Source organism: Paenibacillus glycanilyticus, assembly GCF_023715145.1.
Lineage (GTDB): Bacteria > Bacillota > Bacilli > Paenibacillales > Paenibacillaceae > Pristimantibacillus > Pristimantibacillus glycanilyticus_A.
The window spans coordinates 1-57671 of sequence record NZ_JAMBNP010000004.1 but is presented as its reverse complement, the minus strand read 5'-3'; the positions used below and the strand labels follow the sequence as shown (position 1 = coordinate 57671).

53 protein-coding genes and 1 pseudogene (1 of these 54 running past the window's edge) are annotated in these 57671 nt (G+C 46.2%); 49 read left to right on the top strand and 5 right to left on the bottom strand.

The features are described 5' to 3' along the window. Positions 1-1014: the 3' portion of a YheC/YheD family endospore coat-associated protein gene (locus M3194_RS12585; protein ID WP_251654351.1), read on the top strand. Its footprint begins 24 nt before the window's first position; 1014 of the gene's 1038 nt are visible here — the last part of the coding sequence; its start codon lies off the left edge, out of view; its stop codon occupies positions 1012-1014. A gap of 139 nt (positions 1015-1153) precedes the next feature. Here M3194_RS12585 and M3194_RS12580 read toward each other — a convergent pair whose 3' ends face one another. Next, positions 1154-1750 carry a BclA C-terminal domain-containing protein gene (locus M3194_RS12580; protein ID WP_251654349.1) on the bottom strand — a complete coding sequence of 199 codons (597 nt, stop codon included), beginning with the start codon at positions 1748-1750 and terminating at the stop codon, positions 1154-1156. Between the two features lie 271 nt (positions 1751-2021). Here M3194_RS12580 and M3194_RS31265 point away from each other — a divergent pair, with 271 nt between their 5' ends. The 16 genes from M3194_RS31265 to M3194_RS12495 all read left to right on the top strand — a co-directional run bounded on the left by M3194_RS31265 (position 2022) and on the right by M3194_RS12495 (position 20115). Next, on the top strand, positions 2022-3419 hold the full coding sequence (locus M3194_RS31265) for a YncE family protein (RefSeq protein ID WP_285889251.1): 1398 nt from the start codon (positions 2022-2024) through the stop codon (positions 3417-3419). 483 nt (positions 3420-3902) lie between these two features. Continuing rightward, complete coding sequence (locus M3194_RS12565) at positions 3903-4730, top strand: GDSL-type esterase/lipase family protein (RefSeq protein ID WP_251654347.1); 828 nt, start codon at positions 3903-3905, stop codon at positions 4728-4730. A 12-nt stretch (positions 4731-4742) separates the two neighbouring features. Continuing rightward, entirely contained in the window at positions 4743-5729 is a 987-nt protein-coding gene (locus M3194_RS12560) for an ABC transporter ATP-binding protein (protein ID WP_251654346.1), read from the top strand. Then, complete coding sequence (locus tag M3194_RS12555) at positions 5722-6708, top strand: ABC transporter permease (RefSeq protein ID WP_251654888.1); 987 nt, start codon at positions 5722-5724, stop codon at positions 6706-6708. Before M3194_RS12560 ends, M3194_RS12555 begins: the two co-directional genes overlap by 8 nt. Before the next feature lie 200 nt (positions 6709-6908). After that, entirely contained in the window at positions 6909-7595 is a 687-nt protein-coding gene (locus tag M3194_RS12550) for a response regulator transcription factor (protein ID WP_251654887.1), read from the top strand. Then, on the top strand, positions 7592-9400 hold the full coding sequence (locus M3194_RS12545) for a sensor histidine kinase (RefSeq protein WP_251654344.1): 1809 nt from the start codon (positions 7592-7594) through the stop codon (positions 9398-9400). Before M3194_RS12550 ends, M3194_RS12545 begins: the two co-directional genes overlap by 4 nt. 286 nt (positions 9401-9686) lie before the next feature. After that, positions 9687-10229 (top strand): N-acetylmuramoyl-L-alanine amidase, encoded by a 543-nt coding sequence (locus tag M3194_RS12540; protein WP_397334328.1) that lies wholly within the window; start codon positions 9687-9689, stop codon positions 10227-10229. Positions 10230-10247: 18 nt separating this feature from the next. Further along, complete coding sequence (locus tag M3194_RS12535; RefSeq protein WP_251654340.1) at positions 10248-11123, top strand: carbohydrate ABC transporter permease; 876 nt, start codon at positions 10248-10250, stop codon at positions 11121-11123. Positions 11124-11152: 29 nt separating this feature from the next. Then, positions 11153-12013: a carbohydrate ABC transporter permease gene (locus tag M3194_RS12530; protein WP_397334327.1), complete on the top strand. Its 861-nt coding sequence runs from the start codon at positions 11153-11155 to the stop codon at positions 12011-12013. A gap of 12 nt (positions 12014-12025) precedes the next feature. After that, the gene (locus tag M3194_RS12525) at positions 12026-13135 is read left to right on the top strand and encodes an efflux RND transporter periplasmic adaptor subunit (RefSeq protein ID WP_251654337.1); all 1110 of its coding nucleotides are present in this window, start codon (positions 12026-12028) and stop codon (positions 13133-13135) included. 34 nt (positions 13136-13169) lie between these two features. Continuing rightward, positions 13170-14591 carry an ABC transporter substrate-binding protein gene (locus M3194_RS12520; protein ID WP_251654335.1) on the top strand — a complete coding sequence of 474 codons (1422 nt, stop codon included), beginning with the start codon at positions 13170-13172 and terminating at the stop codon, positions 14589-14591. A 157-nt stretch (positions 14592-14748) separates the two neighbouring features. Beyond that, positions 14749-15318, top strand: coding sequence for a dihydrofolate reductase family protein (locus tag M3194_RS12515; RefSeq protein WP_251654333.1), 570 nt, complete (start codon positions 14749-14751; stop codon positions 15316-15318). Positions 15319-15526: 208 nt separating this feature from the next. Continuing rightward, a complete protein-coding gene (locus M3194_RS12510; RefSeq protein ID WP_251654331.1) occupies positions 15527-16528 on the top strand; it encodes an aminoglycoside phosphotransferase family protein in 1002 nt (333 codons plus the stop codon). Between the two features lie 222 nt (positions 16529-16750). After that, positions 16751-17392, top strand: a complete 642-nt coding sequence (locus M3194_RS12505; RefSeq protein WP_251654329.1) for an HAD family hydrolase — start codon at positions 16751-16753, stop codon at positions 17390-17392. A 648-nt stretch (positions 17393-18040) separates the two neighbouring features. After that, positions 18041-19042, top strand: coding sequence for a Gfo/Idh/MocA family protein (locus tag M3194_RS12500; RefSeq protein WP_251654328.1), 1002 nt, complete (start codon positions 18041-18043; stop codon positions 19040-19042). Beyond that, on the top strand, positions 19042-20115 hold the full coding sequence (locus tag M3194_RS12495) for a Gfo/Idh/MocA family protein (RefSeq protein ID WP_251654326.1): 1074 nt from the start codon (positions 19042-19044) through the stop codon (positions 20113-20115). The genes M3194_RS12500 and M3194_RS12495 overlap by 1 nt, the downstream gene beginning before the upstream one ends. Before the next feature lie 148 nt (positions 20116-20263). Here M3194_RS12495 and M3194_RS12490 read toward each other — a convergent pair whose 3' ends face one another. Further along, complete coding sequence (locus M3194_RS12490; protein WP_251654324.1) at positions 20264-21289, bottom strand: tRNA dihydrouridine synthase; 1026 nt, start codon at positions 21287-21289, stop codon at positions 20264-20266. A gap of 300 nt (positions 21290-21589) precedes the next feature. On the opposite strand from M3194_RS12490, the gene M3194_RS12485 reads away from it, so the two are divergent. Further along, entirely contained in the window at positions 21590-22129 is a 540-nt protein-coding gene (locus M3194_RS12485) for a cupin domain-containing protein (RefSeq protein WP_251654322.1), read from the top strand. Positions 22130-22480: 351 nt separating this feature from the next. Next, positions 22481-23052, top strand: a pseudogene (locus M3194_RS31640) (amidohydrolase family protein); the annotation flags it as partial. Positions 23053-23376: 324 nt separating this feature from the next. Here the strand turns inward: M3194_RS31640 and M3194_RS12470 are convergent. Continuing rightward, positions 23377-24081: an SDR family oxidoreductase gene (locus M3194_RS12470; RefSeq protein WP_251654317.1), complete on the bottom strand. Its 705-nt coding sequence runs from the start codon at positions 24079-24081 to the stop codon at positions 23377-23379. Between the two features lie 461 nt (positions 24082-24542). Here M3194_RS12470 and M3194_RS12465 point away from each other — a divergent pair, with 461 nt between their 5' ends. The 5 genes from M3194_RS12465 to M3194_RS12445 all read left to right on the top strand — a co-directional run bounded on the left by M3194_RS12465 (position 24543) and on the right by M3194_RS12445 (position 29123). Continuing rightward, a complete protein-coding gene (locus M3194_RS12465) occupies positions 24543-25226 on the top strand; it encodes a hypothetical protein (RefSeq protein WP_251654315.1) in 684 nt (227 codons plus the stop codon). 107 nt (positions 25227-25333) lie between these two features. After that, complete coding sequence (locus tag M3194_RS12460) at positions 25334-26116, top strand: GNAT family N-acetyltransferase (protein ID WP_251654313.1); 783 nt, start codon at positions 25334-25336, stop codon at positions 26114-26116. 442 nt (positions 26117-26558) lie between these two features. Next, on the top strand, positions 26559-27305 hold the full coding sequence (locus M3194_RS12455) for an SDR family NAD(P)-dependent oxidoreductase (protein WP_251654311.1): 747 nt from the start codon (positions 26559-26561) through the stop codon (positions 27303-27305). 112 nt (positions 27306-27417) lie between these two features. Next, positions 27418-27765, top strand: coding sequence for a winged helix-turn-helix transcriptional regulator (locus M3194_RS12450; RefSeq protein WP_251654310.1), 348 nt, complete (start codon positions 27418-27420; stop codon positions 27763-27765). A gap of 635 nt (positions 27766-28400) precedes the next feature. Then, entirely contained in the window at positions 28401-29123 is a 723-nt protein-coding gene (locus M3194_RS12445; RefSeq protein ID WP_251654308.1) for an aspartate/glutamate racemase family protein, read from the top strand. A gap of 105 nt (positions 29124-29228) precedes the next feature. Here M3194_RS12445 and cuyB read toward each other — a convergent pair whose 3' ends face one another. Continuing rightward, on the bottom strand, positions 29229-30020 hold the full coding sequence (gene cuyB / locus M3194_RS12440; protein WP_251654306.1) for a cysteate racemase: 792 nt from the start codon (positions 30018-30020) through the stop codon (positions 29229-29231). 174 nt (positions 30021-30194) lie between these two features. Between cuyB and M3194_RS12435 the strand changes: the two genes are divergently transcribed. From M3194_RS12435 to M3194_RS31465, 20 genes are all read left to right on the top strand, one after another. After that, on the top strand, positions 30195-31118 hold the full coding sequence (locus M3194_RS12435; RefSeq protein WP_251654305.1) for a transglutaminase domain-containing protein: 924 nt from the start codon (positions 30195-30197) through the stop codon (positions 31116-31118). Between the two features lie 33 nt (positions 31119-31151). Continuing rightward, on the top strand, positions 31152-32654 hold the full coding sequence (locus M3194_RS12430; protein ID WP_251654303.1) for an amino acid adenylation domain-containing protein: 1503 nt from the start codon (positions 31152-31154) through the stop codon (positions 32652-32654). A gap of 4 nt (positions 32655-32658) precedes the next feature. Next, positions 32659-32889 carry a phosphopantetheine-binding protein gene (locus M3194_RS12425; protein WP_132306443.1) on the top strand — a complete coding sequence of 77 codons (231 nt, stop codon included), beginning with the start codon at positions 32659-32661 and terminating at the stop codon, positions 32887-32889. 9 nt (positions 32890-32898) lie between these two features. Next, positions 32899-34491: an MBOAT family O-acyltransferase gene (locus tag M3194_RS12420; protein WP_251654301.1), complete on the top strand. Its 1593-nt coding sequence runs from the start codon at positions 32899-32901 to the stop codon at positions 34489-34491. 24 nt (positions 34492-34515) lie between these two features. Then, positions 34516-35586, top strand: a complete 1071-nt coding sequence (locus M3194_RS12415; protein WP_251654300.1) for an SGNH/GDSL hydrolase family protein — start codon at positions 34516-34518, stop codon at positions 35584-35586. A 27-nt stretch (positions 35587-35613) separates the two neighbouring features. Then, positions 35614-36183, top strand: coding sequence for a hypothetical protein (locus tag M3194_RS12410; RefSeq protein ID WP_251654298.1), 570 nt, complete (start codon positions 35614-35616; stop codon positions 36181-36183). A gap of 257 nt (positions 36184-36440) precedes the next feature. Then, positions 36441-37742, top strand: coding sequence for an ankyrin repeat domain-containing protein (locus M3194_RS12405; protein ID WP_251654295.1), 1302 nt, complete (start codon positions 36441-36443; stop codon positions 37740-37742). 97 nt (positions 37743-37839) lie between these two features. Beyond that, the gene (locus M3194_RS12400; RefSeq protein ID WP_251654293.1) at positions 37840-38292 is read left to right on the top strand and encodes a GNAT family N-acetyltransferase; all 453 of its coding nucleotides are present in this window, start codon (positions 37840-37842) and stop codon (positions 38290-38292) included. A 102-nt stretch (positions 38293-38394) separates the two neighbouring features. Further along, positions 38395-38934 carry a GNAT family N-acetyltransferase gene (locus tag M3194_RS12395; protein WP_251654291.1) on the top strand — a complete coding sequence of 180 codons (540 nt, stop codon included), beginning with the start codon at positions 38395-38397 and terminating at the stop codon, positions 38932-38934. Positions 38935-39040: 106 nt separating this feature from the next. Beyond that, positions 39041-39520, top strand: a complete 480-nt coding sequence (locus tag M3194_RS12390) for an anthrone oxygenase family protein (protein WP_251654289.1) — start codon at positions 39041-39043, stop codon at positions 39518-39520. 156 nt (positions 39521-39676) lie between these two features. Continuing rightward, positions 39677-39886: a hypothetical protein gene (locus M3194_RS12385; RefSeq protein WP_251654287.1), complete on the top strand. Its 210-nt coding sequence runs from the start codon at positions 39677-39679 to the stop codon at positions 39884-39886. A gap of 256 nt (positions 39887-40142) precedes the next feature. Further along, entirely contained in the window at positions 40143-41033 is an 891-nt protein-coding gene (locus tag M3194_RS12380; protein ID WP_251654285.1) for an endonuclease/exonuclease/phosphatase family protein, read from the top strand. Positions 41034-41345: 312 nt separating this feature from the next. Beyond that, complete coding sequence (locus M3194_RS12375; protein WP_251654283.1) at positions 41346-42053, top strand: copper amine oxidase N-terminal domain-containing protein; 708 nt, start codon at positions 41346-41348, stop codon at positions 42051-42053. Between the two features lie 279 nt (positions 42054-42332). Then, positions 42333-43418, top strand: coding sequence for a major royal jelly family protein (locus M3194_RS12370; protein ID WP_251654281.1), 1086 nt, complete (start codon positions 42333-42335; stop codon positions 43416-43418). A gap of 260 nt (positions 43419-43678) precedes the next feature. After that, positions 43679-44422 (top strand): SDR family oxidoreductase, encoded by a 744-nt coding sequence (locus tag M3194_RS12365; protein WP_251654279.1) that lies wholly within the window; start codon positions 43679-43681, stop codon positions 44420-44422. A gap of 28 nt (positions 44423-44450) precedes the next feature. Beyond that, positions 44451-45404 (top strand): helix-turn-helix transcriptional regulator, encoded by a 954-nt coding sequence (locus M3194_RS12360; protein ID WP_251654278.1) that lies wholly within the window; start codon positions 44451-44453, stop codon positions 45402-45404. A 2-nt stretch (positions 45405-45406) separates the two neighbouring features. Beyond that, positions 45407-45748 (top strand): nuclear transport factor 2-like protein, encoded by a 342-nt coding sequence (locus M3194_RS12355; protein ID WP_251654277.1) that lies wholly within the window; start codon positions 45407-45409, stop codon positions 45746-45748. 333 nt (positions 45749-46081) lie between these two features. After that, positions 46082-47986: an Ig-like domain-containing protein gene (locus M3194_RS12350; RefSeq protein WP_251654276.1), complete on the top strand. Its 1905-nt coding sequence runs from the start codon at positions 46082-46084 to the stop codon at positions 47984-47986. Between the two features lie 668 nt (positions 47987-48654). Further along, entirely contained in the window at positions 48655-49125 is a 471-nt protein-coding gene (locus tag M3194_RS12345; protein WP_251654275.1) for an ASCH domain-containing protein, read from the top strand. A gap of 436 nt (positions 49126-49561) precedes the next feature. Continuing rightward, positions 49562-51091 (top strand): molybdopterin-dependent oxidoreductase, encoded by a 1530-nt coding sequence (locus M3194_RS31465; RefSeq protein ID WP_311290609.1) that lies wholly within the window; start codon positions 49562-49564, stop codon positions 51089-51091. 702 nt (positions 51092-51793) lie between these two features. On the opposite strand, the gene M3194_RS12330 is transcribed toward M3194_RS31465, so the two are convergent. Beyond that, positions 51794-52687, bottom strand: a complete 894-nt coding sequence (locus tag M3194_RS12330; RefSeq protein ID WP_251654274.1) for an alpha/beta hydrolase — start codon at positions 52685-52687, stop codon at positions 51794-51796. Positions 52688-52814: 127 nt separating this feature from the next. On the opposite strand from M3194_RS12330, the gene M3194_RS12325 reads away from it, so the two are divergent. From M3194_RS12325 to M3194_RS12305, 5 genes are all read left to right on the top strand, one after another. After that, positions 52815-53786, top strand: coding sequence for a helix-turn-helix transcriptional regulator (locus M3194_RS12325; RefSeq protein ID WP_251654272.1), 972 nt, complete (start codon positions 52815-52817; stop codon positions 53784-53786). A gap of 347 nt (positions 53787-54133) precedes the next feature. Next, positions 54134-54538, top strand: a complete 405-nt coding sequence (locus M3194_RS12320; protein ID WP_251654271.1) for a hypothetical protein — start codon at positions 54134-54136, stop codon at positions 54536-54538. Positions 54539-55070: 532 nt separating this feature from the next. Further along, a complete protein-coding gene (locus M3194_RS12315) occupies positions 55071-55532 on the top strand; it encodes a hypothetical protein (protein ID WP_251654270.1) in 462 nt (153 codons plus the stop codon). Between the two features lie 237 nt (positions 55533-55769). Beyond that, entirely contained in the window at positions 55770-56279 is a 510-nt protein-coding gene (locus M3194_RS12310; protein ID WP_251654269.1) for a hypothetical protein, read from the top strand. A 361-nt stretch (positions 56280-56640) separates the two neighbouring features. After that, positions 56641-57417, top strand: coding sequence for a hypothetical protein (locus M3194_RS12305; RefSeq protein ID WP_251654268.1), 777 nt, complete (start codon positions 56641-56643; stop codon positions 57415-57417). Positions 57418-57671: the final 254 nt, after the last annotated feature.

Below are 57671 nucleotides of genomic sequence, written 5' to 3'. Positions count from 1 at the left end.
ATCCTTGTACCTACAAGAAAGAGTAGAAAAGGGATGCTTAAGCTTTTTCAACGTTATCATAATCTAAAACTGAAGCTTTACGCCTTTACTCCGGCGGATATTCTTTGGAAAAAAAAACGTATTATTGGACTTAGCCTGAAAAAGGGCGTATGGAAACAAAGTTCGTTTCCTTTTCCCCATGTCGTGTATAACCGGTGCTATAACAATCAATTAACAACCATTCAACGACTAGAGGAGAAGATAGGCGGGAACAAATGTTTCAATCATATCAATCAATTTGATAAATGGGATCTCTATACCCAATTAAAACAATCCAGTCTTAAAAACTATATTCCAGTCACTTTCATGTATCATGAAGCGAATATACCAGAGCTATTAAATAAATATAAAATAGTATACATTAAGCCTCCTACCGGATCTAAGGGGGCGTCCGTGTATCGGGTTGAACGAATGGATAACGGAGAGGTACACATCTTTTTGCACAGCTTGGCTCCAAGATTTATTTGCAGAAAAAATGAAATCATTCAGGAAAAATTAAATGAAATCCTCGGACAAAAGAAATACATGGTGCAGCAAGGGATTCGTATGACCCAATTAGAGAATCAGAATTTTGATATCAGGGTCCTTGTTCAAAAAGGTATTCTTGGAGAATGGATCGTTTCCGTCAAAACATGCAGGGTCGCTTATGAACATTACTATAATACGAGTATGTGTGAAACGGTTTATGCTGCTGAAGAAATTCTTTCTCGGTTTTTTTCACCGGAGAAATGGATTAGAATCCTACAATCTCTGGATGAGATAAGTGTAAACGCTGCAATAGAAGCAGAATCTAAGATAGGTTCATTGGGAGAATTAAGCGTGGATTTTGTATTAGACGAACATAGAAAGCTATGGATTATTGAACTTAACGGAAAACCCGAAAAAAATATGTACCATGACCTTAAGAGTTATAAACTAAATAGCCTGATTTATAGCAGACCATTGGAATATGCTTATTATCTTTCTCAATGTTGAGAACGCAAGATCACAGTGGGCATACGGCGGTTCTTACAGTTGACCAGTAGAAAAATATGGACCTTAAAAATGAACCGCAGAATCGCGGTTCATTTTTTTTTGAATATATCAGCCTTTAGATTGATTCAGTTGAAGTTCGTTAATTTAGTTTTTTGATTAGGATTGATGCATTTACGTTTGGTTGAGTACCTCCGACCAAAGTCCGAAGAGTTACCGCTGCCACCGAACTATGGTTACGTAACGTAAGGACATCACCAGCTGACAGGGCGATTATAGCCTGCCCGTTATTTTGTTGCGTACCGGCACCGGAGCCGTATATGGTACCTGGAACCAGAATGCCGTTTAAGAATAATGCAAATTGACTTGGTCCCTCACCTGAAGCAGAAACAGTAAGTTCGTAATGGCCAGGACTCATAACTGTAATCTCGGCGGTACCCGGTGCATGAATAATCCCAGGTGTGAGTGTACCATTTGTATCAAAAATTACATCTTCTTCTTTGGCTACAACTTGCCCGGCTAAATTGTAAATATAACCGAATTCGGATACGAATGAGGGAGCCACGGCTCCGGCTGTACCTATGGCGCTTTGAGGAATGTTTACCTGTACAATTTGTTTTTTGACGATAATTTTTTTACAGCAACAACTTTTCTTAGACTGATGCCTTTTCTTGGCAGGGCATATAGCGTCAGTTTTCTTTTTGCAGCTCTTTTTTGGTTTTACCGCAGGACAACCCAATCACAGCACCTCCATTAGAATTGCTGTATACTATGACTTTTATCTTTTTATAGCATGGATAGATGTCTTTTAATTATTAGAGATAGTCATCTATTTCTTTTAAATATGGGCTATGGTGATGTCCTTTTACTGTCAGCTTCGCAATTACTAGGGCGGATATATCAGGGCAATCAACCTATTTTTTTATTAAGTAGACCGATGTCTATTAAATGCCCATTCATCCAATAGATGAACGCCATACAATGGTAGGTGTCTATAAGGAGGTGTATGGATGAGTCGTCCAATCCATCGGCGTAAACATGGGACGAAAAAGAAGAACGTTCAAAAAAACCTCTGTAATAGGAAAAAACGAGCTTCGAAAAAAGGTTTCTTTTGTAAAAAAATCGTTGCCAGAAAACAAATCATTCATGTAACGATTCCTCAAGGAGCTTTAGGCTCCGTAGGTCCCGCTGGTACGGTTGGTCAAGCAGGAAGCGTCGGCGCTGCGGGTACGGTCGGTTCGGCAGGCAGCGTGGGCTTTGCGGGGATGGTAGGTGCTGCAGGAGCAGTAGGTAACGCAGGGGCAGTAGGTGCTGCAGGAGCAGTAGGTGCTGCAGGAGCAGTAGGTAGCGCAGGTGAAGTAGGTGCCGCAGGAGCGGTAGGTACCGCGGGGGCAGTAGGTGCTGCAGGCATGGTTGGGTCTGCCGGAGCCGAAGGACCAGCCGGTATGGTAGGTCTTACAGGAGCAACAGGAGCTACAGGAGCAACGGGTGCTACGGGACCAGCCGGTACCTTATCGGTTAATCGTATTTATGTGGCAAACTTCAATAGCAACAATGTGTCCGTAATAGACGGGCTAACGAACGCGGTCATCGCTACCATTCCGGTTGGGGTTAATCCTGCTGGGATAGACGTTAACCCGTTAACCAATCGAATCTATGTTGCGAATGTAAACAGCAATGAAGTATCCGTCATTGATGGATCGACCAATACTGTAATCGCCACCTTACTCGCAGGGGATGGATCCGGGGATGTCACTGTCAACTCGGCAACGAACGCGATTTATACGGCGAATTTCAATAGTAATGACATCACGGAAATTGAAGGATTAACCAATACCGTGGTGACTACCTTCACTCCTGTCGGAGGCAACCCTTTTCCGACGGGGATAGCTGTTAATCCGTTGACCAATCGAATATATATCGCGAATTTTAATTCCGATATCGTAACTGTGGTCGATGGCACGACGAATACGACAATTACCAGCATTCCAGTTGGGGTTAATCCGTTCCGCGTAGGAGTCGATCCGGCTACTAATCTAATCTATGTTTCGAATTTTACCAGCAACTTTGTTTCCGTCATTAATGGCGCTACCAATGTCGTAGTGGCAAATATTCCGGTCGGGATTACTCCAGGTGAAGTAGGAGTTAATTCTTCGACGAATGCAATCTACGTACCCAATCGGAATACGGATAACGTATCGGTCATAAGCGGACTAACGAATACGGTTATTGCCACGATTTCGGTTGGGATTAATCCGAATGGAGTAGGAGTAAATCCAATAACGAATCGGATCTATGTTACTAATCAAGATGATAATAATGTGTCGGTCATCGATGGCGAAACCCAAACGGTCATTACTACGATCCCGACGGGGGCGCGTCCATTCGCGGTAGGCGTAAATCCTTAGGACTAACGATGGGACGGTGATTTGTATGAGGGAAGTTCGAACGACAAATGAATTACTGGAACGGTTGTCTAAATTGACAAAAGAAGATTCGGTATGTCAAATCTTGATCCCCGGAATTGGAACCTTCGTGGTCGTCTTGCAAGAGGTAAACGATCACTACCATTCAGAAATGCTTGATGATGAGAAGCAACGTTCTACCATGTCAGCATCCGAACTTTCGAGAAATCCATATCTCTTAGATTAGAGAGCTCATGCTATAAGCCGATCTTTGCCAATAAAGATCGGCTTATTTGTCGACTGCATGGGGCGTAACCGCGCATGAAATTACCCCATGTTTGGTCTGCAGATTGTGCTCTGAAAGGTTGAGGTCATCTTTCCTATAAATGGGCATAATTTGCAAATCAACTTAGAAAGCATTACTTTAAAAAGACGAAGTATAAGTGAAAGCCATTGCTTTCAAACAATCGAGGAGAGACCACCAAGATGAGACCGCTATCCTCCGGAAATTTATGGAGAATTATCGGCATTTTCGCCGTTTTGTCGACCCTGCTGCTGGTTGCGGGGTTTGGATTCGCCGTCAAGGATTTGCTTTATCCGAAAGGGGGAGCGTTCACGGGGAAATCGAACGTGCCGGCGCTGCCGGCCGAAGGCAAGCTAAGCGAAGGCAAGGACATCGTAATCACGGCCATCGGCGACTCGCTGACAAAAGGAACCGGAGACGCGTCGGGCGAAGGTTACGTCAAGCAGCTCGTCGCGCTGCTGAAGCAGAAATACCCGGACACGTCCGTCCGACTCAACAACAATTTGGCCGTCAACGGCTTGAAGGCCGATTGGCTGGAGCAGCTGCTGGAATCCGATAAGGGCTACAGCTTCGCACTGAGGCAGGCTAACGTAATCGTATTCACCATCGGCGGGAACGATTTGTTCCAGATCGCCTCGGGCACGAGTCCAGGCAAAGCGGCGGACGGGTTGAACCTGGATAAGCTGAAGGCCGACTTGCCTCAGGCCTTGAACCGGCTGGCGAAGGTGGTGAAGCGGCTGCATGCGATCAATCCCCATGCGCAGGTCGTATACGTCGGCATGTATAATCCGTTCTACAATATTCCGGAATATCGGGGCGGCTCGCTCCAGATCCAGCAGTGGAACGAACGGGCGTACGCTCTGCTTCACCAATACTCCAACATGACGATGGTCCCGACGTTTGATCTGTTCGAGAACGCGATCGGCCGGTACTTGTCGTCGGATCATTTTCATCCCAATCACGACGGGTACGCGCAAATCGCCGCCCGCATCGTGCAGTCATTGGAATAGGAGGGAACGCGCATGCAACACGCGAGACAGGAGGCCGTACTTTCGGCCCATCAGGACGTCGTGCTGTCCGTCCGCGACATCAAGAAACAAATTGGCGGCAAGCCGATCATCAAGGACGTCACGTTCGAGGTCCGCGCCGGCGAAATCTTTGGGTTTCTCGGGCCGAACGGCGCCGGAAAAACGACGACGATCCGCATGCTCGTCGATCTGATCAAGCCTTCTTCGGGCGAGATTCGAATCTGCGGCGAAGACATCGCCCGTCATCCCGAAGCCGCGCTGCGTCACGTCGGCTGCATCGTCGAAAATCCCGAAGCCTATTCCTACCTGACAGGCTGGGAAAATCTCGAGCATTTCGCGCGCATGCAGCGCGGCATCGATAACGCACGCATTCGCGAAGTCGCAGCCATTGTCGGGCTCGATGCGCGCATTCACGATAAAGTAAAAACGTACTCGCTCGGCATGCGGCAGCGCCTTGGCATTGCGCAGGCGCTGCTCGGCCGGCCAAAGCTGCTCATTCTGGACGAGCCTACGAACGGGCTTGATCCGAAGGGCATCAAGGAGCTGCGGGAATTCGTCCGCATGCTGGCGGATCAGGGCATGAGCCTGTTCATCTCGAGCCACCTCTTGAGCGAGATCCAGCTGATGTGCGACCGCGTCGCCATCATCAGCCGCGGCGAGGTGCTGGCCGTCGGCACGGTGGACGAGCTGATCCACGGCGCGGACAATTACGTCGTCTGGCAATTCGAGCAGCCGGAGGCGGGGCGCCGTCTGCTGGCAAGCGAAAGCGACGTCGAACTCGTGGCGGAGCACGAGCACCGGATCGACGAGAGCTTGCTCGGGATGAGGGAGGCAATCATCACGGCGATGAGCCCGGACCGAATCCCGTCCCTAGTGGAGAAGGCCGTTCGCGCCGGCATCGGCATCGTATCGGTGCACAGCATCGCGCCGACGCTGGAGCAGTTATTTTTACGGATGACGGAAGGTGAAAGCATTGGATAGACTGCTCCCGCTCATACAAAACGAGACGCTCAAGATTTGGAAGAAGAAGCGGTTCTTCGTCATCTTGCTCGTGCTGCTGATTCTCATTCCGATCTTTACGTACGCGCAACATCGCATCGACGAGACAAACAAGAAGAATTTCAAGGATTGGCGCAATCAGCTCGTTCAGCAAATCAGCGAATACCAAAACACGCTCGCAAGCGACAGGATCCCGGAAGAATGGAAGCTTTCGCGGCGTATCGCCGTACAGCAGCTCCAGTATTATCTGGATCACGACGTTAATCCGAACTCGCCGGACGGCGTCACGTTCACAAGAACCTTCCTATCGAACGCGGTCACGCTGTTCTTCCCGCTGCTCGTGCTGGCCCTCGCTTCCGACCTCGTATCGGGCGAAAGCGCGGCGGGAACGATTAAGATGCTGCTGACGCGGCCCGTGCGCCGATGGAAGATCCTATTCAGCAAACTTGTCGCGCTCAGCCTCTACGTGTCATTGACCGTTGTGATGACCGCCGTTCTCTGTTATCTAATATCAGGCGCTGTATTCGGCTACAAAGGGTGGGAAATGCCTGTATTTACAGGTTTTGTGATAAACGGTTCTTCAATCGACAGCGGCTTCGCGCACGCGATTCCGCAAGGGCTTTATCTGCTGATGGAAGCCGGGCTGATCTGGGTGTCAGCCATGACGGTAGCCCTGCTCGCGCTGATGGTGTCCGTGCTCGTGCGCAGCACGGCCGCGAGTATCGTGACAATGATGGCAGCCGTCATTTCCGGAACGATATTATCGAACATGGCATCCTCCTGGCACAGCGCGAAGTTCATCTTCTCCGTCAATCTGCAGCTGACGGATTATTTGGCGGGCTCGCCGCCACCGATCACGGGCATGACGCTTGGCTTCTCGCTTGTTACTTTAGCTTGCTGGGGGATTGCTTCCCTGATCGTATCGTTCTCCGTCTTTACGAAACAGGACATCTTGAATTAAAGCGGTAGTTGAAAAATAACAAGAGCGATATGAACCTATTGACCTTAATAGATGGGCCAGCGAAAGTCGCATATACTGCGGCTTTTATTCTTTATCTCATCTTCACATCATCTGTTTATCATCTTAATGTGCTTTCCTTAATATAGAAATGAACGAAAAGTGGATACACTGAAGCTAGAACATCGCGAAACGGGAGCCGCATAATGAAAACAATCTTGATCGTCGAGGATGAGGAAATATTACGTGAGATTAGTAAGGACTACTTCTTAAATGAAGGCTATAAGGTGTTGGAGGCGGCGGATGGGAAGTTAGCTCTGGCGTTGTTTCAAGATCATGAAGTAGATCTGATCGTGCTGGACATCATGCTGCCGGAACTCGACGGTTGGTCAGTATGCCGCCGGATTCGCAAATCCTCGAACGTCCCTATCATCATGCTAACGGCCCGCGTCGATGAGGATGATACGCTGCTTGGATTTGAGCTTGGCGCGGACGACTACGTGACGAAACCGTATAGTCCGCCAGTTCTGCTCGCAAGAGCGAAACGACTGCTTGAAAGCCGCAGCAAGAGCAGCAAGCCGTCGCAACCCAAGGATTCCTTATTCATAAATGACATTAATGTCCACTTCCCATCGCGGACCGTTACGATAAACGGGGCAAGAGTAAATTTTACGCATACCGAATTCGAGATCCTCACGTATCTTATGGAAAATCAGGGAATCGTCATTACGCGAGAGCAGTTGATTACAAAAGTATGGGGCTATGCGTATATCGGAGACGAACGCACGGTGAACACGCATATTCGCAACTTGCGTACGAAGCTTGGTGACAAGGCCACCATGATCGTCACGATCGTTCGGACAGGCTACAAATTCGAGGCACAAGCATGAGAAGCTCCGTCGTACTTAAATTGTTCTTCCTGACGACAACGTTGTGCATACTCATCCTAGCAGTCATCTATGTGGGGCAAACCATATTTTTCAAAGAATATTACGCGAACCGGAAAGTAAACGACTTGCAGACAAAGATTGACGCGTTCAAGTCGGCTTACATGAATACCGCCGGCAATTCAATCGCGATCCAGACGCTTGAGCAAGACTTCTATCGATCCAACAATGCTTCGATTACGGTTCTAGATCATGATGGAAACCTAAAGGATGTCAACGATTTCTATTTAGAGATTAAATTGCTCAAGACTTTGACGAAAGAAGAAGAGAAGATGCGCATTAAAGTCCCTCTCTATCAGCTTATGAGCATAGAGGAGGCTGCTTCAGGCCAATTGTTGATTGCTCGCGGAGACCAAGTGTTCATTAACGGGATAAAAAGTAACTCCATGTTCATTCCCATTGTGGTGCAGCATCCTTCCGGGGAATTGCTGTATGAAAACGAGACTTTCAAGCGTAAAGTTTATAAAGGCAATGTGAGGTTCGAAGAAAGCAAGGATTGGAAGGACTCGAGTCCTTCCTCTTACATGAGTCTTTTTGGAGCCGTCTCAGACATTCAGCTTCCGAGCAGCGGAGGAGCATCGGACTTCATCTATTCCAATAAGCTCTTCTTGGACCAGATCAATGCCTATCAAGCAAAGCTGTTATTTGAGGGCAACCAGCTGACAGATTCGATTCAAATACAGGATTATGAACAGAATAACGTGAAATATAAGCTATTCATCCAGCCCGTACATTACGACAATGGTACAACAAACTACATCTTCGTTATGGCATCGCTGCAGCCGGTGGACGAAGCCGTACAAATGATGAAAGACTATTATGTCTATATCGTCCTATTTGTACTGGTGCTGATATTGATCGCGTCGTTATACTTCTCATTGAAAATCGCTAAACCGCTCTTGCGCATTAATCAAACGACTAAAAAAATTGCAAATCTTGATTTCTCGGAGACGATTCCGATACGTTCCAAGGATGAGATAGGCGATCTGTCCCGCAATATCAATCAATTGTCTGGGACGCTGCACTCCTACATCGGGAAACTGCGGGAAGATATAGAGCGAGAGAAACAGCTGGAGAATACGAGAAAAGAGTTCATCTCCGGCGTGTCCCACGAGCTCAAGACACCGCTAAGCGTGATGAAGAGCTGCATATCGATCCTAAAGGACGGCGTAGCCGCACACAAGAAGGACCATTACTTTGAAGCAATGGAGAAAGAAGTCGACAAGATGGACCATCTTATTGTCGACATGCTTGAGCTTGCGAAATACGAGTCGGGGACGTACAAGATGAAGATGGACACCTTCTGCATCGATAAGCTGATCGACTCCGTATGCGAGAAGCTGGCGCATGAGTTGGCAGCCAAAACGCTGCGTTTGAGTATGCAGCTTATTCCTGCCCTTGTCGTTGCCAATCAACACCGGATTGAACAAGTCATCATCAATTTCATGACAAATGCAATACGCTATACGCCGAAAAATCTGGAGATCATTGTTTCGGTAATCGAGGAGACGAATCACATTGTCGTCCGAGTCGAGAACAAAGGCGCTCAAATCCCGGAGGAGCAGCTCGGTAAAGTGTGGGATCGCTTCTATCGGGGCGATACGGCGAGGAAACGTTCCAATGGCGGAACGGGACTTGGGCTTGCCATCTCCAGAAAGATATTGGAGCTGCACGACGTTCATTATGGCGCGGCCAATACAACGGATGGCGTTGTGTTCTTCTTCAGCTTGAATAAGAAATGTGAGTAACCGTTTTTTTTCTGTTGCCGCATGCCAAACAGGTGAAATCCACCTGCTTGGCATGCGTTTTTTTTGCGCGTTGCGAATCTTTATTTCATCTTGATTTTGGCTCCATTTCGTCTTAACCGGCCGTGATTATGATGAATCTATGAAAACCACTACTAAACTTATAGCTATAGCAGTTGTCGGAGTCGTATTGTCAGCCGGATCATTTCAGCTTCAAACGGAAGGAGCAATAAAAGCGAAGCCACGCGTTGGCCAATCCATGAACTTAGAGGCGAATACGGGAGCGAGTATGCCCTTGAAAGGAAAAACGATCGTGCTTGATCCCGGGCACGGCGGCAAGGATGTCGGTTCCATCGGAGGTACTGGAACCTATGAGAAGGACGTGACGCTGCCTACAGCGCTACAAGTGAGAGACAAATTACTTGAGCTGGGTGCAACGGTCGTAATGACGCGCGATGCCGATACGGCGATTTCGCTGGATGCAAGAACGGAGATCGCGCAAGAAGAGAATGCGGACTTGTTCATCAGCATCCATTTCGATGCGTTTCAAACGGGCGATGTGTACGGAATGACGACATACTACTACAACCCGCAGAATCAGGAGATCGCTCAGAAAATTCATGAAAAATTCCATAAGGCGGATCTGCTGACGAAGGATCGGGGAGTGAGATTCGGCGACTACCATGTGATTCGTGAGAACACAAAGCCGGCCGTGCTGCTGGAGCTCGGATACATTTCCAATAAAGACGAAGAAATACGGATGCAGTCACCATCCTTTCAAGACGAGATATCGACGGCCATTGCCAGCGGCGTTGTTGACTGCCTTCATTAACCGCGGGAGAAATAGAAAATGGTATTGTTTCGTAAAATCATTCGGCAACACTGCGTCGTTGCAATCGGATTTCTGGCCCCCAGCGTAATCGGCTTCTCGATCTTCTACTTGATCCCTTTCGCGATGGGCGTGCGGTACTCCCTTATGAATCGATCGAACGGGGGCTCATTCGTCGGACTGGCCAATTACAAGGAGCTGCTGGCGAGTGATTCTTTCCTGAAGGCCGCAAAGAATACGTTCCTGTTCACATCCGTCAGCGTACCGATCACGATCGCCTTATCGTTATTGCTTGCCTTGTTGTTAAACCAAAGCATTTACTTCCGCAATTGGCTGCGAACCGCATACGTATTGCCGCTTGTCTTGCCAGTGACATCCGTTGTCTTGATTTGGCAGGTACTGTTCGACTGGAACGGAGCGGTGAATAGTTGGCTTCACGAGCTTGGCGTATCGCGGATCGATTGGATGAAGTCGGAATGGGCAAGAGGCGTGCTCTCAATCGTGTATGCCTGGAAGAACATCGGGTACAACATCATCCTGTTCTTAGCCGGCCTGCAGAATATCCCGAAGGATTATTATGAGACGGCTGAGCTTGAAGGCGCGGGCGCCATTCGTAAGTTTACACGCATTACGCTCGTCTATTTGACGCCGAAGATGTTCTTCGTTGTCTTGATGGGATTGATCAGCTCGTTTCGGATCTTCAGGGAAACGTACCTGATCGCAGGCGATTATCCGCATGACAGCATCTATATGCTGCAGCACTACATGAATAACATGTTCTTGTCGCTCGATATTCAGAAGCTCACCTCTGCCGCGGTAATCATGGTGATATGCCTGATCGTGCTGGTGACCGGAATGTTTACTTTGGAGCGGCGTTTTACGAGTGACTTAGACTGACGGGAGGAGCCTTGAATTTGAAAGTTGTCATGAAGAAAGGCGCGATCACGCTGCTTCTATGCTTGCTTGCGATCTTGCTGCTTCTGCCGATTCTCATTTCCTTCACCAATTCGCTAATGACGGAGCAGGAGATTGGATCGAACTATGATTTGATTGGGGCAATGACGGATGCGGCAAATGGCGGAGAGGATGCATTCGTCAATCTGAAGCTCATCCCTGATTGGGTATCGTTCGAGCAGTACTATAATGTGCTGATCGAGACGCCAACCTATTTGAACTTGTTTTGGAATTCCGTTTACATGGTTGCGTTCATTATCGCGGGGCAGGTTATCGTCGGCGCACTAGCGGCTTATGCCTTTGCGAAGCTTCGCTTTCGGGGGCGAGATCAAATGTTCTTCGTTTACTTGATCACGATGCTAATGCCGTTTCAAGTGACGCTCGTGCCGAATTATATCATGGCGGGCAAGCTTGGACTTCTGAACAGCGCAAATGCCATCATTTTGCCCGGTATCTTCGGCGCTTTCGGCGTGTTTATGCTAAGGCAGTTCCTGCTTTCGATTCCAAACGCTTACGTTGAGGCAGCTCATATGGACGGAGCCGGTCATAGCCGCATTTTTATGCAAATCATTCTTCCGCAGATCAAGCCAGCGTTGGCGGCGCTTATCGTGCTGTTGTTCGTCGATTATTGGAACATGGTGGAGCAGCCGCTTATTTTTCTCGACGACGACTTCAAGCAGCCGTTGTCCGTGTACCTGTCCGTTATCCAGCAAGAGGCAAGAGGAGTAGGTTTTGCCGCGTCCGTCTTCTACATGCTGCCGATGGTCCTGTTGTTTTTGTATGCGGAATCTTATTTTATCGAGGGCGTTCAAACGTCCGGTATTAAAGGCTAGGAGGATCGTCTAGTGGAAAGGCAGCATAACCGGGATGAAACGAAGTCTAGGAAGAATAAGCTCCGATTGGTTTTCATCTTATTTGTGAGCGGATTACTTGTGCTTACTTTGTATAGCAATACGTTGTTAACGATGAATCTCACGAAAGTATGGACGATCGTAGGGCGCCAGGAGGAACTCGTTCAGAGTTTTAACGGCAGCGGCATGTTAGAGCCAGTCAGCGAAGTTTCTTTATCGAACAAAGCAGGGTGGACTATAAAAGCCGTCAAGGTCCGGGCAGGAGGTCTCGTTAAGAAGGGGCAGACGTTAGTCGTTTACGAAAGCACAGAAGCCGAGAATCAATATATGGATGCCAAGGTGCAGGTTGAGCAGCAGCAATTGGCGATAGAAGGCTTACAAGACCGATATATTGAAGCGGCCTCAAGCGGTGATGACACCCAGTTGCGCAGTGCAAATCGGGATCTCGAGAGCGCACGTCTTACGCTAGACATGCAAAGGCGGAATCTCGATACCATGAAGGCAAATCTAGTCAGCAACCGTGAGCTGAAAGCACCGTTCGACGGGATTGCGATGAAAGTGAATGCTGTGGAAGGGCTAAGTTCTGCAAGTGCCGGCCCTGATGTACTAGTCGCTTCCTCCATTCAGGGTTATCAATTTCATGTTCAAGTCCCGGCTACAATTAGCGGGCATTTCAAGATTGGCCGGAAGCTGGACGTCCATATCGGTCAAGAAGACAAGGCGACAACGGTAGAAGGGATCGTGTCGGGGATGGAAAACAAGGAATCCCAAGTGAATATCGCGGTGACCGTAAAGAATGAACAAATCCGAGGAGGCGAACAAGCGCTACTTGATCTCAAGTTTGTTTCCGATAAGACTAGCGGAATTCTGGTTCCAAGCAGCGCTATTCACAAGGAAGGCAGTGAAACGTTTGTTTACATTATTGAGGAGCGTAAAGGCCCGCTTGGCAATACGAGCCATGTTCGTAAGATGCCGGTAAAAACCGGCGATTCTAACGAATCCGAAACGGTCGTTCAACAGGGGATCTTCCCGGATTCGCCAATCATCCTGCAAAGCAGTGAACCGGTAGTTACGGATGGTGAACGTGTTCGGGTCATGCCATAATCACAAACAACCAAATAGAAAGAGGGAACGGAAAATGAAGAATATGTTAATCCTGATGATGAGCTGTATCATGTTGGTGTATTTATCTGCCTGTAATGGAAACGCCAATAATAACACTGGCGGGAAATTAACACAATCGGGCGCACAACTCCCCCAAAAAAACGCAAACGATGATCCAAGTGCTTCTGCGAATAAGGAAGCTGACGCCACTCCACAGGGATTGAAGCCTCTAGACGATACACCGAAGACGATCGTTGTATCGATTCTTGGCATTACTCCGTTCTATAAGCTTGCAAAAGAGAAATACGAAGCGCTTCATCCGAATACGACGATTCAATTCAAAGAGTTTACTTCAGGCAGCATGATGAGTGCCTCTGAGGTCGAGAGGTATATCAAATCGACAACGACAGAGGTCTTATCTGGCAAAGGCGCGGATTTATTCGCGTTTACGACTGTTGAATTGCCCATCGATAAATACGTCAGTAAAGGAGCGTTCGAGAACATAGACGTTTGGATGCAAAGCGATACCGGTTTCGATCAAAAGCAATACCAGATGAACATTATAACAGGCTCCAAAATGAACGACGGCCTTTACATTATGCCTGTCGAGTACTGCTTGGAAGCTCTGTATGGTGATGCAGATGGACTTAAGGATGCGGGCATCACGATTGACGATAAGGACTGGACGTGGAGCCGGTTCGCCGAAATCAGCATGCAGTTGGCAAGCAAGAACGGAAATTCCTACACCATGAACTATTTACCGCCTGAGGCGATGATCAATAATCTCGTGTCTGACAACTATAACCAATTAATAATTGGAGAGAGAGGCAAGTTAACATTCGACTCTACCGTCTTCACCAAATTACTATCGGAAGTGAAGCAGGTATACGATAAGAAGGAGTTAAGCGGTGAAGCATCGAAAAAAAGTCTCCTTACCTATTCACTAATGAATTCTCCAAGCGATTACCTTGTAAGACTAGCCTCTTACTATAAGAATGGCAAGGTTTATCAGAAGCCGCATGCTGCGGATCAACAATCGGGTGTCTCTTTCCTCGCGACGAATCAAATCGCTATGAATGCGAATTCGGAGATCAAGAGGGATGCATGGGAATTTATGAAGTTTCTGCTGTCGGAGGAGGTGCAATCCTATCCTCATCAAGCGGGTTTCTCGATGAACAAATCAGTGAATGAAAACGCAATCCAAGATGTATGGAAGAATGGTATCGATAAGGATGTTGGCGCCAAAGGCGGAGGTTCCGTGGTCGAAGTAACGGAGGAGAAACTTGATGTTCTTCGGGACATGCTCTCCGAAGCCAGCTTAAGAAATATAGGCTATGAAACGACAATCCAAAAAATGGTCTCCGAGGAAGTAAAAGCATTCTTCACCGGGCAGAAATCCGCCGATGCCGTCGCTCAATTAGTACAGAATCGAGTTACTACGTATTTGAATGAATGATTTTTTCCTCCATATTGATATTATAATTGCTATCATTCCATTTTTCGCTTGATCCTTACGTAACGTAATGATTTATAGTGAACCTAAGAGCAGGACGAAACACGAGCCTACTTCCAAAAAACGATTAACCAAATTCGAAATCGGAGGAGAAGCAGACATGAGAAAACTCGTATTGTTCATGCATGTGTCGCTGGACGGTTATGCGTCGGATTCAAACGGAGGACTAGCTTGGATTCCGTACAACGAGGAATTAGAGAAATACGCCGAGGAGGTCGTAGCCGAAGTCGGCTCTCCCGTATATGGGAGAACGACGTATCGGATGATGGAAAGCTACTGGCCTACGATGCTGGACAATCCAAATGCGTCGCGGCACAGTATGGAGCATGCCAAATGGCTGCAGGATGTTAAGAAGATCGTCATCTCCGGCTCGATGGACATTGCGGAATGGAATAATACGATGCTGATCAAGGACAATATCGCAGAGGAAATCAAGGCGCTCAAGGAGCAGCCTGGCAAAAATCTCGTTATCTTCGGCAGTCCGGGGGCGGCGAAGTCGTTGCTCGAGCTCGGCCTAATTGACGAATTCCTGTTGACGATTTGTCCGGTCATCTTAGGCGGGGGAAAATCGGCATTCCACGTAGGCGGCGAGAAACTCAAGCTCAAGCTGCTGTCCAGCCGAACGCTCAAGTCGGGCATTATCGCGACCCGCTATGAGCTGGAGAAATAATCAGTACGGCAACTCACATGAGTTGCCGTTTGTTATGTACCGGGAGGATAGCTTATACGACGGAGAAAAGCCGCAATTGTTAATACAGCAAAAGCCAGAATAGTTATAACTAAAGTCGTCCCAAAATAAGGGATTGCATTTGATATAATCATCTAAGCAGCTGGTTAACGGTTGTCGTCTCTTACTCGAAACGAAAATGGAGGAATACATGAATATTGAACATGAAAAGCTGATAGATGCTTTAAACCAACGGTTCGAGACGGATATCATCTCCGCCGACTACCAAACTCTATCATTACAGGGCGGAACTGTGGGCAAGGTGTACCTGGTAACGGGGATCGCTGAAACCGTCGACGGCAAAAAATTGCCGTATCGTATCGTGCTGAAAATCCAAAAAAAATGGGAGCGTTACGGCGATCCGGGCTCATGGCGTCGGGAATATGATCTCTATTCATCTGACCTGGGAGCGACGTTCTCTCAAGCCCTCCGCTGGCCGATATGTTATCACGCCGAGCTCAATGCCGAAGAAAATGAATACCAGCTGTGGCTGGAATATATGGATGGCGTATCCGGTTTAGATTTGACCGGAGACATGTATGAAAAGGCCGCGCTGGAGTTAGGACGCTTTCAAGGCAGGCTCTATGCGGAGCAGCCCGCCGTGCTGAATTGCCTGACCAACCTGAGCCATGCGGATCTCATGAAGCAGACGTACCTGCATTATCGGTCATGGCCGGTCGTCTACGATTATATACGCTCGGAGGATTGCGAATTTCAGCTGCATGTGCGCCAAATGCTCATCGACATCGATGAGCATGCAGACGAGATATTCGCCCGTATCGAAAATTTGCCCCTCGTGCTATGCCACCGGGACTTCTGGGTAACCAACCTGATCTATGCTGACGGGAATATCACGTTAATCGACTGGGATACCAGCGGATGGGGTTACCTGGGCGAGGATCTCGCAAGCCTGACCGCGGATGAACCGGATATTGATCATATGGCCGAATACTACCGGCGATGCGTCCCCGCGTATTACAAAGGCTTTTCGGAGTATGCGCATGAATCCCACCAAATCACCGATCATTGCGTCTATGAGATGATTCTTCTCGTATTCGGGTACAGGCTTGTAGAGGGGTATCTCCATGCAGAGACTGATGACGAGAAGACGAAGCATATCCATACTCTCCAAAAAATCTATGAAATGAAGTAAGGAGGGACTAAGCGTAAAAATGCGACAGCAACTGGCGTGCAACGTTCGATTGCTTTTTTTATCCCAAAGAGGAGGACAAAAGTCAATCGATATATTTGGGAAGTCAATCCAAGAACAAAGTTACCGTACGTTGAAGGTTATCAATCGATTCGACCTATGCTGGTCCTTATTTTAAGGAAATCGGTGGGTTATTGAATAGAGCCGACAAAGGAGAACGAAGCCATGAAGAAGTACATACTCTTTGATCATGATGGTGTTCTGGTAGATACTGAATTCTGGTATTACAAGGCGGGAGAACGCGCTCTGGCCGACATTGGATTTACCTTGGATAAAGATCAATACCTCCGCGACATGACCCAGTCATTTGGCACTTGGTCCCAAGCTAGGGCGGCAGGAATTGATGAACGGATCATCCGCAAGCAGCGCGAGGTCCGAAACGTCTATTATCAGGAATATCTAAGAACAGAGGCTATAGAGATCGAAGGCGTAGTTGAAACTTTAGGCGAACTGTCAAAATACGTCCGTATGGCCATCGTGACGACTGCAAAACGTGATGATTTTCAACTCATTCATGAAAAGCGCCAAATTAGACGATTCATGGAATTCGTCCTTGTTCGCGAAGACTATCAGCGCACCAAGCCGCACCCGGAACCCTATTTGACCGGCTTAAAGCGTTTCGGAGCTGCCAAAGAAGAGACCCTGGTTGTAGAGGATTCAAACAGAGGGTTGAACTCAGCCGTGGCGGCGGGTATCGACTGTGCTGTTGTCCATAACGACTTCACAAATACACATGACTTCTCACAGGCCAGCTATCGGATCAAGACTTTGATTGAACTAAAGGATATAATCCTAAATGTAACCTGAGCGAGCATTCGCCACGATAACAGTGGCGTATAGCTGCACTTCATCCTCTTGTTCGTCGCGATCTCATTTTTTTTCTGTCCTTATGTAATACTGTATCCTATTTGATATATATGATATATTCTAGTTGCACGTGACGCGTTGGGGGTGATCCTGCTGCACCAAGAAAGGTGCTGCATTTCAAGTCCTCGCTGACTCAGACTCAACTGTTCCCGAGACCTGAACCATCCGGTCGGCGTTGATGCCTATTACCTATCATCCGATACATGAAGTCGGATGGTTGTCGCATGACTGCTGAATAGTACCAAGAACTTAGCAAGACACTGCAATTAACCGCATGATGGCGAATACGACCGTTATACCATGCCTTACATATACAGCCCGCCCTAGGGTACACTTCTCCGACCTCGGACGGCCGTCCGCCAATTCAATGCCTAATATCCGGACTATGTCTTCTTTGAAGACGATTAACTGCCTCTGCCGCTGATTAACAGCTCACTGTCTGATTGCCTTCACTCACCTGACTGCTCCCATTCATTGAACACTTCCAATGTGACTGCTCGCATGATCAACCTTTGCAATACCCATGCAACTAAAGTCGAATAAGCAACGAGCCGCCTTTTTATAACATGGACTTGGAGGGATTCTCGAATGCTAAATGTCGCCATGCTCAGCAAGTGGCATGTTCATGCCGACGGGTACGCCAAACACCTGCAATCGCTTGAGAACGCTAACATTACGGCCGTATGGGATGAAAACAAGGAAAGGGGCAGCGCCTGGGCGAAAGAGCTCGGAGCCGGCTTTGAATCCGACCTTGATGCGCTGCTCCGAAGGGAAGACGTGGACGCCGTAGTCGTCGACGCTCCAACGAGCATGCATGCCGATGTGATGATCGCCGCAGCGAACGCGGGCAAGCATATTTTCACCGAGAAAGCGATGGCGCTTACCGTCGCGGAATGCGACCTGATCTCGGAGGCCGTCCGGCAGGCGGGCGTCAAATTCTGCATTTCGTTCCCCGCCCGGACTAGACCCCATCATCTGCTTGCCAAGCAGCTGGTGGACGAGGGCCATCTCGGCGATATCACGCTATTGCGCATTCGAAACGGCCATGACGGCGCGCTTCGCAATTGGCTGCCCGACTATTGGTACGACGAGCAACTAGCGGGCGGAGGAGCCATGATGGATCTCGGCTGCCACCCGATGTACCTGGCCAGCTGGCTGCTCGGCCAGCCGAAGCGCATCACGTCGATGTTCAGCCATTTCACGGGCCGAGCAGTCGAAGACAACGCGCAATGCTCGATCGAGTTCGCAAGCCATGCGGTCGCGCTGCTGGAAACCAGCCTGGTTACTTACCGGACGCCGCCGGCGTTCGAGCTGTACGGAACGGAAGGAACGCTTATCATCTCCGGAGACAGCGTGCAAGTCACATCCAAGTACGCCGATTCTCCGCTGCAGGGCTGGATTTCTCCTTACCGGCTGCCCGAAGCGCAGCCGCTGCCGTTGACTCAATGGGTAAACGGCGTCCTGAACGACGGGCCGATGCCTTTCGGGCTGGAGGATGGCACGAAGCTAACGGAGCTGCTAGAAACGGCCTATATTGCGCATCGCGAGCGAAGAACGGTCGAATTCAAGCAGCCGGGAGGATCCAAGTAATGCGTACAGTCAAGATAGGAATCATCGGATGCGGCATGATTGCGAACGGCAAGCATATGCCGAGCCTGGCCATAGTAGAACAGGCAGAGATGGTTGCATTCTGCGATCTGATCGAGGAACGCGCGCGCGAAGCCGCGGAGAAGTACGGCGCGCCGGGCGCCCGGGTATTCACGGATTACAATCAACTTCTCGCCATGGAAGAAATCGAAGTCATTCATGTTCTGACGCCAAATATTTCGCATGCCGAGATTTCGATTGCGGCACTGGAGGCCGGGAAGCATGTCATGTGCGAGAAGCCGATGGCAAAGACCGGAGCCGAAGCGAAAGCCATGTATGACGCTCATGTCCGGACCGGGAAGAAGCTGACGGTCGGCTACCAAAACCGGAGCAAGGCGCAGTCTCAGCTGCTGAAGAAAATGATCGAGAACGACGAGCTTGGCGATATCTATTATGCCAAAGCGGTCGCGACCAGACGGAGGGGCGTTCCCACATGGGGCGTGTTTCTGGACAAAGAGAAGCAGGGAGGAGGTCCGATGATCGATATCGGCACCCACTCTCTGGATCTCATCCTCTGGCTGATGAACAATTACGAGCCGGAAAGCGTCGTGGGAAGCGTCTTCCACAAGCTAAAGCATACCGAGAACGCGGCGAACGAGTGGGGTTCCTGGAATCCGAAGGAATTCGAAGTGGAGGATTCGGCCTTCGGCTACGTGAAATTCAAAAACGGCGCCGTCGTTTCGATCGAAACCAGCTGGGCACTCAATGTTGCCAAGACTGAAGGATCGTATTTGTGCGGCACGAAAGGTGGAGCGGACTTCAACGGCGGCTTGCGAATCAACGGCGAGCGGGACGGCAGCCTGTTCCTGAACGTCATCGACGTGGATCCGAAGGCAAGGGAACGCTTCAGAGGCGAGACTTTAACCGATTTCGAGTATGAAGCCAAGCAGTGGATCGACTGCATCGTGAACGATACGCAGCCGCTCGTGAAGCCTGAAGAGGCAATGGTGGTTTCGGCGATTCTGGAGGCGGTCTATATCTCCGCCGAAACCGGGAAACCGGTCTACTTCGACTGACCACGGATGGGTAAAGGGAGGACGGGGGACCGCCTCCCTTTCTTTCGTTTCTCGGACTACGCAGCGGGCTGCATCCCTGTCAAAGCAAATAAAAGACCTATCAAGAGTTCATTGAACTTTTGATAGGTCTCTTTTTGACGTAATCGTATTAATTCGACGAAGTACTCGGCGTTAAATCTAAATGTTTGGGTTCCGGTAGGGATGCTTCAAGCTGATCTAAAACAGCATTCACTAAACGACGAACTTCATCCGTTGATTTGGTTTCCATTAATTGAATTCTTAGTTCGTTTGCGCCTCTAAATCCGCGAACGTAGATTTTGAAAAAGCGAAGAAGCGGTTTAAAGGAGCGCGGAACGACTTCTGCTGAATATTTATCGTGAAGATCCAACTGTAAAAGAAGTAATTGGAGAAATTCCTTCGCGCTATGTTCTTTAGGTTCTTTTTCAAAAGCAAATGGATTGGTGAAGATACCGCGGCCGATCATGACGCCATCAACGCCGTATTGTTCCACTAATTTCATTCCTGTTGCGCGGTCGGGAATATCCCCATTAATCGTTAATAGCGTGTTTGGAGCAATTTCATCGCGCAGCTTTTTTATTTCGGGGATGAGTTCCCAGTGAGCGTCTACTTTGCTCATTTCTTTTTTTGTACGAAGATGAATCGACAGATTTGCAATATCTTGTTTCAGTATATGCATTAACCAGTCGCGCCACTCATCAACCTCAGAGTAACCCAATCTTGTTTTAACGCTAACCGGCAATCCGCCTGCTTTGGCTGCCTGAATAATTTCTGCCGCCACTTCAGGATGTCGTATTAATCCGGCACCTTTTCCATTGGATGCGACGTTTTGTACTGGACATCCCATGTTTAAATCGATACCGCGAAAACCGAGCTTTTTCATATCGATACTCATCTGCGCAAACAATTCCGGCTTATTGCCCCAAAGATGCGCGACGATCGGCTGCTCATCTTCCGTGAACGTTAACCGACCACGAGTGCTTTCTATCCCCGCAGGGTTGCAGTAGCTGTCCGTGCTTGTGAACTCCGTGAAAAACACGTCGGGTTTTGCAGCTGTACTAACAACGTGACGAAATACAACATCTGTGACATCTTCCATTGGTGCTAATATAAAAAATGGCTTCGGCAAATCAAGCCAAAAATTTTCGTTACTCATATAATCTCCTTCTTTTGCAGCATTTAAAATGATTAGGCTATTGTAAAGTCATTTACCCATCATACATAGTATCATTTTTTTTCGTTTCATGCACAGTATCAACTGTGATTGTTTTTCAACGATGATTTCTTTACAGGACATGTCGGTTGATTTGCATTCTGTCCGTAGTCGAACTGCGCGGTCAACACGAATAATTAACCTTTTTCGACATCGGCCGCGGTAGACATTCCACGCTTCGTGCCGGTAGTATGAAAGTTAAAGAACGAATCCGGAATCTCTATCCAAGTATAAGGAGGGTTTATGCAAAATTCAGGAAATGACATTACGAATCCCCGCAGCGGGCAGCGCATGATATTCCTCAAGACCGGGAAGGACACGAACGGGACAATGGCGGAGATCGAAAGCTTCAACCCGCCGTCGCAAGAAAGAGAGCCCGAGCATGTGCATCCCAAACAAAAAAGCTCGTGCGAAGTGATTTCTGGCATTATTCATTTTCATTTGGACGGCAAGACCCATATTTTAAAGCCCGGCGACAGCCTGGAGATTCCAGCCGGCGTACCGCATTACTTCTGGAATGAAGGCGCCGAGGAAGCGCATACGATTCAGCGGTTTTATCCGGCGCTCGAGATTGACGGCTTTTTCAAATGCTATTTCGCGTTTGCCAGAAACGGCATGCTGGGCAAGAAAGGACTGCCCAGTCTGCTTCGCATGTCGCGTCCGATGCTCAAATACCAAAACGAAATACGCACGGTAAATCCGCCGTGGGCGGTTCAAAAAGCCGTGTTCACGGCGCTCGCTCCGGTTGCCGGAATGCTGGGCTACAAGAAGACCTATGAATAAGCGCGCGGCTTGCGTTCGTTGCTCGATGCATGCCATGGTTCTTCCGCTGGACAATAGAATAAGAGATAGAAACCAAATGAAAAAAGAGCCGGAGAGGGCTCTTTTTTGTTTGGAATGCGATTATCCCTGCGGAGAAACATGGTGCGGCGACGGGTCGGTTCCCGCTTCCGCGAGGGCCGTCTTTCTCTGCTTAGCCGAATACTCGTACTACGTATCGATAGGAACGGACATAGCATCGTTTCTTTCCTTTTTCATGAACTGGATAAAATTTTGTGCCGTCTTGGATAAAAGGTGATTCTTCAGCCATATTAATCCGACCGGGGCCGTCATTAGAGGCGCGCCGGTAATTTTGTGCGCGTGAATGGCATATCCTTTGTTCGCTTGGAAAGCGGTTACCGCTATGAAGGAAGATGCCATCGTCGGAACCGATACGGACATCTGTCATATCCGGGTGGAGGATGGTCAAAACGCGGCGATCATAGCTTCCGGCAATCAGCCAAGCGACGGGCTTCCACAGCTTAATGCGGCAGGGCTCCTCATGCTGCCTGCTTTCAAGGAAATGCACATCCATATCGATAAAACCTATTACAGCGGACCGTGGAAAGCGGTACGGCCCGTATCCAGCATTCGAATCTCCCCATGTCCGGACCCACTGCAACATAGACCCGGTCGTCGGCATGAAAAACTTGGAGGCAACGATGCGGGCGTTTGAGACGTTCGCGGGAAAAATGACGCATGAGATCGTTGCGTTTCCTCAGCATGGACTACTTCGCTCCCACGCTGTCGAGCTGGTGAGGGAAGCGATGAAGCAAGGCGCCACCCATGTCGGTGGAGTCGATCCGGCGACCGTCGACGAGAATATCGAGAAATCGCTTCAGACGATCATAGACATCGCCGTTCAAACGAATGCGGGCGTCGACATCCTGGCGATAAGGCCGAGGCCGTCTTCGTGCAGGCCAGCTGCTCATCGGAAGCGGTAGCGCGGCGGGCAAAGCGCGAGGCGGTATTATTCGGAGGCGCCGTCGTTTCCGGCTCGTTGAAGCGTCTGATTGAACAGTAAACACCAGTATTCCTTGGGGATACTGGCCGTGCATTTTGCCGCCGTCACCTTGAACACAAACACCGAACGAACAAGGAGACGCTCCTTGCCGTTCGGTGCTTTTTTTTCTCTCCCAAGCGATAAAATTCGGGGTATAACCATTACTAACGAGCTTTTAATTAGCGAGGTGTCATGTTTCATTTCTTCACTATTTAGTAAATAATTGAGGGTACATCGTGTGCACGCCACCAGACAAATCTCGAAGCACTTTTTGGCTTGTTTCGTCTGCCACAATTTCATAGCCGTCATTCTCAATACCATCGATTGCAAGCTTGGCAACTTCAGTGGGGTTAACTTTTGGCGCTTGAACTTTTGCAGTCATATCCGTATCCATAAATCCTACATGCAATCCGGCAACACGAATATTTTTAGGAGCCAAGGTCAGTCGAAGTGAATTCGTCAAGCTCCATTCTGCTGATTTAGCTGCAGAGTACGCACTAGCACCGCCCAAGCTGAACCAAGACAGAACAGAAAGTATATTCAGAATTGCTCCGCCGCCGTTTTTCTCAATAATCGGAGCAAAGGCGCGTATCATCGAGAGCGTGCCAAAGAAATGAGTATCCATCTCCAAATGAATACGACTCATATCACCGTCCAAAAGCTCGGCACCAGTACTCGAGCCTGCATTATTTATTAATAAAGTTACATCGCCAGCAACCCCGATTGCCGAGGTAATTGAATTATCATTCGTAATGTCCAGTTGCAATGGGATGGCTCCTGGAAGATTCACTGACTCAGGATCTCTGGCACCTGCATAAACCTTAGCTCCTCTTGAGAGAAGTTCTTTTGCAAGATGAAGACCTAGGCCGCGATTACTTCCTGTTACTAATGCTACTTGTTTTGAAATGTCCAACGTATTATCTCCCAACATTTTATTTGTATTGACCTTTTTAAACAAAAAAGTCCCTTATATAGGTTTCACACACCTTTAAGATTTATTCTTAACCTGAAGACAACCGTAGCGAACCTTGCTCATTTCCTACGAAATAACAGATTATGTACGGTGTGGCGAATCCACTGCACCTTAAAAAAAGCAAAGAAACCCGACGACAATTCGCTAATGAAGAGTGTCCTGTACGTTCAAAATTACTAACCGGAAGAATTTATGAAATGTTAAGTTTGAGCTGGATTCATTGACAAAAGCGGATGGAATTTCTACTATGAGAATGATCGATCTCAATACTGCGCAGGTAAAAACATCGACAAAGTATCCAAAAAAGTAATATTACGAATCCGGGCCTTTAATTTTACCTTAAATACTAGCGAATCTTTTTCTCCTTTTATATCCATGCCAAAACTTATTTGGAGGAATTGTTGACGAAAAGAATGAACAAGCGTGCTGCATCGCTGCTGCTGGTAGCGGCGGTCGCCGTAGCTGTGCCAGCAGTAGTGGCCGCAAACGGAACGAATCATGCTGACAAGGTTAACGGAACGGCGGCGATTACTCACTCGCATGCCGCTGAGATGATTATTAACGCGCTCCAATATGTCCACCTTGCACCGCATCACCATACTGTGCCTTTATCCAATGACACTCCAAGGGATGGAAGCAGTCAACCGATGAGCCCAGTCGGCGGACAAACAGGTCAAGTAAGCCAAACCTTCTATGACAATACCCAATATGGCTACCGTTTCAATCTGCCGGATAGTTGGAAAGGGTACACGATCGTAACGGACAAGTGGGAGGGTCGTTCCACAGACAATAAGCAAGACGGTAAGGTCGTAGAAAGCGGTACGACACTCAGCATCCGCCATCCCAAATGGACCGCTGAACAGCCTAGACAGGATATCCCTATTCTTGTCTTTACTGTGCACCAATGGAACGAGCTTCAACAGGAGAAATTCTTCATCGGCGCAGCGCCTACCGGTCCAAAGGAACTGACGCGCAATCAAAAATACGTGTTTGCATTACCGGCGCGCTATAACTTTGCCTACCCTGAAGGCTACCAAGAAGTAGAAGACATTTTGAACAGCAATCCGATCCAACCGATGATGTAATCAAATTGTAAAATAAAGGTTACCTTTAGCGTATACGGCTAAGAGTAACCTTTATTTCTCTATCCGATGATGTCAAAAATTAAAAACTAAAAGGAGGAAAAATGAAAATGATTAATAGAAAGAAAGCAATTTTAGAGAACATGATCCAAACGTTTGAACGTTTGAGTAGTAACAGTCCTTACGCAAGATTTTTTCGTGATGACAACTGCGCAAGAATCGAAACGGAGTTGCCTTTAACGATTTTCAATCGCGTATTCGATTATAAAGCACCTCATGACGATAAGATTGATGCGACCAGACAGGTGAAATCCATCATCGATGCGTATCGGGAACGCGGCGTAAAATGCGTCTGGCATACATATTCCCATACGCAGGACGAAATCGTTACCGAGACACTGAGAGCTAACGGATTCATACTGGGCAGTACCATGTCCGGTATGGCGGCTGACCTGAAAGTAAAAGTGATTAACCAGTCTAATGTGCCGGGACTGAGAATCGTAATCGTAAATACGGATGATGAGCTTGAGATGTTCAAACGGGTGTTCGTCGCAGAATACGGTCTCCCGGACGAATTGGCCCATTCCTTTACCGAAGCATTTGCTTATGATCCGGAAGGACGGATGAAGTATTTTCTGGCCTATCTGAATGACTTACCGGTAGGAACGGCCATGACGTTCAGCACAGGCGAAGTGACAGGCTTATATACGGTTGCGACATTGAAGGAATTCCGTGCAAGAGGTATCGGCGGCGCGCTTGTAGGTCATGCTTTGCACGACATGCAAGTTGCGGGAGCAACGTTAGCCATTTTACAGGCTAGTTCCATGGGACAGACCATTTACCGTAAACATGGATTTGAGGAAGAGATGACGATTAATTTATATAATGCATAAGCCCGCGAAGCTGCAGGACTATGGATGACGGAAAGGGCCAGGCTTGCCGATCAAATTGGGAGCTATGTTCCTCTTACAAAAAAAGATGTAAGAAAGATATTAAGAGTTTCTTTATAATGTACTACAAATGGGTTGTCTCAAATAGAGACAGCCCATTTGTGCTCATATGATCAATCTAGAAGGCGATCAAGTCATGTATGTGCATACATCAACTTGGGCTTATAGAGCAATAAAGCTATAAAAGACATTAGTTAATAAGCCTTTGTCCTGTCTTAATTGTTACCGTTTGGTGACTATATAACGAAAAAGTGGGTACTTCTATTCTCGTTATTCTTCATTCATACTAACGTTCATAGGATGTCCGAACGCTTATAGGAATTCTATAACGATCAGCTGGACATCCGATTAACAAATAACAATATCCTAAAGGGAGTGTCATAAGATGGGGAAGTTTGAAGGGAAAGTAGCAGTTGTAACCGGAGGTACAAGCGGTATTGGTCTCGCAGCGGCACAGCAGTTTGCCAAAGAAGGGGCGCATGTTTTTATTACTGGCCGCAGACAAACCGAACTGGACGCAGCAGTGAAATTGATTGGGGAAAATGTCACTGACGTTCAAGGGGATATATCAAAACTGGAAGATTTGGATAACCTGTTTGATACCGTAAAACGAACGAAAGGACATCTTGACATCCTCTTTGCAAACGCCGGATTAGGTTCCTTGCTTCCACTTGGCGAAATTACCGAAGCGCATTACTACAAGACATTCGACGTGAATGTGAAAGGGACTATTTTTACCGTGCAAAAGGCCTTACCCTTATTCCCAAATAACAAAGGCTCGATTATATTAACGGGCTCCACGGCCGGCACCTCTGGAATGCCTGCGTTCAGCATCTACGGCGCTTCTAAGGCTGCGCTCCGGCAACTAATCCGAAGCTGGATTCTTGATCTGAAAGGAACCGAAATTCGTGTCAATGTTCTTAGTCCGGGAACAATAGTAACGCCGGCATATGATGAATTGTTCGGTACTAATCTGGAAAGCTTCTTGGAGCAGGCTAAAAATGAAATCCCGCTCGGCAGGGTAGGTAAGGCCGAAGAGATCGCCAATGCGGTTTTGTACCTGGCTTCAGATGAAAGCAGCTATGTGAATGGTGTTGAAATGTTTGTAGACGGTGGAGTAGCGCAAATATAACAGGGGCATAATAGCTCGTAAAACGCTATGGATTTCAACGGATCCGAATACGCTGGTATTATCCCCTTCATGCAACAAAGGGGAGGGATATACTCGGGAGCTGGTGCATCATATGAAAACTTTTTATTGCGAGCTGGAATTGACGTTGGAAGTTATCGGAGGGAAATGGAAAGGACTCGTGCTCTACTATCTAATTAAAGGGCCGAAGCGGACAAGCGAACTTAAGCGGCTCGTGCATAATATTACACAAAAGATGCTGATTCAAACGCTTCGCGAATTGGAATCGGACGGACTTATTCGCAGAAAATTGTACCCCCAAGTACCACCCAAGGTGGAGTATTCCACGACGGATCTGGGACAGTCGCTTGAACCCATTTTGAGATCGCTATGCAGCTGGGGGGAAGATTATGCGGAACAATCTTTTGCTCCTGGCGAGGTTGAGATCTTGTATTTGGATTAAATTTCTTTGAATCGCAGCCACATTAAAAAACCATCGCTCTTATGGGACTGATCCCATAAGAGCGATGGTTTTTTCTATCCGAAACGCAGATACGGCGCGGAATCTTTTCGCGTCATAAACTTCTATCAGCCATCTGCAATCGTTTAGCCTCAAGCTGCGCCAAGGCGATTTATTAAGCTATTAAACGGGAGGATGGTTCCAATATTGAAGGCATGGATCATATTCATTTAAGTGTTACAAAAAAGTTACATCTTGTATACACTTTTGAGATATGTTTTTTGCATGATTAGTTAAGTGCGATTAACTGAACTAAAGTGAAATGACATAAAGCTCTAAGAGCTCGTTAATGGCCAGGCAAATGAATTTTTACAAGGTGATATGGATAAAGACATTACCGGAATAACCAGTTAGGGAATTGGAACCATGAGGGGGTATTGGTAAAAACAACCAGCAATAAAAACACTACTCCTCATTACAACGGGACGCCTCATTCTTGAGTTTGGCGTTTATGCAGATGACAGTGAAGAGGGGAAAGCAAAGCGAATAGGGATGGCGAAACAGCCGAAAATCTTACTGTTCCTTATCAAAATCATAATAGAATATTACTGCATATGCAGCTAAGTTGGTGAACGAAGATGGAACATGGGAGCTTAGGCATTATTGGGGGTATGGGTCCCAAAGCTACCTCGGTTTTTTTTGAAAGAATAATAAACAAAACGAATGCGGATATTGATCAGAATCACATTAATATCATTATTCTCAATCATACAAGTCTTCCTGACCGGACCGATGTTCTACGAAAGAAGGAAGAAGATCTATTCTTAGATAAAATATCCAAAGATATGGCTCTCCTTCATAATGCCGGTGTGTCCAATATTGCAATACCATGTAATACAGCACATTGCTTTTATAATGAGATGCAGGAAATGACCACAATTCCGATTATAAATATGGTTAACGAGACACTTAAGCTTGTGGCACATAAGTTTGGATCAGGCAGTAGAGTTGGAATTTTGGCGACTGACGGAACCTTGCATAACGGGATATACAGCAAAGAATGTGAAAATTTCAATCTTGAACTATACAAGCCGAATGAAGAAATACAAAAACGTATCATGAGTATCATTTATAAGAAACTGAAGCAAAATCAACATGTTAAGCCAGCAGAAATCGAGGAGATCATAGAGCAGCTGCTCTATGATTTCGGTTGTGACTGTGTTGTCATTGCTTGCACGGAATTATCAAGTATACCATTGCGGAAAAATATTAAAAGATATTGCATTGATGCTATGGATGTACTCGTAGAGCAATCCATTCTTCGTTCAGGTAAAAGAGTTAAAGATTCTGATTTTGCATAATACACGCATTACGGCAAGATATAACTTCTTCAATCATTTATTGGAGCCAAGAGCTTTGTTCAAAAGGTGTTTATTATGATGAATGTACTTGTGTAAAAAAGCCAATTATTTTCTCGCTATATGCGTCTTTATTATTAGGCGTGTGATCGGTATACATGATTTTTCTATAAACAGCCGTTCGACGAGCGCGGGCTTGATCCTTCCGCCGGACAACGTAATGGACCGATGCACGAGCACGTCCAAAGCGTCGACAAAGTAAGGCCGCACGGATTCGCCTAATTTTATGCACGATAATTCCGTGCACGCGAGAACGACGCCGTCGCATTTCTCCCGCTGGATCATTTCCGTAATAACACCTTCGAGCACGCGATCATCCGAATGTCCGGTTTTTTTGATATCTTCATAGATAATGCTCATAATGCGTTGTTGCATGCTCGGGCTTGGGATGAACGGCTCTAGGCCGTATTGCTGCAGGACATCCGAATAGATACCGGTTTGGAGGGTGGCGTCGGTCGCGAGAATGCCGATTTTACGATTCTCTTTATGTTTCGCGAGCAGTTCTTCGGCCGTTTCTCTTACCATGTTGACGATCGGAATAGCCGACATGGCTTGAATTTCATTGAAGAAACGGTGCGCCGTATTGCAAGGCATCACGATGGTCGATACTTCCGCATGTTCGAGCAGCGCGATGTCCGCTTGGATGAGCCGCAGGAATTGCTGATCTTTCCGCTCAAGGATCGAGCTCGTTCGGTCCGGCAATGACGCATGATTCAAAATAATCATGTCGATATGGTCTTGATCCGCTTCCGCTTCCGTGAATTCAATAACTCTGTCGAAAAAAACGGATGTCGCCTTCGGTCCCATCCCGCCGATCACGCCTAATTTTGATTTTTTCATTATTATCTACCTTATTTTGTGTTTTCATCTTTTTCGTGTACTTATACTATGAGAATTCGGGAAACATTTCCGATTAAATGGAAATTTGTGAATCCCGAAATCCGGATTTGGCCATAGTATAGTGAAAATGAATTGAATTTATTCGTAAAGTTTCCACAGGAATGGGGTTGCCGCATGCGTACCAGACGAACTAGACGCACCATACGTAGCAAGGTCATCTTAGGAGTTGCCTTCGTTCTTATTGCCGCGTTGGTTATTTGGACTTCGATCGACAGCATATCGGCGGATACGAAGACGGAAACCAAGCCCGCAGACACGCCGACTGCCACGTCTGCTGCCACGCCGGACACCAAGGCTGATACCGAGCTGCCCAAAATCACGGGAGTCAAAAATTTAACGGTCTTTATCGGAGATCGCGTTTCCTACAAGACAGGCGTAACCGTTAAGGATAATCACGATACGAATGTCGCTTTGGTTGTAGACACGAGCGGCGTCAACCTAAAGAAAGTCGGCGTCTACAACATTACGTATATGGCCAAGGACGCCGCAGGCAACGTTGCCCAAGCAGAGGCTAAAGTAACGGTCAAGGTAAAGCCTGCTAGCCCTCTCAACGAAGACGAACTGAATAAACTGGCGGATACCGTACTCGCCAAGATCGTGACGGAGGACATGACGGAAGTCGACAAATTATGGGCAATCTTTAAATGGACGAAGTACAACATCGGCTATGTCGACAGCTCCAGCCATACCGATTGGCGAAAAGGCGCGCTTCAAGGGTTTAAACAAGGCACGGGCGACTGCTTCGTCTACTATGCCACAGCAAAGATGCTAATGGAGAGAAGCGGCTTCGAAACGCAAACCGTGATCCGGGACAAAGGCAGAAAAACGAAACATTTCTGGAGCTTAGTTAAAGTCGGAGACGCCTGGTATCACTTCGATACGACTCCCACGATCAAAAAGAATACGACTTTCCTGCTTACGGACGCAGAGCTGGCGTTATTCAATAAGCAATTTAAGAACTACTACTTATTCGATAAGACCAAACATCCGGCAACGCCGACCAAACCGCTCAATGAAAGAAGCAAGTATCTTAAATAAGAAAGGCAAGGTTGGCCAATGCAGTTCAACGTCATGGAGTATTTAGAGCATACGGTACGAAGAGTACCGGACAAAATAGCTTACGCGAACGACGAATTCGGCCTTACGTTCCAAGAAGTGTACGGGCAGTCCAGAGCGATCGGTACGTTTCTGAACAGGCACCATTTGCAAAAGCAACCGATCGTCGTATTCATGAACAGGAGTCCGAAAGTGGTCGCGGCTTATTACGGCGTCATCTACAGCGGCAATTTCTACGTACCGCTCGACGACGAGATGCCCCGCGCCCGCATCGAGGCGATTGTTCGGAAGATAAATCCCAGCGCGATTATCTGCGATGAGTCGACGAAGGAAACCGCCGATGCCATCGATTTTCAAGGGAACGTTCATCTGTTCGACGACCTGATTCAAGGTCCTGTCGACGATGAGGCATTAACTCGAATCCGCTTTTCCGCCTTGGACACGGATCCTTTATACGTCGTCTTCACGTCCGGCTCAACGGGCGTTCCGAAGGGCGTCATCGCCAACCATAGATCGGTCATCGATTATATCGAAAACTTATCTGACGTGCTCTCGCTGAGCGAAGATACGGTATTCGGGAACCAGACGCCGCTGTATCTCGATGCTTGCTTTAAAGAACTATTCCCGACCCTGAAGTTCGGAGCGACGACGTATATCATCCCGAAGAGCCTGTTTATGTTTCCGCTCAAATTGGTGGAGTTCCTGAACGAGTATCGGATAAACACCGTATGCTGGGTCGTATCGGCGTTAACGATGATCTCTTCCTTCAAAGTGCTGGACAAGCTGGTTCCGCAATTTCTGCATACCGTCGCGTTCGGCAGCGAAGTATTCCCGGTGAAACAATTCAATCTGTGGAGAAGTGCGTTGCCTAACGCGAAGTTCGTTAACTTATACGGCCCTACCGAAGCGACCGGCATGTCTTGTTACTACAAGGTGGAACGGGCGTTCGAGGAACACGAGATTTTACCGATCGGCAGGCCGTTTCGGAATACCGAAATCCTATTGCTCGGTGCAGGCGATCGCGTAGCCGCTCCCGGGGAAGCCGGAGAAATTTGCATTCGGGGCACTTGCCTGACGCTAGGTTATTACGGGGATTTCGCCAAGACGAACGAAGTCTTCGTACAAAATCCGTTGAACGTTTTGTATCCCGAACTGATCTACCGGACGGGGGATTTGGGCAAATACAACGAGCACGGTGAGCTGATGTTCGTCTCGCGCAAAGATTACCAGATCAAGCATATGGGGTATCGCCTCGAGCTCGGAGAGATCGAGGCGAACGTCAATCGGCTGGAAGGCATTAAGAGCGCTTGCTGCGTTTACGACAAAACCACGGAGAAGATCGTTTTATATTTCGTAGGCGAAACGGATGCCAGATCAATCGTCAAGGAACTGAAGCTGCTGCTGCCGAAGTATATGATTCCTAATCGAATTGAGCGGCTAGACGCTATGCCTCTCACGACGAACGGAAAAATCGATCGCGTTTACCTTAAAGAAGCTTGCGTCAAGAAGGGGAGTTAAGCACATGGATGAGTTATTAAAAATATTGGAAGATATGCACCCTGACGTCGATTTTCGTCAATGCGATACGTTAATCAAGGATAAAGTGTTGGATTCGTTCGACATCGTCACGCTGCTTGCGGAAATCGACGGCGAATTTGGGGTGACGATTCCCGTGGAGGAAATCACGCCGGATAACTTCAATTCCGCCCAGGCGTTGTACGCGTTAATCATCAGACTATCCGACGATTTATAGGGGGAGACCATGCTTTTCACCTCATACGGTTTCATTCTATTTCTCATTGTCCTGTTCGTCATTTATTACGTAATACCTAGAAAATACCAGTGGGTATTGCTTCTGGTCGCCAGCTATTTGTTCTATGCGCTGTCCGGGCTTCAATTTCTTGCTTACATCGTGGCGACGACGGTTTGCGTTTATTATGCCGGACGCCGAATCGGCAACTTGGTGCAGACCGAGTCCGCGTATTTGCGGGAACATAAGCATGAATTGGCCAAGCCCCAGATCAACGAATACAAATCCAAGATGAAAGCAAGAAAACGGATCCCGATGCTGCTCGCCTTGTTCGTGGCCTTGGGCATTCTTGCTTTCGTCAAATACACCGATTTCGCGATCGCGAACATCAATCTCATCGCCCGGGCTTTCGGAAGCGAAGGCGGCATTTCCTTCTGGACAATCGCGGTTCCGCTCGGCATTTCCTTTTATACGTTCAAAAGCGCGGCTTATCTGATCGATGTCTATAGGGGTAAATTTCCGCCGGAGCGCAGTCTGTTTAAGTTCGCGTTGTTCGTTTCCTTTTTCCCCGAAGTCATACAAGGACCAATTAGCCGATTCGATCAATTGGGTAAGACGCTGTACGGCCCTCACGCCTTCGACGGCCGCAACGTAAAGTTCGGCTTGCAGCGAATCGCATGGGGATTTTTCAAAAAGCTGGTCATCGCCGATCAACTGCTGGTCGGCGTTCGGACGATTATCGACGATCCCGATCACTATAACGGCGCATACGTGTTGGTTGGCATGTTGTTATACGCGTTTCAACTGTTGGCCGACTTTTCCGGTGGTATCGACATTACGATCGGGATTGCCCAGGTGCTCGGCGTCACGGTTCAGGAAAATTTCCGCAGACCGTATTTCGCCAAGTCAATCACGGATTACTGGCGCAGATGGCATATTTCGATGGGCGCTTGGTTCCGGGATTATGTCTTCTTCCCGATGTCGGTCTCGAAGCCGATGCTTGCCCTGTCGAAGCTCTCCCGCCGGTGGTTCGGCAACGCGATCGGCAAACGCGTGCCCGTGTATCTCGCGACCTTAACGACCTGGTTCGCCACCGGCATCTGGCACGGCTCCAGTTGGAACTTCATCGCCTGGGGACTGGCCAACGGCGTCATCATCCTTATCTCGCAAGAACTGGAACCGTTCTACGATTGGTTCCATGGGAAGTTCAAAGTGAAGCATACGTTCGGATTCCGCTCCTTCCAAGTCGTGCGAACGCTGCTGCTGATGAGCTCAATCCGGCTGTTCGACTGTTACATGGACGTGCCCCTTACGTTCAAGATGTTCGGGTCCATGTTCACAACCTTCAATTATCAAGTCTTATTCGACGGTTCGTTGCTTCATCTGGGCATCTCTTTTAGTCACTACGTCTTGATCCTGTCGAGCCTAACGGTCGTCGGAATCGTCAGCTTGCTTCAAAGAAGCGGTAGCGTGAGGGAGAAGATAGCGGCGCAGCCGATCGGCGTAAGGTATTCGCTTTACGGCATGCTAATCCTCTCGATCCTCGTCTTCGGCGCTTACGGCGTCGGCTATGACGCTAAGCAATTCATCTATAATCAGTTCTGATTTCTAAGGAGGGATGATGGGACATTGGTACGAAAAAAGCTAATAATCGGAGCGGTCGCGATCGTTCTGCTGCTGGGCTCGCTCTATGTGCTGCAACGCCTGCTGATGCCCAAATACGTATCCGGCATCGTCGAGGGTTCGCTCATCGGCGAATATTACAAAGAGGACCGCAAGGATTTCGACGTCGTATTCCTCGGAGACTGCGAAGTGTACGAGAATTTCTCGCCGGTTACGCTGTGGGAGAAATACGGGATTACGAGCTATATCCGCGGCAGCGCGCAGCAGTTGATCTGGCAGTCGTACTATTTGCTGGAAGAGACGCTGAAATACGAGAAGCCGAAAGTCGTCGTCTTTAACGTTCTCGCCATGCAGTATAACCAGCCGCAAAAAGAAGAGTATAACCGTATGACGCTGGATGGGATGGAACTCTCGGCAATCAAGCTGAAGAGCATTCAAGCGTCCATGATGAAGAGCGAGCATCTCGTCGATTACCTTGCGCCCTTATTGCGTTTTCATTCCAGATGGGATCAATTAAACGAGGACGACTTCACGAACTTGTTCAGCAAGGAGAAGTTGTTCCACAATGGGTATTATATGCGTGTAGACGTGAAGCCGGCGGGGAGAGTTCCCAGAGCTCCGAGGCTGCCCGATTACCGATTCGGTTCCAACGCCTATAGTTACTTGGATCGATTGAGGGAATTGTGCAAGGAAAACGGAATCCAACTCGTATTGGTTAAAGCGCCGACGATCTACCCGCATTGGTACGACGAGTGGGATACCCAGATGGAGCAGTACGCCGCAACACACGATTTAACCTACATCAATTTTCTGAGGCACATGGACGATGCCGGAATCGACCTGAAGACGGATACCTATGACGCGGGCCTGCACTTGAACGTATACGGAGCGGAAAAGCTGGCTACGTACTTCGGAGCATTCCTCACGGATACGTACCGTCTGCAAGATCATCGTACCGACGAAACGTGGAGTGGGATCTGGCAAAAGAAAATCGACTTTTACGATCGGATGAAGCAGGATCAATTGGACGAGCTCGCCAAATACGGATACCTGAAACGTTATAAAGCGGAAACGTGATAACGAATGGATGAAGGAGTGTTTACGTTGATAAAAGCAAGTATAGGGCTGATTGCCCTCCTATTGGTGCTATCCGGTTGCGCGAACAAACCGACGGAGCAGGGATCCGCGTCGCCTAGCGCGTTGACGCAGACGGAAGGAGCCGCTACTTCGCCGGCTGCTTCGACCCCGGCTTCCGAGACGCCTGAACAAGCAAGCAGCGCCGGCTTCGTGTTCGAGGCGAACGGCATTTCGATTCCGATGCATGCCGAAGCGGCGCCGATCTTGAAGCAACTGGGAAAACCGCAAAGCTATTTCGAATCGCAAGCCTGCGCTTTCCCGGGACTCAATAAAATTTACCAATACAGCAGCTTCGACGTGTATGCCTACGAGAAGGACGGCGTCGATTATATCGCGTCCGTCATTCTGTTCGACGATACGGTGGCCACCAAGGAAGGCGTCACCATGTTCAACAAGAAAAGCGACGTGATCAAAGCCTACGGCGACAAGTTCACCAACAACTTGAATTTGTACGTCTATGACCAAGGCAAGTCCCAATTGCGGTTCGTCATCGAGAACGATCAAGTAACCTCAATCGAGTATTTGGCCAAAATTTGATCAGAATCGTATCCATAAGTAAAGACGCCATCGTGGTGGGATTTCTTCCCCCGGGTGGCGTCTTTTGTTTAAGGCGTGCCCAGAGGCACGCCTCTTCTAGCCGGTGAATGTCCCCGTAATACTGCCGCTAAAATTTTGTGCAGAGCTACTATTTCGAAAAGGTATTGGAAGAAAGCCATCGAAGATAGTATTGACTATTTAATATAGTATTTTTATAGCAAGCCTCGAGCTAGCATTCCAGGAGGAATAATCGAATTATGACCGATAAGAAGAACCATTTGTTGACTTCAGATGATGAGCTAGATAGGAGTATCATTGAACAATTTAAACAAGGTGTTAGTGGTAACGACCCGGAAGCTGTAGAGCGATTACTGCAACTGCATCCGTTGCTGGCCGTAAAAATCGACGAACCTTGGTTTGCTTTTGATGCGCCTGCGATTGTAAGCGCCGCAAATAGGGGAGACCGTAAGATGGTTGACGTATTGCTGGAGTATGGGGCGGATATCAATACCAAGAGCAGCTGGTGGGCGGGAGGCTTCGGCGTTCTGCATCATGATCATTATGACTTATCCCGGTATCTTATCGATAGGGGAGCCATTGTGGATCCGCATGCTGCGGCTTCACTAGGAATGCTGGATGCTCTTCGGAAGATGGTGGAAGAAGAGCCGGACATCGTCAATCTGCGTGGGCCGGATGGGCAGGTTCCTTTGCATTATGCCCGTTCGAAGGAGATTATCGATTTCCTTCTGGATAACGGTGCTGATATGGATAGGCGAGATTTGGACCACAACGGTACTCCTGCTCAATATGCTGTGAACAACCTGGAGCGGTGCAGGCATCTCGTGCAACGTGGTGCGCAAACGGATATTTTTATGGCTTGTAAGCTAGGGGACATCGAACTTGTCCGCCGTATGTTGAAGGAAGATCCGAACTCGTTACAGGTACAGGTTGGGAAAGGGGACTTCACCGCTCCAGGAGGTCATATTTATGAATACAATATCGGCGGAGCTATGACACCACTCTTTTTCGCGGAGCGGCTAGGTCATGAAGAAATCACAGAACTTATGTTGTCCTATAGTACAGTTGAGCAGAGATTGCTGCTTGCCTGTATGCGGGCAGATCGAAGAGCCGTCGATAGCCTATTAAAGGAATATCCGGGCATTGTCCAATCTCTTCAGCCGGAAGAGCAGAGCGTCATTGCGGATGCGGCATGGAATAATCAAACAGATGCTGTTCAACTCATGCTCGAAGTTGGTTTTCATGTCGATGCTCGCCGAAGTGAACGTTCTGCGACCGCCCTTCATCATGCCGCGGGACAAGGTAATGATAAGATCGTCCAGCTGCTCATAGACCATGGTGCCTCTGTGGATGTCCTAAATGAATTCGGGGGAACTCCATTGAACAGTTGTATCTGGGGATCGCTTCATATTCTAAATCCTGACGGGAATTATGCCGAGGTTGCGGAAAGCCTCGTCCAAGCAGGAGCTAAACTTCCAAATCAAGCAGCAGGTAGCGAGCATGTGAAACAGGTACTTTTCCGGCATGGAGCATCGCATTAAAGCAAAGTGGTAAATATAGAATTGAAAAACAACCTTAGAGGTTCGCCGGACTAAGGTCATTCATAAATCTGTTATTTTAACAACAGGAGGATTCCGTTTGCAAATAAGAACTAAACGACTAATTATCACAGCTTTTACCCAAGACAATGTCAATCAGGTTTTAGAATCGTACGCACTAGGAAAACACATCTTAAAATATTTGGATAATCTCAAGAAAGATCCAGAATTATTGGGATGGGGCGTATGGTATGTATCGTTGGCTGAAAATAACCAAGTGATTGGCGACATTGGATTTAAAGGGAAGCCTGATAACCAAGGAATGGTTGAAGTAGGATATGGTATCATTCCAGAGATGCGTAATAAGGGCATTGCTACAGAATCAGTCGGCGCTATTATTGAGTGGGTGTTTTCATCAGACAGAGTAAAAAAAGTTGTAGCGGAATGTCTTGAGGATAATGTTCCATCTATTAAAGTGCTGGAGAAATTAGGAATGAGAAGGACCGGTTCCGATAATGGAATGATTATCTGGGAATTAATTAAAGAACGTTAAACTCCCACAGTACGATTTAGTTTTCTCACGAATGCTCGCTTATTCGCAGGAACGTTCCCGCTTTTAAGGCGTAAAAGGGGTAAAGGAGCTGAACTGAATAAAGTGATCGAGATAAAGGAATTAATGGTAGCCGATCTAGAGCCGGCATACGAGGTCTTCAGACGAACCATCCCCGATGCTTTTGAGCAGGAAGGATTGGGCGCGCTCACAGATGAGATATGTCAAGAAATCGAAAGTAAGAGACTCATGTTAAACGAGGCTTTGTTTACATCGGGGTCATCAGTACATTTCCTTGTCGCGCGGAAAGACGGGGACATTGTCGGCACCATATCGATAGGTCCTTGCAATGGTGATATTATTCAATGTACTGGCGGTCGATTGAAAAATGTTTTTGAACTTGGCAGTTTATATGTGCTGCGCGAGTATCAGGGACAGGGAATCGGCTCCGCTTTAATAAAAGGGATGGCTAACAGTCTGGCCGAGCGTGGAATTGAAAATTTCTGTCTTGATAGCGGATATCGACATGCCCAAATTAAATGGTTACATAAATTCGGTAGACCTTATGCAACGGTTCATGATTACTGGGGCTTGGGTTTGGACCATATGGTCTGGTACTGTAAAGTTTCCGATTATGTAGGTTAATCACTAAGGGGGCACATAATGAATCTAAGTCTGGGATTGGAGCCGCGGGAGTTTGTGTTCTTCGCCGAGGATGCCGCCGTTGCGGGCGCTTGGAAGGAGAATGTACATGAGTAAATGGATGCTCGGCTTGAATTTCGTCTCCGCGCTCGGATCCGGTTTGATCGCGGGCGTTTTCTTCGCCTTTTCGGCATTCGTTATGGTCTCGCTGGCCCGCATCCCATCGGAGAAGGGCATCACCGCAATGCAATCGATCAATGCCACCATTTTGAATACGCTCTTCAGCATCGTATTTATGGGGACGGCCCTGTTCACGGTGCTACTCGGTATTGGTTCTTTCTTAAAGCTTGGCGCACCTGGTACGTACTATGTTCTGACAGGCAGCCTGCTTTATTTTGCCGGCTCATTCCTCGTGACGATCTTCTTTAATGTTCCGCTCAATGACGCGTTGGCAGCTGTAACTCCCTCAAGCTCCGAAGGTGCGAGGGTCTGGCAGAATTATTTATCCCGCTGGACAGCCTGGAATCATGTGCGGACGATTGCCTCATTGGCGTCCATGGCTTGCTTTATACTCGCGGTTTGCAATTAGCGCCAATAATAAATCCGTTATTAAACAACAATAATCAAGATAAACAGCAGTAGAGTTGGCGATTGTCGACTCTGCCGCTGTTTTTTTGGATAAGCCCGAACCCTATTCTATCATTCACATACTAATAGATTAGAAGATGGGAAAGGGGGGATCATCATGGCGGTTGTTATTCCATTTCCAAATGAGTTTCGAACTTTACTTGATGAAGTTAAAGCGAAAGGCATAGTTGTCGTCATCAAGACGGTTTCAGGTGAAGAGATCATAGGCAAGGTTGTTAAAGTGAAAAAAGGCGTCGTTGTGCTTAAATTATTTAAAGCTACGATCTACGTTGCGCTTAACAAAATTACTGCAGTTATCGTACGATAACAGACAGCGAAAAAACCGCGTAGACCGCGGTTTTTTTGTTGGAGCTGAATCGGATCGCATATTGAAGGCATAGAGCAGCAAGAATCTTATAATGAAAACAACTAAAAATTACAATTCCCTTACATATGGTCCTAGTAAAAGACCATATTTACATAGAACAATCTACATCTACCAGCCTATGGAAATGTAAATCAGTATATGAAATTATAGTAGCAGATTCACCTATCTTATTGAAAACTTCGAGAGGATGTTGTGCATGCTTAAAAAGTCAGTTATTGTCTCTTCTGTTTTATTGATGTCTATGATTCCTATGTTTTCGTTAAGTAGTGAATCTTATGCTTCAGACTTTAAAAAAGGAAAAGAGACTACCATTAAAGTGATGGAGTATAATATTCATCATGCCGAAGGCATGGATGACATTCTAAATTTGAACAGAATTGGTGACGTTATTAAATCATCGGATGCTGATATCATTGGTCTGCAAGAAGTCGATAATCATTTCTCCACGCGTAGTAATTTCGAGGATCAGGCGAGATGGTTAGCCAATTACTTAGGCATGCATTACCAATTTGCTGCAAATCTTGACAATGATCCCTTAAATGCGGGGGAACCTCGTCGTCAATATGGAACAGTTATATTAAGTAAATATCCTATTCTTTCTAGCGAAAATCATTTACTTGATAATACGCACTATCCTGCAGAGCAGCGCGGTCTTGCGAAAACGGTAATTAATGTGAAGGGCAATCATATTAATTTCTACAATACTCATCTTGACAATAAAACACCTGAAGAAAGAGATATACAAGTCAACGAGATCCTGAGCATTGTAAATCAAGATAATGGAACAAGTATCTTAGTGGGAGACTTCAATGCCACACCAGATAGTCCTGAAATTATAAAAATGTCTGCGCAGTACCATGACACATTTGCGGAACTTGGTCTAAATGATGCCTATACGTCCTATTATTATTCAGACAAGCCTAATCGTCGAATCGACTACATCTATACGTCTGACGATGTAAAAATAAAAGCAGGGAAGGTTATAGACACAATCGCAGCGGATCACTTGCCCATTACGGCGGAGCTTGTTATTAATAAGAAAGACCATCCATCTCATGGTGACAACGGTCATAACCACCAGAAGTAATAAAGCAAATCGATTTTAAGCGCAACCCCTTCATTAGCCGACAAAGGAAAACAAATTGGCTTAAAAGAAAACTATCTTAAATGTGTTGCCACTTGAGGGAGAATATAGAATAATCAATAAAGCTGCAGCAGATCCTCCGATCTTTTGCAGCTTTTGTTGAAGTAACGGGCAGTAGAGTTTGTTAATCTAACGGTTACACTGCGTCTGCGTCAATCCAGCCTTACAGTTTTTAACTTCCAATGCGTAAGTATAGGTGCTAATATTTATAAAACAATTAACTTCTCGCTTTATTGTAAATTTATGGAGGTTGAAATGAAGAAAACAGTATTACTATGTGTAAGTGTAATGATTGGCGCTTTAATGATTGGTCCAATGAGTTCTTATGCCGCAAATAATGATTATGATGCATATGGCGGAGTAAACGGTTTGCTTTCTGAGGGTAGATTATATGCCCCTCTCCGTAGTATGGCGACGAATAATTTATTCAGATACGATGAACAACTTGATAAATATCTTGAAGTGAAAATAAATTGGAATCAGAAGACAAAAACTGCTTCACTAACTAAAGGCGGGAAGACTTTTAATGCTACTGTTGGTAATGGAGTATTGTTGAGAAATGGTGCGGTGTATGTACAATTTAAAGCTTTAAGTAACTTCTTCTATCCGGACGATTATATTAAATGGGATACATCTACTTTGACAGGAAATTCTGAGCACATTACGGTTTATGCTCGTCCATTGACAGATAATCAAGCATTGACTCTTGCAACAAATGCGATGTCCAAGAAGAAACACTGGATTCAATTTCATAAAAATAACGCAGAAATAGGTCTTCCTGAGTCAGAGTATATTCAATGGAATAAAAGTCTTACTAAATTTAAAGCGGTCTTTCATTCAGATGGGATTGTTGGCGATTATAACTATAGCTATGGAATTGAAACTGAGATGACTAAGAAGGTTAATGAATGGACTATTACTTCATTTCATTATTTCGATAGTACAAGGATATATTATCCTTAATCTAGCCTGGTCAAATTTTTGGCTTTTAGTTCAATCAATAAAGCTGCAGCAGATCGGAGGATCCGCTGCAGCTTTTGTTTGTTTAATTGAAGTAAAGGGCAGGTTTTAGAGGCAAAGCGTTTTAAAGTTTAACGCTTCATGCAGTTCCAACGATTCTTGCTGCGCTAGCGTTGGCGTATTACGTTTTTCGGTTAGAAAAAGTTAAGTGCCAGTCATGTTAAAAAATTTTACACATATATAGGTAATATCCAGTATGTTGGGGAGGATATCAAAAACCATATGTTACCTACTGAAAAATATTTCGGTAAGTTAGAACTCGTTTATACCTTTTATGGCGCTATGCCTACAGGCGTTAGCGTATCAGAAACCGGACGTATTTTCATTTGCTTTCCGAAATGGGGAGATGACGTTAGATTTACGGTAGCGGAAATTGTCGAGGGCAAATTGCAGCCGTATCCTAATTTAGAAACGAATGTGATAAACCCTTTGAATATTACTAAGTCCTTCATCAGTGTCCAAAGTGTAATTGCTGACGGAAGAGGAACCCTGTGGGTACTGGATACGGCAGCACCAAATTTTTCTGAGCCTATTAAAGGAGGGGCAAAATTAGTAGCCGTAGATTTAAAAACAAATACTATAAGAAAAGTATATTCGTTTGAAGAAGATGTAGTCTTGCCAACAACGTATCTAAATGACGTCCGATTTGATTTTCGTGTTGGTAAATCAGGTTACGCCTATATAACGGATTCTTCTTCAAAAGGTCCAGGCGCTATAATAGTCGTGAATTTAGAAAATGGACATGCGTTTAGACGGTTAAATGGAGCAAATTCAACATCCCCTGATCCGTATTTTGTACCAAAAGTGGAAGGTCAAATTTTGATGAATCGAAACGCAGACGGTTCGACATCTCCCTTTCGATTGGCCTCTGATGGTCTAGCGATTTCCCCTGACGGTAAAATTATATTTTTTTGTCCATTAACCAGTCGTCATCTATACTCGATCTCGGCAGAAGCCCTAAGAGACAGAACGATACCGGATTACAAATTAAGTAATCACGTGAAGTATTGGGGAGAGAAAGGTGCGTCCGATGGAATGATAACCGATGCAAAAGGAAACGTATATGCTGGAGACTATGAAAACGATAGTATTAGAAAGATATGGCCGAATGGAATAATGGAAACCATCGCACATGATCCGATAATCTTATGGCCGGATACTTTTTCTATTGGTCCGGATCAACATTTATATGTTATTGTGAACCAACTACATCGGCAGGCAAGATTTCATTATGGAAAAGACCTGCGACAAAAGCCTTATAGTTTGCTCCGTATTAAAATTGATGAATTACCTGCTCCTACATTTTGATATTCATTATACAAAAGTTGATTTTACGGGAGACTATAGTTCAACAATCCAGGAGCAGTTTGCCGCCGCGGCAGCTGCTCTTTTTGTCGTTAAGCTATTGGGCAGTTTCTATACACACGAGAATTAGTATCAATTCTCTATAATAAACTCACCTAACCAATTTTATAATATGACACACTGTTGTCTAATTATAATGGTTATTATAACAATGTGATTGCTAATAGACGCAGTACACCGTTGAAAAATGGAGGAGAGAGAGAATGGAGAATATTCAATCGAAAGTTGTAATTATAACAGGAGCATCTAGCGGTATCGGGCAAGCGACTGCGAAACTTCTGGCTAAATACGGAGCAAAAGTTGTACTGGCAGCAAGACGAGAAGAACGGCTGGTGGCAATTGCTGAGCAAATAAAGCAGAGCGGGGGCAGCGCTATCTATGCCAAAACGAACGTTGCTTCGGCAGAAGATATGCGCAAGCTGGCTGAATATGCCGTGCAGCAATACGGACAAATCGATGTGTTGATTAACAATGCCGGAATAATGCCACTTTCGTTTCTTCGCGAATTAAAGATTGAGGAATGGGACAATATGGTGGACATAAATATCAAGGGCGTTTTGTATGGTATCGCGGCTGTCTTGCCTAAGATGAGAGAGCGAAAGTCGGGACATATCATTACCGTTTCATCGGTCTCCGGTTATCAGGTAGATCCTACGGCCGCTGTATACAGCGCAACTAAATTTGCTGTTAGAGCGATCTCTGAAGGGGTACGCCAGGAAGAAGGGCCAGCCTCCAACATTCGCACGACGATTGTGTCTCCAGGCGTTACTTCTACGGAATTAACGGAGTCCATCAGCAATGATGAAATTAAAGGCTGGGTGGATCAAATGAACCACTTCGCCATTTCGCCTGACAGCATCGCCAGAGCGATCGCATTTGCCATTAATGAACCTGGCGATACCAGCGTCAACGAAATGATTGTTCGACCTACCGTTCAACCATCCTAACGTCTAATTCTTTAAGAGGTGAAGTGCTATGGCCGTTGGCCGGCTATTTGAAATTCTGTATATCCTTTTGAAAAAGAATACGGTAACGGCTGGCGAACTGGCTGAGCATTTCGAGGTATCCACTCGTACCATTTACCGCGATATCGATACGCTAAGTGCCTCCGGCATTCCGGTATATGCGAGTAAAGGCAAAGGCGGAGGGATTTCACTGTTAGAAGGCTACTCTTTTCATGCTTCTATGTTGACGGATAGGGAGCAAGAAGATATTATGGCCGCGCTGCAGAGTCTAGCCGCAGCGAATTATCCTGACATTCAAGCCGTGCTGCATAAGATGGGACTGTTGTTTAAAAAAGACGGCAGTCACTGGCTTGAAGTAGACTTCTCGCCATGGGGAAGCGGAGATCAGCTGCGCCAGCTCTTTCCGCAGCTACGCCTCGCCATTACTGATTGCCGTCTCATTCAATTCCGCTATTACAGCAGCACAGGCCGCGAGAGCTTGCGACAAGCAGAGCCCGTCCAGCTTCTGTTCAAAAGCAAATCTTGGTATCTCGCTGCTTACTGTTTGACAAGCGATGGACACCGAGTTTTTAAAATTAACCGGATGAAGGATGTTGTCGTCACGGATAAAGTCTTTGAGCCTAGAACGGCTGTTGCAGCAATTGAATTAGCCGAGGAACATGCGGTTAACGAAACGGTGCAAGTAACGATTACGTTATCAGCCAAAAGCGCTTACAGGGTGTATGATGAATTTGACGATGCCTCCATTACTGTAAATGAAGACGGATCCTACACTATCTCAGCCGAGCTCCCGGAGGGAGCGTGGCTGAACGGTTATTTGCTCTCCTTTGGGAACTTGCTTGAACAGGTAGAACCTCAGCGTGTTAGGCGCAACTTGATGGCACAGCTGGATACGATTAGATATAGATTAGATTCGGCTCAACAGGGCAACAGCCCTGTTTGTGCTGATAACAAGGAGGAATAGCGATGAAAGAATTGGACTTACCTGCAGCTGTAATCGAATACTTGGAAGCTTCAAATCGGCATGATATTGAGAGCTATGTTCGATCTTTCTCCGACAACGCCCAAATTGAAGAAGTTTCTCTGGGCCATACCCTTGTAGGCAAGGAGATTGAAAACTACTTTGTAACTTACTTTGTGAGAACGAATACACATACGGATATTATTGAATATACCATTAACGAAGAAGTCGTAAATATGCGTGTATGGTTCAAAGGCGATTTTGCCGGTAATGAAGTCGTTGGGCTGTATACCTTCTTTCTAAATAATGGTCGGATTGAAAAATTGAAATGCGATCTGGCTTATTAGCAAAGGGCATTAGTCTAGATGTGTAGACATGGGAATCAGAGGGGAACTATTGGAGCAAATGCGGCGATGAGAGGTAGAACCACTAAACTGATTGGAGACGAGCTCAAAGAGACGAGCAGACGAGAGGTTCTTGTCGTCAGCTTTTGACAAGAACTCCAACGGGCATCTTTGTTTTTGGTTAATTGGAACCAGAAGGAAAAGTAGACTAAAAAGCGCATCGTATTCTCCACTTAATCAGGCGAATATACTCATAGCTCTTTATAAACCTCCTGTGATACATTATGGGCGTCATATAACGTTGCGGCGATCTGTCGCACAGGAGGGTAAACTTTTATGAAATTATGGCGAAACAAGGCGTGGCTTTCCCTATGTCTCACGGCAAATTTAATGCTTCCAACGATGACTTACGCGGATGCGGGTGCTCCTCCAGCCAACCTGATTGAGGTCTATCAGACCGACGGGCAACTGCTCGATTTCAACGCGGAGAAGGCACTGGTCTACAAAGAGCAAAGTCAGAAGGTGCTGATTGAACAATTGGATGGGAGCGCATCATTAGAGATTGCAACAGGTATTACAACGAAGCCGGATAAGGCAGCGCTTACGGAGGAGGGGGCTATTTTTCACCTGCCGGGAGTGAATGGGGAATCGAAGGAATATCGAAACGGTACGCTTCAGAGCCTACAAGCTTATTATTGGACGGTCAACGGTCCTTATGTAGCCTATTATGACAGCTCTGGAACAGACGGTTCTCTGGAAGAGCCAGGGACGAACGGACTGCGCTTGCGCCATGGCAATACGGTGGAGACGATTGTTAACCCGGTCAATCATTATTCACCGCTTGGTGAGGCAGAGATTCTGGATGATGGTACTGTTCTATATTCCTATGTGGAGCAATTGTTCAGTTACAAGGATGGTATAAGCACCGCCTTGACGGAAGCACCGGAATATCCAAGCGAGATGGAGATAGATAACAATAACATAGAGGCGGAAGGCCATACCATTCTCTATCTTAACTACAATCCTGAACCTGTCATTTCTCTAATAACCGATACGGAATCCATTCCGTTATCCGGCCCTTATTTAGATATCGTAGGTTCCTATGCAAATGTTCTTAAGCAGCAGAATCTTGCTACCGTAGGGGGATGGGCCGCATTTCCGCGATTAGATGAAGAACAGCAAGTCACGCTGTGGCTGCGCTCGCCAGCAGGGGAAGTGGAGAAGATTGGTTCGGGCAGAGCTGGGTATAAACTTCAAGCGCTGTCCCCTGCGGGAGATGTGGTCTATAGTCTAACGGAGGCAGGTTCGACCCATTACTACCTTAACCGCGCTGACGCGGCGGGAGGAACACGGGCCGAAGTGGAAGTTCCATCAGGCGGGGCGAGATGGCTGAATAACAGCTGGTGGTTCTGGTCGGATACAAGCGTGTCCAAGCTGTCCGAGGGAGAACCTTCGTTAGTATCATTGACTGCCGCACCTGAAGAGCTGAACCTGCTGGTTGGCGAGGAGCAGCAGCTTGTTATAACTGCTGACTATGCCGGTGGTCAGACGAAAGAGGTAACGGAAGACAGCGGGTATGTATCATCAGATCCAGCGGTTGCAACGGTAATTCCTGGCGGATTCGTAAAGGGCATTGCAGCAGGGAGCGCCCAGATTACCGCGTCCTTTGGAGGGAAGCAAGTGACGGTAGCTGTAATGGTAGCGAATGCTGCTCCTACAGTAGAGCTGTTGTACTTCACCCCAAGTGAGCTTCATACCGAGATCGGCGTGAGTAAGACTTTCCAGCTGTATGCAGAATACAGTGACGGAACGGAGAAGAATGTCACTGCCGAAGCTATTTTAACCTCTTCCAACTCTTCTGTTGCAGCCCTGACTTCGGCATTGAATGGGGTTATAGGAATTTCAATGGGCTCGGCGGTCATCAACGCTTCCTTCGAGGGAGCAACAGCTGCGCTGGCGGTGAACGTAGCGGCTCCTGCCGGTTATGTGAAGAAGCTATACACCCTCGGCAATAAGTGGAAGCTGTCGGTAGGGGATTCGCGAGACATGCTGGTATATGCAGAATACAGCAACGGAGACTGGGACGATGTCTCGAATTGGGCTGCCTATAGCTCCTCTAACCCTGCAGTTGCAAGCGTAGATACTGATGGCAAAGTACGGGCGTTATCCCCAGGAGTTGCCTACGTAACGATTACGTTTAATGGTGTTCAGAAGCTCGTTAAGATTAAAGTGTTAGTCTAGTTAGAATGTATACTTAGCCTAAATCGATTATGGAGGGACTCTTAGTTTAAGATAGAAACAAACAACAAGCAAACAAACCATCATTCTTATTCGAATGATGGTTTGTTTGCTTCCTTGGCGAGTTGTCGGGTGACTAGAACATCCCTTTAAAGGCTGCGGGACGCAAAACTCAACTTTCGAAAACGTAATTAGATAAGGGCGCGCATATCGGGAGTGGACGTGCTTATGTATCTAATTCCGCTCAAGCCACACTTGACAAAAACCGAGTATATAGCATAGGAGATTGTTCATTCGGTTTACGAGCATAATTATAAAGATTTTATTGTAGAACTTAATCAGTTATTAGGGGATACTTTTTTAGGTTTATCTTATGAAGAAGAGCGTAAGATTAGCTTTTGGCTAAGATTATTCGGATTAAACGAAGGTTGTGTATTTTAGAGAACATCCTCAGCTATTCGGAAACTTTGGTTTAGCGGTAAAATTGAGCCTAGCGTATTAGCTGCATTACTTAGAAATGACCTGATACCAGATGATCAACAGGAAGAAGCAATAGTGAGTTTTGTTATTTCCAATCAGCGTGTATTTCCAGAATTCATTTAGGAAGAAGAAATGAATATAAATGTTTGGGGAATAGTAATTCATTATGAACAGTAATGGAGCGTAGAGGAATGAAAGTATTATCCATGATTCAACCATGGGCGACTCTGCTTGTCCAAGGCGAGACTCTCTATGAAACAAGATCCTGGAAGACCCGGCATCGCGGACCGTTGGCCATTCATGCAAGCCAGAAAGTCGATAAGCAGGCCTGCAAATATGAACCCATACGTTCTTTACTCGCCAAGAATGGCTACACGGAACAAAACCTCCCTACGGGGGTTATCCTTGCAACTTGCGAGCTTACAAATTGTTATCAAGTCATCGACATTAATCATACGTCAGCCATTCTCGATTGCGGGAAGGTTGTGACGGGTGAGGACTTCCTGTTAGGCGATTACAGTCCAGGTTATTTTGCGTGGGAAATAGCGGGTTTCCGTCTGCTGAAGCCCTATATTCCAGTGAAGGGAAAACTGGGACTATGGGAATATCCGATAGACGAAGACAAAGACAGTAGTCGGGTGACAAAAACATTATCTCATTAAAGGCCGCGAAAAATTCGCGGCTTTTTATAGTTGTGGGATCAAGTTCTTGTCAAAACCAAATGACAAGAACTTGATCCCATTTCCGAAATTGACAAGAACTTAATCTCATTCCCGACGGTTTGCAGGGATGATTCCGCGATCCAAGGCAGCACAAACGCACCGGCCGCAATGATGAATGTCCAAAATGAAATATTTGATTTTATATGTTGCTTCTCCTCGAGAACGCGCTCTCCCACGGCATGGAGTTGAGTCTCCGTCCGTCGGAGAACCGGATCGAGGGCAAATGAGAAGACGGTCGGATGCTGCTGAGATCCGCGACAACGGCTTGTAAATCCAGATGACGAAATCTTGTTAGATGGTTAAAATTACGTATCTTTGCTAAAAATAAATTCTAGAGCTGTTCTGTTTATATTTAGCTGAAGAGGTGGATTTGTTCATGCGCGACATTCATTTGGTTCCAGTTTCCTATTTCCCATCAGAAAATCTTGAATTCCCCATGGTTGCTAACCTCCAAACCATTACACCGAATCAATTATTTTACGTAAGAAATCATTTTGAATACCCGACAATCGATATGAACACCTGGTACCTTTCAATTGAAGAATTAGTGGATCAACCAATTAAATTTACGTATGCTGATTTGAAAAACATGCATAAGGTCACGCTGTCAGCTACCCTAGAGTGTGCAGGAAACAAACGTTCGTTATTTGAAAGGAAAGCACAAGGTAACCAATTCAAGCTCGGTGCGATAAGCAACGCGATTTGGGGAGGCGTTCGACTGAAGGATGTATTAGACCAAGCAGGAGTATCCCCAAGTGCGACTGAGATTGTTTTTGAAGGATTGGATTACGGCCACCGAAATGACATGGATGGACAGGTATTTTTCAAAAGAAGTCTTCCTGTTGCCAAGGCACTTCACCCAGATACTTTATTGGCTTACGAAATGAATGGTGAACCGCTCTCCGATAAACATGGTTTTCCAATAAGACTAATTGTGCCTGGATGGTATGCAGTTGCATCTGTTAAATGGCTGCATAGGATCAGAGTTGTAGATCAGCCATTCAAGGGACCGTTCCAAAGTATAGATTATGTCATTCTAAAAAAAGCAAACGACTACAAACATGCACAACCGTTATCACCAGTTTTAATCAATTCAACGATAGCCTCTCCTACAGAAGAGGAAGAGTTGGCTGTTGGCACCAACGTGGTACAAGGCTATGCTTGGGCTGGTGAGCATTCCGTAACGAAAGTAGAGATTAGCACAGATGGCGGGACGCTCTGGACTGAAGCAAACATACTTGATCCTGATGTTCCCTATTCATGGAGGAGATGGTCTTTTGCGTGGGATGCGCAAAAACCAGGGCAATACACGATTATGAGCAAGGCAACGAACGATCATGGAGAAGTTCAACCGCTAAAGGCTGAGTGGAATGTAAAAGGTTACCAAAATAACGCCATCCACGCCGTAAATGTTCATGTGACAGCCCCTAACTTGGTAAATTCATCAAATAATATTCTGCAGGAAACAAAACAACAAGGAGTGTTTGAGTTGCTTACATTGGAGATTGCGAAACAATTGCTCGAGGTTGCGGAACAGAAAGCTCGTCAAATGGGACTCGCCTTCGATATCGCAATCGTCGACGCCGGGGCGAACTTGGTCGCCTTCCACCGGATGGACTATGCCCGGATCGCCGGGATCGAAATCTCCAAGGGGAAGGCCTGGACGAGTGTAGCCATGCAAATGCCCACGGCTAACTTAGCCCAGTCGGCGCTTCCCGGCGGTCAACACTATGGGGTCAACACGACAAACCAAGGGAGAGTCACCATCTTGGGAGGCGGTATACCACTCGTTCACGAAGGCATGACCGTCGGCGGTATCGGCGTCGCCGGAGGCACCATGGAGCAAGACATGGAAGTGGCCAATGCCGCCGTTCAAGCGTTCGCCGCTGTAGTAGGAATGAAATAGCAGTACAACAGAGACAATTTTACCGCCTTGAAAGAATTGAGATGCCGCGGCAATACATTGATTGTCGGACGACAAGAACATCTATTCAACGGAAGCCGCATACACTGTGGCTTTTTTGTTTTAAGTATAGAAGTTCTTGTCGTGAGCTCAAGACAAGAACTTCTATACATAACCGTATTAGGACAAGAACTTCTATACAAAGCCGGTGGCCAATAAGGTAGCACGTATAAGTTTTTTACATGAGCAATTAATTTTGACTGCACGTTCTCTCACTCTCTAAATATTCGAGGTAATTAAGAGGGGATACTCGGCAAATTAGACCGGTATTTCGCTTTGAATTGCGACTGGATAACGGGGTATCTGTTTTCCAAAATCACCATTTTTTATGGTCTATTTTATTTCCCGTTTAACCTTTACTAAATCATATTTTTTCACTGAAATTTTAAGTGCGAAGAACATGAAAGTCAGGAGAATACTAGAAAATCGTGCCGGTAAGTGATAACACTGAGTTAAATTGAAAACGCAATATTTGTAATATTATGACGAAAATGTTAATCCGAGTTCATGCGTGGAACAAACCAATGAACTTCGACCTGATAAGATAACGAAATAGAACCAGCAATTTAATAAGAAGAGCCATCTGAATATGATGGCTCTTCTTATTAAATGTTTTCAACATTCGTATTCGTTAGGATCAAATGTTCATCTGAGATACTGTGTGATGAAGAACGCAGCACGGTCCAGGGCTTGATCAGCTTCATCGAGAATACCAGTGAACGCCTGGAAAACATGCGGGACGTCGGCAGTAACGTCAAGGATTACATCCACACCGGCTGCCCGTGCACGGTCAGCTAACTGCGTGGAATCGTCAAGAAGTAGCTCGTTCGTCCCGACCTGTAGTAGGAGTGGTGGGAATCCGGTAAGATCGGCGAACCTGGCGGGGCTCACGAGTTCATGATTCGGATCCTGTCCGGCTAGGTACATCGTATCCGTTAATGTAAAGCCCTCACGAGTGAAGAATGGGTCGATCCCCATTTTGCTATCCATACTTGTTCCGGAGCGCGTCTTATCCACCCCCGGCGAGAAAGCCACTACTGCTGCTGGCATCGGCAGACCTGCGTCCCGTGCCATCAGGCAAGCCGAGACAGCAATACCGCCGCCGGCAGAGTCTCCAGCAAACGCAATAGACGCCGCCTCAACTCCGTTGTCCAGAAGCTCACGATAGGCGGCGAGAGCATCGTCAAGAGCTGCAGGAAACGGATGTTCCGGAGCAAGTCGATAATCGAGAGAGACGGACCGGATACGGGTTTTGTTCACCAGATTTGCGGTAACGGACATGGCAGTGTAGGGGGAACCCGCAATATACGAGCCGCCATGGAAATAGAGGATGATTCCTGGGCGGGCATCCTGTTCAGGGTCAACGGTCACACTGGGCCGATTACCCAGGGTCGTCGGCGTGGTTCGAATGCCGTCAGGTACCTTCATCGTTGCCATCAAGGCAGCGAAGTTCGCGCGCATCTCCTCGACGCTTTTCGGCTTGGTGGGCTTGGGACTCCGCAGTATTTCATCCAGATTCTTACGCTGTTCTCTACTCATATGTTGTTCTCCTTCTCCTTATTTAATCGTTTTCTACCGTAATCACTCCCGGCGATCCGGCTTATTCATAGTGTATAATATAATTGTGACAAAGCCTGTCACTATATTTTTGGGGGAGGTGAATATAATGGGAAAGTCGAGACGCCTGATTGAATTGATGATGGCAGTAAATCGGAAGCGGAAATTCACCGTCAAAGAGCTTGCTGAAGAATTTGGTGTGTCTACCCGAACCATGCTGCGTGATTTGCAGGAGCTGAGTGGAATGGGAGTGCCATTATACTCTCAGGTTGGTGCAGGAGGTGGATATCAAGTTCTTGCAGAGCGAAGCCTTCCACCGATTTCATTTACGGAGAATGAGGCATTCTCAATATTTTTTGCTTCCCATGCTCTTCGACACTTTAGTTCACTGCCCTTCAAGGCATCTGCAGAATCCGCACTTCGGAAGTTTTACAGGTATTTATCGGAAGATGTGAAACGTCAGATAGATGAGATGCGACATCGTGTTGACTTCTTTACGCAAACCCGCCAAGAACGAGCCGACTACCTTGAGATATTGCTCCAAGCATCCATTAGAAGGTTGCCCGTGACAATTAATTATGGAATTCGGGAGAATGAGATCAATCAAAGAACGATTCAACCCATCGGTATATATGCCCATGAGGGATATTGGTTTTGCCCAGCCTACTGCTATCTACGAAAAGCCTACCGATTGTTTCGGGCAGATCGGATACGGTCAGCCGTTTTGGCGGATGCGGAAGCGTTAACGACTACAGTGGATGTTTCAGAGGTGGATTTAACGAACTGGGGTCTTCATTTCTACACCAAAGAAGAAAGCGTAGATGTCAAAGTGAAATTAACAGCAAAAGGGATTGAGTTATTCCGAGATAAGTGCTGGATTTTCCCTTGGGGAGAAGTACATAGTTCCGATAACGGCACAGGCATACTAGAGATGGGTATTTCCCCCTCAGAAATACTATTCTTTGCTGAATATTTCTTTTCGTTCGGCGCTGAAGCGGTCGTGCTCCAACCAGAAGAATTAAGAGAAGCTATCAGAAGGAAGTTGGTCCGTACTCTCGAAAAGTATAATGTCCCAAAATAAAAAGATTTTCGTCTTCAAGAGAAAGATTCGACCGAGCTGAGATTGCAGGATATGCTATTGAATTTTTTTATGTCGGACGACAAGAACATCTATACAACGGAAGCCGCATAAACTGTGGCTTTTTTGTTTTAAGTATAGAAGTTCTTGTCGTGAGCTCAAGACAAGAACTTCTATACAAAGCCGTATTAGGACAAGAACTTCTATACAGCCCCGTGATCCCTTTAAAAGCACGATTTTATTAAGGGCAGGATAGCTTAATAACTTAACGAATACTTCAGTGAGTGTTAATATTCATAAAATCCTTAAATACGTTCTAAGAGATATTGGTATTAAGGAGGAATATGGTTGTGAAACCCAATTATCATGATATGGGCATGTCTATTAGTATGGGAAAGCAATTGCGAAGTTTCGTTGAAGAACAACTAATTAATGACTTATTGTATTATCACAAATTTATAGGTGAACTACGTTTTGATTGGTCTGACAGTTGTGTTGAAGGCGAAGATCTAACATATTTAGATGGAACATTAGACAGGTTTTCAGGCATTATGATCTTTAGTTCTAACGATGAACCAGTTGCTGATGGTTGGATGAATTTTGTATTTCTAAGCGAAACTAATCAATTAATAGTTTACTGGAAATATCTAAACATTTATGTTGGTGATAAAGAGATCGATGCAATAAATAGTCAAGAGTTAGAGAATCATGTCCAAGTAATAATAGATCAAATAAAAGGCAAGACACCATTTTAAGACATCGGTGCATCCTGCAAAGTTCATTCAACTAACGAGGAACTTTAGTTGAATAATGATGACACAGCGGCAGCCTGCAGCTGATCTTGTTCAAAAAGATGGGGGAAAGTAATTGGTGGGGTCATTATGGGAAGGCTGGGATGCCTTTTACATTATACTGTTATATTTTGTAGCTCCTATTCTTGTTCCGATACTTATAATTATTATTATTGTACTCTGCCTTAAATATTTTAGAAAATGAGGCAAATCCAATATCAGTATATCCGTAGGTAATTAAACAAACGAAGAACTTTAATTCAAATCACAAGAGCTGCAGCGGATCGGAGGATCCACTGCAGCTCTTGTTGAAGTAAAGGGCAGTTTACTTCCAAACCGTGGTAGAATAATGGTGGACTTTAACAAGTATATAGGGGGCTAGCACTTGAATTATAAGTGTTGCATATGTAAGCAAAAGATAACATCGGAAGATAGACAACTAGATAACCTTAACCCGTGCTCTTTGAGGATAACTACAAATTTCGATGGAACTAGCTTGGAGCAAAAAGAACAAACCTTCTTTTGTCATTTTCAATGTTTCAAGGAACTCTACGGTGATGACTCCACTTTTTATCTGGAACATATACCAACAGCATTAGAATCTATTCTTGAGAATGATCGGTTGTTAAATCAAGTAGAGGAATTAAGCCAGTATTTATCTCAAATGGGTGAAGAATCGGACTTATGGAATGTCCTTTTCGATAAACCATCAGGAACTTGGTTGCAATTACTTGATTTGTACAGGGGTAATTCAGATATAGAGCTTAAGCTTATTGAGGTACAAGATGAGTTGTCCGCTAAGTTGCTTATTATGTGGAATGAAGATTACTCAAGCCACCAGAGAAGTGCCAATTGCATATGGCGAGTGGTCTTGATTACAACTGAGCATTATGAATTTCCGTGCTCATTACTAATTGGAAGGCCTAAAGGTAACCAATCAAATCATTCGATTTATTAAACTAAAGGAGAACGTTAGTTCCATAAAACCAGGTACAGCTGTCGGCAAGCATCGGCAGCTGTTTTTCTTGTGGTTATAGGGCGAATAAAAGGGAATATTAGTACAAAAATCGGACGATCTTCAAATGTGTAGGGCGTGATCACATTATTTATTGATCATAACGAAGCAAAAACAGTGTGGTATTCAACTTGAAGTGCCGCCATATTTTCAGTAATAACAACGGAGGAGTAGAGCAATGTGTTTAAAAAGATAATAATTGCGCTATCACTAGTGTTACTTCTAAATTCGAGTGTTGTCTATGCCGGAGATCCCTATCCAAACCATTCAAAGCTTAGAAACGATATTACAATGTTTGAGCAGAAAGTAAGTCAGCATGTACTTATTCCAACCTGGTTACCACCTAAGTACAAACCGATTTTCGCCCGCATAACACGCAAGACGCATCTCACAATTACATATTCTCAGGGGTGGGAAATACACGACGGAGAAATCGAACTACAAGTGAATAGTAAATCCGAAATAAAGGAAACTCACTTATCCAAAATCAAGCTTGAGAACGGCACAACAGCTTATTTCAAAGAAGAACGCCTGGAAGGTCCATTCGATAATGTCCCTTTTGATGGCGACTATGTGAGATTGTATTTTTACGACAACAATCTTTTGTACACGCTTGGTATGGGGTCGAAAGCAATAAATACGGCTAAAATGAAACGGATTCTTATCAAAATAGCAAATTCAATGACTTGAGCTAACTGGGAACTTTAGTTGAATAATGATGACACGGCTGAAGCCTGCAGCTGATCTTGCTCAAAAAAGATGGGGAGGATAGTAATTGGTAGGGTCATTATGGGAAGGCTGGGATGCCTTTTACATCATATTGTTATATTTATAGCTCCTATTCTTGTACCGATACTTATAATAATTATTATTGCATTCTGCCTTAAATATTTTAGAAAATAAGGCATTTCCGATATCAGTGTTATCCGTAGGTAATTAAACAAACGGGGAACTTTAGTTAAATAAAGATAGCACAGCAGCTCAAACATGATGAGCCTAACCGCAACATAAAGTTCAGTAAACACGTCAAAAAAGTTTGAGGTGGTTATCAATGAGATGGATGAAATATCTGGGGAAAATTTCGTATCTACTTCTTTTTATAATGTTGGTTGCCAACTGTGGTACGACGGACAAAGAAGAAGGGACACCAAAATCTCAGGCTGCTGGTACTGAACCAGTCCCGAAGAAAGCAGTGGAACCGTGCATGGCAGAAATCGATTGGGTAGATTTCCTAATGATCAACAACATTAAATATTATCAAAACTACGACGGAACCAAGGCTGTAACAGAGGAACAACTCGGTGATAAGTTAGGCGAGGTCTCTTATATGTTAAACGATCATGCCTGTACTGATCATGTGGAGAAGAACGGGGATGCGGCATTTCTTCCGATTGGTACCGTTGTCTACGCTCTGAAGGGATACAAGTCAGAATTTCGTGTCGTTGCCAATAACAAGATTTATGAAGTAAAAGATAATTTGAAAGCTGCGACTATGGGAGAACTATTAGACATAGAAGGAAAAGTAGAAAAAATTAGCCTAGAAAGCAGCGAAGACGGCAGTCCGATCGGTGACTTCGGCAAGGAGGCATCCACAGAATTCGTTCACGAGCTTTTGAATCTGGAGAATGTTGGATTCAATGCGGTTTATGAAAAAACAAAACATGAAGCTGGTATTTTCCTGCGTGTACACCTTCATGATGGTACATCCTTTCGGATGGTCTACTATCCAAAAGCAAACGGTTTTACGGCAGGCGCTTTCGGGTCGGAAAAACTGAGAATGTTAATCATGTCCCAACGAGAACAAATTAAATCAGCAGCGGGATTATAAGGTGGAGTGAGACTTATACTGTCGAATGATTTTTGAAGACAACCATTGTTGAACTAACGGGGAACTATAGTTCAATCAACAAAGCTGCAGCGGATCGGAGGATCTACTGCAGCTTTGTTGAAGTAAAGGGCAGCATTCCTATAATGAAGAAATACGAGGTTTGAGAAACAAAAAGACTCCTTGGTATGATGTATGAGGGTCCCAGATGCTCGCCAGCGACCGGATCCAAATACAAACCAAGGAGACTACAAAAT

Coding starts and splice junctions, on each gene's coding strand:
- M3194_RS12490 (WP_251654324.1), bottom strand. CDS start 21,289: ATGAGTAACGAAAATTTTTGGCTTGATTTGCCGAAGCCATTTTTTATA.
- M3194_RS12430 (WP_251654303.1), top strand. CDS start 31,152: ATGGAGTATTTAGAGCATACGGTACGAAGAGTACCGGACAAAATAGCT.
- M3194_RS12360 (WP_251654278.1), top strand. CDS start 44,451: ATGGCCGTTGGCCGGCTATTTGAAATTCTGTATATCCTTTTGAAAAAG.
- M3194_RS12380 (WP_251654285.1), top strand. CDS start 40,143: ATGCTTAAAAAGTCAGTTATTGTCTCTTCTGTTTTATTGATGTCTATG.
- M3194_RS12445 (WP_251654308.1), top strand. CDS start 28,401: ATGGAACATGGGAGCTTAGGCATTATTGGGGGTATGGGTCCCAAAGCT.
- M3194_RS12345 (WP_251654275.1), top strand. CDS start 48,655: ATGAAAGTATTATCCATGATTCAACCATGGGCGACTCTGCTTGTCCAA.
- M3194_RS12355 (WP_251654277.1), top strand. CDS start 45,407: ATGAAAGAATTGGACTTACCTGCAGCTGTAATCGAATACTTGGAAGCT.
- M3194_RS12565 (WP_251654347.1), top strand. CDS start 3,903: ATGAGACCGCTATCCTCCGGAAATTTATGGAGAATTATCGGCATTTTC.
- M3194_RS12425 (WP_132306443.1), top strand. CDS start 32,659: ATGGATGAGTTATTAAAAATATTGGAAGATATGCACCCTGACGTCGAT.
- M3194_RS12455 (WP_251654311.1), top strand. CDS start 26,559: ATGGGGAAGTTTGAAGGGAAAGTAGCAGTTGTAACCGGAGGTACAAGC.
- M3194_RS12375 (WP_251654283.1), top strand. CDS start 41,346: ATGAAGAAAACAGTATTACTATGTGTAAGTGTAATGATTGGCGCTTTA.
- M3194_RS12435 (WP_251654305.1), top strand. CDS start 30,195: ATGCGTACCAGACGAACTAGACGCACCATACGTAGCAAGGTCATCTTA.
- M3194_RS12420 (WP_251654301.1), top strand. CDS start 32,899: ATGCTTTTCACCTCATACGGTTTCATTCTATTTCTCATTGTCCTGTTC.
- M3194_RS12540 (WP_397334328.1), top strand. CDS start 9,687: ATGCCCTTGAAAGGAAAAACGATCGTGCTTGATCCCGGGCACGGCGGC.
- M3194_RS12365 (WP_251654279.1), top strand. CDS start 43,679: ATGGAGAATATTCAATCGAAAGTTGTAATTATAACAGGAGCATCTAGC.
- M3194_RS12530 (WP_397334327.1), top strand. CDS start 11,153: ATGAAGAAAGGCGCGATCACGCTGCTTCTATGCTTGCTTGCGATCTTG.
- cuyB (WP_251654306.1), bottom strand. CDS start 30,020: ATGAAAAAATCAAAATTAGGCGTGATCGGCGGGATGGGACCGAAGGCG.
- M3194_RS12545 (WP_251654344.1), top strand. CDS start 7,592: ATGAGAAGCTCCGTCGTACTTAAATTGTTCTTCCTGACGACAACGTTG.
- M3194_RS12460 (WP_251654313.1), top strand. CDS start 25,334: ATGATTAATAGAAAGAAAGCAATTTTAGAGAACATGATCCAAACGTTT.
- M3194_RS12495 (WP_251654326.1), top strand. CDS start 19,042: ATGCGTACAGTCAAGATAGGAATCATCGGATGCGGCATGATTGCGAAC.
- M3194_RS12515 (WP_251654333.1), top strand. CDS start 14,749: ATGAGAAAACTCGTATTGTTCATGCATGTGTCGCTGGACGGTTATGCG.
- M3194_RS12560 (WP_251654346.1), top strand. CDS start 4,743: ATGCAACACGCGAGACAGGAGGCCGTACTTTCGGCCCATCAGGACGTC.
- M3194_RS12510 (WP_251654331.1), top strand. CDS start 15,527: ATGAATATTGAACATGAAAAGCTGATAGATGCTTTAAACCAACGGTTC.
- M3194_RS12505 (WP_251654329.1), top strand. CDS start 16,751: ATGAAGAAGTACATACTCTTTGATCATGATGGTGTTCTGGTAGATACT.
- M3194_RS12325 (WP_251654272.1), top strand. CDS start 52,815: ATGGGAAAGTCGAGACGCCTGATTGAATTGATGATGGCAGTAAATCGG.
- M3194_RS12500 (WP_251654328.1), top strand. CDS start 18,041: ATGCTAAATGTCGCCATGCTCAGCAAGTGGCATGTTCATGCCGACGGG.
- M3194_RS31465 (WP_311290609.1), top strand. CDS start 49,562: ATGCGCGACATTCATTTGGTTCCAGTTTCCTATTTCCCATCAGAAAAT.
- M3194_RS12520 (WP_251654335.1), top strand. CDS start 13,170: ATGAAGAATATGTTAATCCTGATGATGAGCTGTATCATGTTGGTGTAT.
- M3194_RS31265 (WP_285889251.1), top strand. CDS start 2,022: ATGAGTCGTCCAATCCATCGGCGTAAACATGGGACGAAAAAGAAGAAC.
- M3194_RS12450 (WP_251654310.1), top strand. CDS start 27,418: ATGAAAACTTTTTATTGCGAGCTGGAATTGACGTTGGAAGTTATCGGA.
- M3194_RS12305 (WP_251654268.1), top strand. CDS start 56,641: ATGAGATGGATGAAATATCTGGGGAAAATTTCGTATCTACTTCTTTTT.
- M3194_RS12330 (WP_251654274.1), bottom strand. CDS start 52,687: ATGAGTAGAGAACAGCGTAAGAATCTGGATGAAATACTGCGGAGTCCC.
- M3194_RS12390 (WP_251654289.1), top strand. CDS start 39,041: ATGAGTAAATGGATGCTCGGCTTGAATTTCGTCTCCGCGCTCGGATCC.
- M3194_RS12350 (WP_251654276.1), top strand. CDS start 46,082: ATGAAATTATGGCGAAACAAGGCGTGGCTTTCCCTATGTCTCACGGCA.
- M3194_RS12535 (WP_251654340.1), top strand. CDS start 10,248: ATGGTATTGTTTCGTAAAATCATTCGGCAACACTGCGTCGTTGCAATC.
- M3194_RS12370 (WP_251654281.1), top strand. CDS start 42,333: ATGTTACCTACTGAAAAATATTTCGGTAAGTTAGAACTCGTTTATACC.
- M3194_RS12485 (WP_251654322.1), top strand. CDS start 21,590: ATGCAAAATTCAGGAAATGACATTACGAATCCCCGCAGCGGGCAGCGC.
- M3194_RS12385 (WP_251654287.1), top strand. CDS start 39,677: ATGGCGGTTGTTATTCCATTTCCAAATGAGTTTCGAACTTTACTTGAT.
- M3194_RS12405 (WP_251654295.1), top strand. CDS start 36,441: ATGACCGATAAGAAGAACCATTTGTTGACTTCAGATGATGAGCTAGAT.